This is a genomic window from Chromohalobacter sp. 11-W (assembly GCF_029889905.1).
Lineage (GTDB): Bacteria > Pseudomonadota > Gammaproteobacteria > Pseudomonadales > Halomonadaceae > Chromohalobacter.
In genome coordinates this window covers 56,526-113,414 of sequence record NZ_JARANZ010000005.1, presented here as the reverse complement: position 1 = coordinate 113,414, position 56,889 = coordinate 56,526, and the positions used below count along the sequence as shown (strand labels likewise).

Sequence of the window (56,889 nt, the reverse complement as noted above, 5' to 3'; positions counted from 1 at the left end):
TCGCGCTACTCTGTCCGCGTTACCCCGGAGACATTCGCATGTCCTGTTCCCTGCGCGCCGCCACCGTTACCGACCTCGATGCGCTCTGTCATCTTGAGGCGATTTGTTTCGATGGCGACCGCTTTACACGCCGTCAACTGGCTTATCTATTGGCGCGTGCCAACGCTTATACGCTCGTTGCATATGCCGCCCCGGGTGGGGAGGTGGTCGGTTATGCTACGCTGCTATTCCGGCGCAACAGTCGTGTGTCGCGCCTCTACTCGTTCTGCGTGGCCCCACAAGCGCGCGGTGGCGGAGTAGGGCGCGCGTTACTCGAGGCACTTGAGCGTGAGGCGAGGGGGCGTGACATGACACGCCTGCAACTGGAAGTTCGTGCCGATAATCGCGTTGCGTTGGGCCTTTATCGGCGCATGGGTTTTTCCGTACTGCGCTGGCTCGAGGATTATTACGTCGATGGCTGCGCGGCCTGGCAGATGCGCAAGGCGCTGAGCGATTCGACGCTTGATGAGTGCCCCGCTACCTCGAGTGACGCCGTGGGCAAGCATGCGCGGGGTTCATGCTAGAATCGCGCCCGATTTTACCCGAGTGAGGAAAGTGTCATGCCATCTTTCGATATCGTCTCCGAGTTCGACAAGCACGAGGCCAGCAACGCCGTCGATCAAGCCAATCGCGAGATCCAGACCCGTTTCGATTTTCGGGGCGTGACCGCGAGCTTCGCCCTAGAGGGCGAGACGGTGACCCTCGAAGCCGAGGTAGATTTTCAGCTCAAGCAGATGCTCGACGTGTTGCGCAATAAGCTCATCGCCCGTGGCATCGATGCCCGCTGCATGGACATCAAGGACCCCGTCACCAGCGGCGTGCGCGCCCACCAGGACGTAGTGCTCAAGCAGGGCCTCGAGCAGCCGGAATGCAAGGACATCGTCAAGCGACTGAAGGAGGCCAAGCTCAAGGTGCAGGCACAGATCCAGGGCGACAAGGTGCGTGTCACCGGCAAGAAGCGCGATGAACTGCAGCAGGCAATCGCCTTGTTGAAGAGCGATGCCGGCCCCGAACTGGCCCTGCAGTACACGAATTTTCGCGATTGAGGGGGATTCGTTCCAGTACCTTGATACGCATCATTCTTGTGGTCGGCTAGCGTTGCCAGCCATGCCTGTGCGCTCGATCCTGTCGTTAAAATAACCGCAACGACACAATAAAACGAGCGACAGGAGAACGAAGATGTTTGATCTGGGACGCGGCTTTCTTGCCACGGTCGAGCGGCGCCCACACGCCGTTGCTATCAGTGATGGCCGGACGCAAAAGACATACGCGCAGTGGTATGCGGATATCCAGAGCGTGGCTCGCCACCTCAGGTGGTTGGGGCTCGACAAGGGGGATCGCCTGGTGGTGGCTATGCACAATCGCTGGCAGATGGCCACCTTGTATTGGGCTTGCCAGTTTGCGGGCATCATCGTCACCCCGGTGAATTGGCGTTCGACGACGCTGGATATCCGTTACTACCTCAAGAACTCGGGCGCTGGCGCTATCGCTCATGACGATGCGACCGCCGAGGCGGTGCAGGCGTGCGTCGAGGCCTATCAAATACCGCGGATCGTGGTCGGCGCTACGATACCGCCGGGAGCGATCGCCTTCGACTCGATGCTGGGTACGGACGGCGAAACGCTGTTGATGGCGACGCCTGATGATTACTCGATGATGCTCTACACCTCAGGCACTACCGGCAGGCCCAAAGGGGTGCCGCGCCGGCACCGTGTCGAACGCGCCGCGACGGCCGCGTATGTCGCCCAGAATCTTTACCGGCACGATGAGACCATGCTGGGCGTGATGCCGCTCTACCACGCCACGGGAATACGCGCGCTGCAAGCGATGGCGATGGTCGATGGACGCTTCGTATGTATTCCCAAGTTCGAATCGGAGGCGACGCTACAAGCCATCGAGCGTGAGCGAATTTCCAGTCTCAACCTGGTGCCGACGCTCTATCATATGCTGCTCGAAGCGCCAGGATTTGCCCCGCACCGTGTCGCCAGCATCGACAAGATCGGTTTTGCCGGTGCGTCCATGAGTGCGGGATTGATTGCGCGCGTCGAGGCGGCCTTTAAGCCGAGTCTGTTCGTCAATCAGTATGGCTGTTCGGAGCTCTATGCGCTGACCGTGGACCAGCATGCCAACCATAAGCCTGGCTCGTCGGGACGCGCGGCGCTCAACCAACGCCTGCGGATCGTCAAGGTGGGTGCCACGTCGCCCGAGATGTGCGTGCCGCCTGGTGCGGAAGGTGAGGTCATCGCCGACATGAACGGGGATGAGGCCTTCGAGGGCTACTGGCAGTGCCCCGAGGCGGATGGCAAAGCCCTCAGGGACGGTTGGTATTTCACTGGGGACACCGGGTATTTCGACGGCGACGGGGATCTTTTCGTCACCGGCCGCGTCGATGACCTGATCAACTCCGGAGGCGAGAACATTAGCCCGTTGGAAATCGAGAATGTGCTCTCGCTGCATCCGCAAGTCGAGGAAGTCGCGGTGGTGGGGTTGCCAGACGACAAGTGGGGCCAAGTAGTAACGGCCTTCATCAAGGCACGTAGTGACATCGACGAGCAGGAACTCGGGCGTTATTGCCTGGACGCTGGCCTGACGCGCTTCAAGTGTCCCCGCGGCTACCGCTTCATCGAGGAACTCCCCAAGTCACCGGTGGGTAAAGTCTTGCGCCGTATGCTGCGTTTGCCGCCGACCGCGACGACCGATGTGCAGGGCGCGCCGATCCAACAGGCCACCACCATGGGATAGCACCGAATGTGGTGAAGGGAGAGCGAGAACATGATCGGGCGCTGCTGACGCTGCGCCTTGGTCTTGACCCCTTGCTTTGCGCTAGAATGAACGCACGTGTCCAGTCCGTGGCGATAATCGCCTCGATAGTAAGGGACGATTTCTCTGGATACGCTATTCGGGCTTCAATGAAAGAGGTAGCGTCGGGCTTCGCCATGCCTGCCAGCGATCTCGCGTGAAGTCCGGCGTTTCCCTTTATCACGGCAAGGTGGCGCGGCGCATGTACGATATACGCAAGCTATTGTTCATCTGCTTGGCTGGCGTCAGCTTCTCTCTGGGCGTGATCGGTTTGTTCCTGCCGATCATGCCCACGACGTGTTTCATGCTGGTGGCGGTCTGGGCGGCCTCGAAAAGCTCACCGCGTTTCGCCAACTGGATTCGTCGTCATCCGCGCTTTGGCCCCTCCATTCTCGCCTGGGAGCGTGAACGCGCCATTCCCCGCCACGCCAAATGGATGGCATGCGCCATGCTGATGGTTTCGATGGGCGTGATTGCTTTCACGGTCGATTCCCTCGTGCTGCGTGTGGCGTTGATCATTGGCCTGACGGGGATCGCGGTGTGGATTTTGACCCGCCCGACACCGTCGCTGGGGCGATGCCCGGTGTTGTCCACCTTCGAGGAATCCTCTTCCAGCCAGCGCCAGGAGTCTCGCTGAGAGCGTGATGAGGCGCGGCGTTGCCCGCACTTTTGAGCCGACTCCACCGGACGCCGTACAATGCTCGGCATGTGCCTCGCGTTTTATGCGCGAGACGATGTCTTGGGGGCGAGTGCATGCCCCGATCTCAAGGAGCGTCGATCGATGTCCGAACCGCAAGCGACCCATCTCAAGGATTACCTGCCGCCCGCCTATCGGGTGACGCACACTGAGCTGAAATTCGACCTGGCCCCTTCGGCGACGACCGTAACGGCGCGCCTGCATGTCGAACGCCACCCCGAGCGCGAAGCGGGGCTCCCGCTACGTTTCGCCGGTGACAAGCTGTCGTTGGTGCGTATCGCCGTGGATGGACAAGAGCTGGAAGCCGGTGAGTACGAGGTCGATGACGAGGGGCTGACCATCGCCAGCGTGCCGGAGCGTTTCCTGCTGGATACCGAGGTGTCGATCGACCCCGCTGCCAATACCGCCCTCGAAGGGCTGTATGTTTCCAGCGGCATGTTCTGCACTCAGTGCGAGCCACAGGGCTTTCGTCGCATCACCTTCTACCCCGACCGCCCGGATGTGATGGCCACGTTTTCCACCACGGTGGTGGGTGACAAGACCGATGCGCCGGTATTGCTTTCCAACGGCAATCCGGTGGAAAGCGGCGAGCTTCCGGGTGGCCGGCATTTCGTGACTTGGGAAGACCCGCACCCCAAGCCGAGTTACCTGTTCGCGCTGGTGGCCGGGAAACTGGAAAAGCTCGAGGACCGCTTCACGACCATGAGTGGACGCGATGTCACGCTGCAGTTGTGGGTCGAGCCGGAAAACCTCGATAAGACCGACCATGCGATGGCCTCGCTCAAGCGCGCCATGCGCTGGGATGAAGAGACCTACGGGCGTGAATACGATCTCGACCGCTTCATGATCGTCGCCGTCAACGACTTCAATATGGGCGCCATGGAGAACAAGGGGCTCAATATCTTCAACTCGGCGGCGGTGCTGACGCATCCGCAAACCGCGACCGATGCGGCTTTCCAGAGCGTGGAGGGCATCGTCGCCCATGAGTACTTCCACAACTGGTCGGGCAACCGCGTGACCTGCCGCGACTGGTTCCAGCTCTCGCTGAAAGAAGGCTTCACCGTCTTCCGCGATCAGAGCTTTTCTGCCGACATCAATTCGGCGCCGGTCAAACGTATCGAGGACGTCTCCTTCTTCCGCACCGCGCAGTTCGCCGAAGATGCCGGCCCGACGGCACACCCCGTGCGTCCCGATCATTACATCGAGATTTCCAACTTCTATACCCTGACGATTTACGAGAAGGGTGCCGAGATCGTGCGCATGCTGCGTCATCTCCTCGGTTGGGAGACGTTCCGCCAGGGCTCGGATCTGTACTTCGCGCGTTTCGACGGTCAGGCGGTGACCATCGAGGATTTCGTCGACTGCATGGCGGAAGTCTCGGGGCTCGATCTGAGCCAGTTCATGCGCTGGTATTCCCAGGCGGGCACGCCGGAGATCGACGCCCACGGCGAATACGACTACGCCAAGTGCGAGTATCATCTGCGGCTCTCCCAGCGCACGCCACCCACTCCCGGCCAGGCGGAGAAGCAACCGCTGCACATTCCGGTACGCATGGGGCTGGTGGGTACCAAATCCGGGAACGATATAGCGTTGACGCTGGACGGTGAGTCGCTGGGCCACGAGACGGTGCTGCACCTGCGCGACACCGAACAGACGTATGTCTTCACCGGGATTGACGAGGCGCCGACGCCGTCACTGTTGCGCGGTTTCTCGGCGCCGGTCTACCTGCGCTATCCGTACTCGCGCGAGGAACTGTCGTTCCTGCTCACCCATGACGCGGACGATTTCAACCGCTGGGATGCGGGGCAGCGGCTGACAATGCTGGCCCTCGACGACCTCATCGCGGCGCATCGCAACGGGGTTGAAAAGGTCATGGATAGCCGCGTCATCGACGCGTATCGGCGCCTTTTGACCACCGAGACCGACGACAAGGCAGTGCTTGCCGAGATGCTGACGCTTCCCTCCGAGGCCTACATCGCCGAGCAGCAGCCGATGGTCGATGTGGATGCCATCCACGCCGCACGCGTTTTCGTCAAGCAGTCGCTCGCCACGGCCTTGCGCGACGAATTCCTGGCTATTCATGAAGCCCATCGGAGCGACGAGCCCTACGCGCCGGAGCCGGATCAGATCGCGCGGCGTCGGGTGAAGAATGTGGCGCTCGAATACCTGATGAGCATCGAAGACGAAGAGGGCGTAACGCTGGCCGAGGCGCAGGTCGACGCCGAGGACAACATGACCGATGTCCGCGCCGCCTTGACGATGCTGGTGCACAGCTCGCGCAGTGACATCGCCGAGCCGGCACTCAAGGCGTTCGGTGAGAAGTGGGCGCACGATCCACTGGTGATGAACCAGTGGTTCACCATCCAGGTCACGCGTCCGCAGGAGGATGTGCTGGAACGCGTCAAATACCTGATGGCGCATCCGCTGTTCTCGCTCAAGAATCCTAACAAGGTGCGTGCGCTGATCGGTGCTTTCGCGGCGCAGAACCGCGTCAACTTCCACCGACTCGACGGCGAGGGCTATCGCCTGCTGGCGGATGTGGTGATCGAACTCAACAGCCTCAATCCTGAGATTGCCGCGCGCATCATCACGCCGCTGACGCGCTGGCAGCGTTTTGACGAGCAACGTCAGGCGTTGATGAAGGCCGAACTCGAGCGCATTCGTGCCGAGGAACTCTCACCCAACGTCTTTGAAATGGTCGAGCGGGCGCTGGCCGAGGCCTGATAGTCGACTTTGCAAGAAAGTAACGCAAACGCCGCTGCCTTGGCAGCGGCGTTTTTGCGTGGGGCCGTGGCAGCAAAGCGCCTCAGCGGATGAGCCAGCCGAGCACTAGCAATCCAAGGAACAGCCATACGATACCGCCGACGAAGGCGCGTCGGACAAGCGCGCGAATCCCCTTGTAGAGCATCCACACGCCGATGATCAGCACTACCAGGTTGATGAGCGAGGGATTGACGCCCAGCGAACGAGCGAGGCCGTCGAAAAAGCGGTCAATGGCTACCCACAGCCCCGCGAATAGCGTGGAGAGAGCATCGATGATGACGCGCAAGGCGTCGCCGAGGAACTCGCCTAGCCAGTGAAAGAACCTGTCGATCTGCATGTCACATCCTTTTTGTGAGCGTGCTTATGTGAGTCTCGCTCCATGTACTGTCGGCGTGCATGGCCGCAGTCCGCCATTCTATGCGGCAAGGCGCCAGGATGGCAGGGGGCGCTCGCTCGCATAGGTGTTCGTGCGGTGCTGGTTCGGTATTTCGCCAAGAAATTTGACGGCGCGTCGCGCGGCGTCTAAGAATAATAAGTGAAGGCTTATTCAGCCCTCTTTCACCAATCAAGAGACAAGTCGATATGCCCCCAACGCAGGCCATGTGGACAGGTAACAACGTCGCAGTCATGAATCATGACCTGCGAGCTTGTGCCTGTCCGTGTGCCATCGACTGAAACTCTTCACTGGCCGCGGATCCTACCGCGGCCAGACTCGATTCGTTATCTCGATTGTGTTACCCGCCAGGATCCCGGCCTCGATCAGGAGACCGTGTGATGACATTGTGGGAAATCCTTCGGGGAATGAAGAAAGCTGCGATTCAGCATCGTCGTAATCGTCAAACATTCGATGATCTGGCACATCTGGAGGCGCGTTTGCTGCGCGATATGGGAGTGTATCGTGAGCGTGGTGTGGTGCGCTCGCTCGAGCCGCTGGCTTTGCAGTTCGACAATGGCAACGGTGCACCGATGACGGGAACGCCCGCGCCGGGGGCACGTCGCTCACGGACGGATTACTGTCCCCATTGTGGAGAAGTGCTGACGTAGCCTTGGCCGCGGCTGTCCTGAGGCAGTCGTGGCCAGTGCCGGTCGATAGCAAGGTGCAGAATGAAAGGAGATGGCCTTTATGCTTTTCTTCTTGCATGCTGAAGATGTCATGCGTTGGCTGTTAATCGTGGGCAATGAAAGTTTGTTGAGCCCTAGCCGATAACTAGAAGGCGTAAAGCGCATTCATTCACTTGAAGGGAGAAGCTTCATGGATTCATCCGTGAACGCAGCCGTGGGCACTGCGATGGCGCTGCAACAGCACAACGCCGATCAGCAGGCGCAGGCGAGCCTGCTCAAGGAGTCGCTCAACAATCAGGCGTCACACGTGTCGCAACTGATGGAAGCGGTATCCCCCCAGCAGTCGCTAGCGACGACCGGCACCGTGGGTACGCAGGTCAATACCTACGCTTGAGTCTGAGGTAGGTGAGTAAAGAATGCCGTGGCGCCAAGCGCCACGGCATTTTTCATGGCAGTGAGAGCCCGTCGTTGATCTCACGCAGGCGCTGCATGGCGTGATCGGAAGAAAACGGTGGTTCCCGCGGGGGATCGTAGACCTCGCCGCGGGTGCCGTTGACGATCAGGTCGATGGCATAGCAGGTATCGTCGATCACGGCTCGGTAGCCGGTGATCTGTTGGAAATGGCTCATGCCGGCGTCGTCGAGCGTGAAGGTCTGGAAATCATGGCCATCGATGCTCGCGGTGGATCGCGAGTGGGCGTTGGGTGGCGGTGTCAGGCAGTTGGATATTGCGTTGGCATCGTGACTCGCGCCCAGACGCCAGCGCGCGGCCGTGATGTCGTTGGAGCCCGGCAGTGCCAGCGTGAGCAGGCGCTCGCCCGGTGTATCATCTGCGATCTGCCAGCTTCCGGTATCGAAGTAACCCGCCTGTGGGACGGTGATGCGCTCGAGTGAGGCATCGGCGTGCAGCTTGACGGGATAGGGCGCTAGCGTGAAGTTCGTGGTTTCTTCGTTGGCCGGGGGAGACGGCGTTTCGCGAGGCCCGGTCGTGCAGGCCGCAAGCGATATGGTCCCCCCAAGTACAGCCATAATGGCAGTCGCGATAAATATCCGTGTCATGCGCGGGACTCTTGGTTTGATAGCGAGTTGTGTGATGGCGAGCGCCTATACCGTATCAGCCACCTTTTACCCCTTGTAGCGTGCCACGGTCTCCTTGGCAGCTTGTCGCAATAGGCTGATGTCGATGCCCACGGCAATGAAATCGAATCCCCAGTCGGCATAGCGTCTGGCGTCTGTCTCGACGGGTGCCAGGATACCGGCGGCCTTTCCGGCGGCGTGAGTGGCGTCCAGAGTATGCCGAATCATCGCCTGGACCTCGGGGTGATTGGGATTGCCGATATGCCCGATGTCGGTGGATAGATCGAAAGGGCCGACGAACACGGCATCGATGCCGGGGGTGGCGGCGATGGCCTCGGCGTTGTCGACGCCGCTGCGGGATTCCACTTGTACGATCAGGCACAGCTCTTCATGAGCCGTCGTCATGTAGTCTTCTACCTCGCCCCAGCGCGTGGCGCGCGTCAGGCCACCGCCCACGCCGCGAAATCCCTGCGGCGGGTAGCGTGTGGCGGCGACCAATTGGGCTGCCTGCTCGGCGGTGTCGACCATGGGGATCATCAGCGTCTGGGTGCCGATGTCGAGCAGTTGCTTGATCAGGGCTGGGTCATGGTTGACGGCACGCACGACCGGGGCGCAGGGGTAGGCGGCAATCGCCTGCAACTGCGCGAGTATCGTGGGGACGGTATTGGGCGCATGTTCGCCATCGACCAGCAACCAGTCGAACCCCGTGGTCGCGAGTATCTCCGTGGCGTAGCCAGTGGCGAAACCGGCCCAGCATCCGTAGCGCGTATCGCCGGTCAGTGACGCCTTGAAAGGGTTGCGGGGCAGTTGCATGGCGTATGTCCTTTTCGTTAGATGACTATTGCATACAAAAAACGTAACAGCCTTTCGAGTCACCGGCCATTGCACCAGCGTCTAATATGCGGGGACCGGGCGGTGCTCGAGAACTCGACGCAGGACGAAACTGGAGTGCGCGCCGGTGACGCCTTCGATACGCGTGATCTGATTGAGCAGCAGGTTCTGGTAGTCATCCATGTCGTGGACCACGACCTTGAGCTGATAGTCGGCCTCTTGGCCGGTGATCAGCAGGCATTCCTGCACTTGAGGCAGTGCTGCGACCTTGGCTTCGAAGTTGGCGAAGCGCTCCGGTGTGTGGCGATCCATGGAGATGTGCAATAGCGCCGTGAGGCTATGGCCCAGCCGTTTGGCATCTACCAGGGCGCGATAGCCGGTGATCAGGCCGTTGTCTTCCAGGACTCGCACGCGCCTCAGGCAGGGTGAAGGCGACAGGCCGATACGCTCGGCGAGTTCCTGATTGTTGATACGCCCATGGCGCTGGAGGATATCGAGTATCTGGCGGTCGTAACGGTCAAGCGTCACCCCGACGACCGGAGCGCTCTCTTTTGGCATTATCGTTCACTTTTAAGAATAATATTGGCATTGTATGCCAAAAAAATCTCTCGTCGAGGGTGATTTTGCAATCGCCTGCGGGGCAGAGCGGCGTAGACTGTGATCATTGCCACGAGCAATCGGCTCGTTCATCCATTTTCACAGGACTGTTGTCATGAGTTGCTTCGACCATCGCAAGTACCGCCCGGCGCCACGTGTGCCAGCCTTCGACCGCCAGTGGCCGGATCGTGACCTGGTGGCGGCGCCGACCTGGGTGAGCGAGGACCTGCGCGACGGCAATCAAGCGCTACTCGAGCCGATGAGCGTCGAACAGAAGCAGCGCCTGTGGCACCAGATCATCAAGGTCGGCATCAAGGAAGTCATGGTCGGTTTTCCGTCGGCCAGTCAGCCTGATTATGATTTCGTACGCTGGCTGATCGAGGAAGATCAGATCCCTGACGATGTGACCATCGCGGTGTTGGTGCAGTGCCGCGAGCATCTGATCGAGCGCACCTTCGCCTCGTTGGTCGGTGCCAAGCGCGCCATCGTGCATCTCTACAATTCCACCTCGACCGTGCAGCGTGAGCGCGTGTTCGAGATGGACCGCCAAGGCATCGTCGATATCGCCGTACAGGGGGCGAGCTGGGTCAAGGCGCATGCCGCGCGCTATCCCGACGTCGAGTGGCGCTTTGAATACACGCCCGAGAGCTTCTCCAGTACCGAGATCGACTTCTCGCTTGAGATCTGCGAAGCGGTGATGGATGTCTGGCAGCCGACGCCGGAGACAAAGTGCATTCTCAACCTGCCCACCACGGTCGAGGTGGGCGGCCCCCATCATCATGCCGATCAGATTGAGTATTTCTGCCAGCATATTAGCCGCCGCGACAGCGTGATCATCTCGGTACATACGCATAACGATCGCGGCGGTGCGGTGGCATCCGCCGAACTCGCCTTGCTGGCCGGCGCCGAGCGTGTCGAAGGCACGTTGCTGGGCAATGGTGAGCGGACCGGTAACATGGATATTGTCACCCTGGCGATGAATCTCTACAGCCAGGGCATCGATCCCGAGCTCGATCTGTCGCGCCCCGACGAGATCATCGAGGTGGTGCAGGAATGCACCGGTATTCCCATGCATCCGCGTCACCCGTGGGTGGGGGAGATGGTCTACACCGCGTTTTCCGGCAGCCACCAGGACGCGATCCGCAAGTCGCTCAGAAAGCAGCAAGCGGACGAGCCGTGGCAGGTAGCGTACCTGCCGATCGACCCGCGCGATATCGGGCGCGATTACCAGGCGGTCATTCGCGTCAACAGCCAGTCCGGCAAGGGCGGCATGACGTTCCTGCTCGAGCGCGATTACGGTATCAGCCTGCCGCGTTGGATGGCATTGGAGCTGGCCCCGGCAGTGCAGGCAGTGAGCGAGACGGTGAGCGGCGAACTCTCCAGTCAGCGCATTCGCGAGGTACTGACCGAGACCTTTTCCCGGCATGAGCCGCTCTCGCTGGCTGGCTATCGGCTCGATCGTGACGCCGACGAATGCTTGACGGTGTCGCTCAACGATGAAGGTCGGAGCGTGCGTTTGAGTGGCCAGGGCAACGGTGTCATTTCGTCTTTCATGACCGCCTGGCAAGCCCACACAGGGCAATCGGTGAGCGTCGTCGATTACAGCGAGCACGCGCTGGGCGAGGGCAGCGACGCCGTGGCGATCGCCTTCGTGCAACTCAATGTGGCGGGGCAGCGCATCAGTGGCATGGCCGAGGACGGCGACACCGTCAGTGCATCGCTCAAGGCGGTGTTGAGCGCGCTCAACCGCGCGGGGCATCAAGGCACGATGTCGGAATTAGCGGCCGAGGCGCAGGCCCCGGCCTAGCATGGTAAGGAGTGGATGCGCCACGACCGCATGAATAGGGAGCGCGGTCGTGGCGCGTTGAGTGATACCTACTGCTTGGCGAGGCCGATGGCTTTCATGATCTCACCGAATTCGGCATCGCCTTGCTTCATGTAGTCGCCAAAGGCCTGTGCGTCTTTCCATTGCACCCCATAGCCTTGCTTGGTCATGAAGGTTTGATAGGTGTCGCTTTCGTAGGCGGCGTGCAAGGCTGTTTCCAGCGTCTCGACGATGTCATCGTCCATACCTTGTGGCCCGATGACGCCGCGCCACGCGCCCGTGGTGAAGTCGCTGTCCACCTGCGAGGCCACGGTGGGCACATCGGGAAAGCTTTCCAGAGGTTCCTCGGCCATCACACCGAGGCTACGCACGCGGCCGGACTCGATCATCGAGCGCGCTTCGGGTAGCGAGGTGGCGGCCATGTCGACGCCACCTGAGGCTAGCTCCGTCATGGCCGGCGCGGCGCCTTGGCTGGGAATCCAGTTGACCTTGTCGGCGGACATGTCGAGATCCATCAGCAGTCCGCCCAGCGCAACATGCCAGATACCACCGAGCCCGGTGCCGGAGGCATTGAAGTGACCGTCGGGCTGATCGCGGATCGCATCCATCAATTCGCCAAGGTCCTGATAGTCGGCGTCCTCGGCGACGCTGATGCTGGCGGCATCGAAGTTGATCTGTCCGATGGGAGTGAAGTCTTCGTAGGTGAGATCAGTCAGGCCTTGCCAATGCATCATGTTGATCTCGACCGTGCCTAGCCCAAGGGTGTAGCCATCGGGTTTGGCCCGCGCGATGGCGGTATGTCCCACGACGCCGCTGCCGCCCGTGCGGTTGACCACATTGATGGTTTCACCGAGTTCTTCCTCCAGGGCTTTGGCGATGATGCGTGCCGTGGCATCGGTCCCGCCGCCGGCGGCCCAGGGCACGATCAGCGTGATGGGTTTTTCGGGATAATCGGCAAGCGCAGGGGTGGCGAGCCCCATGACCAGTGCTGCGGCAAGCCAATACGGTGTGCGTGGTGTGGCGTGTCCCATTGTTATTGTCCCTCGTCATCGATCCGGTCAGGCCGGGTGGGTGGTATAAGCTACTTAAGCTTTAACAGGCACTCGGGCGCTTCGCTAATTCCGAAACTCAGCATGCTGATAAAAACTGGTTATCACGAGAGAGTGTTGGGCGCTATTCGCTGTCTCGTTCGTGAGAGTGCATGAAACGGCATAGACGAATGGACAGGCTCGGCACGCCGGTAGGCATGCCGAATCAGGCATTTATAAGATACCTCTTCAGGTGTCGCTGCGAACTTGTGCATGGCTAATGAGGGCAAAGATGAAGGTGCCGCCGATCACGTTGCCGGCCAGCGTCGGCAGGGCGAAGTGGAAGAGATATTCACCCAGACTTGCTTGGCCGGCGAACATCAAGTACATCACTTCCGTGGACCCCACGATGATGTGCGTGAAACCGCCCAGTGCGACGAGATAAGTGACGATCAGAATCACCCAGATCTTGGCGCCTCCAGCGGCGGGGAGCAGCCAGACCATGGTGGCGATCATCCAGCCGGCGATGATGCCCTTGGCAAACATCTGGCTGCCCGTGTTCTCCAGGATGTGATGCCCCAGGCTGAGAAAGGCTTTATGCGTTTCGGCATCGAACAAGGGCATGTAGAGGAACGCGTACGCGGAGACCGCCACCCCCACTAGGTTGCCGATGAGAACGACGCCCCATAGCTTCAATAGCTTGAGAAACTGCATGATGCGTGGCGTGCTCATGACCGGTAGCACTGCGGTGACGGTGTTCTCGGTGAACAGCTGTTGACGCGCGAGGATGACGACTATAAAGCCGATGGTGTAGCCGAACGACTCGACGAGATAGCCGATATCGCTGTCCGGCAGGCGCGCATGCAGCAGCCCCTTGGCAAGCATCGAGAAACTCATCGATAGGCCGGCGGCAATCGCCGACCAGAACAATGCCGACGCGGCGCGTTTGAGTTCCGTCTCGCCTTCTTCACGGATCGATTCATGGACGCCCGCCGCACGCGATGGCCGAGGGCCGCCGTTGAGATGCAGGTCGTGCTCGTCTTCCTCCACCCGACTGGGTGGCGTGAGGTTGGAGGGATGGCTCACGCAGCGATCCTTCTATCGAAAGGTGGGAAATCGTCGTGGATTCTGTGGGATACAGTGGCAGACGCTATGCTGACACGATAGACGATAACGCAGGAGAAGGAAGAGGCGAATGGCGACGATTTCATGGACGATAGTGGTGCATCTGGGCATGGCCTGGCTGGCGGGCAGCCTGATTGGGTTGGAGCGGACTTTCCATGGGCGCCCTGCGGGGTTTCGGACACACGCGCTGGTGTGCGTTGCGTCGGCATTGTTGATGATGGTGACGGTCTACCAGTGGCAGTGGCTAGGCAGTGATGTGCCCGAGGAGACGATCAGAACCGATCCCACGCGCATGGCACAGGGCATCATGACGGGCATCGGCTTTCTGGGCGCGGGGGTCATTTTCAAGGAGGGACTAACGGTACGCGGCCTGACGACGGCGGCCTCGATCTGGATTACCTCGGCGCTGGGCATACTCTACGGTATCGGCTTCTGGGTGCCTGGGATACTGGCGACCGGGGTGACCTTGTTGACGCTGTCGTTGTTTCGTTTGGTCGAGGCGCGGATGCCGAGCCGTACGTTCGCGCGCTGCATTCTACGCTTCGATAGCCAGCGGATACTCGACGAGTCAGAAATCTATGCGTTAATGAAAGCCCATCGATTCCATATCGAAAGCCTCAGTTACCGCACGCGCGACGAGGGGCGGCAATTCGAATACCGCATGATGCTACGCACGCACGACCGCCACTACCTGCCGCTATTGGCCACTGACTTGCGCAACCACGAGACGCTGTTGGAATTTCAACTGTCGCCGACCGGTGATTGATGCAGGCCCCAGCATCGAGGTCTGGATGCTGGGGACGCCAACGACGGAGCCCATCCCAGGGATGCGCCACGTTTGCTGGAGAAGGCGTTTACCAGGTGGAGGGCAGCAAGGTCCTGATGTCGTTGTCCATTGGCACTTCGAAGCTCGAGGCACCCAAGACCTGGCGGTCCGCGATGCGTACCAGACGAGCGTTGACGAACAGCGTGTTCTCGCCTTGGGCATAGGTCCCCAGCAATACGGCCTGGGCATCGTGGTTATCGCTCAAGCGCTGTACGTTGCGGGACAGAATCAGTTCCCCGGTATTCTGCTCGATGTATAGGCTGTCGCGCATCTTGACTTCGATGACATTCATGCCGCCCTGGACGAGACGCGAGGTAAAGGTCTCGGACAGCGTGCGCCCGAGCGTCGATGACTGATCCAGTTGGTCGATATCGACGAATGTGGTGGCGATGATCGGTGCTCGGTTGCCGAGCTGTTCGCTACTGGTGGCGAGCAGCTTGTCGGCGGCCTCGTCGACGCGCGTCAGCATGCTGGGCTCGGGGGCGGTCGCTTGACGGTTGGGAAGAAGGCTGCAACCTGAGAGCACCAGCAACAGGATGGCCAAGGTCAGCAAGCGCACTGTAAGGCGCCCGGTGCGGTGTTGGTTGGATGACATGTCGAACGCTCTCCTCACCAGTCGGATGATAGCGGCAGGCCAGCGGAATCGCCGGTGCCGGATGCACCGTAATGATCGCTATCGCCCGCGTTGATGTAATACAAGTTCGAGGACGAGTAGCGCAGCGTGTCGTATTGGCTGACCTGGGTCGTGATAATGACCTCCTGCTTGCCGGTGGTGGTCCAGCTACCGCTGAAGGTGTCGGCCAGTGCGGCGGCGGGAATCAGCCCCAAGGCGGGCTCGGTCCAGTGATTGAAAGGAATGGTCGCCACGGCGATGCCAGTCGCCAATGCGGTCAGAGCACCCTGGGGAGGCCGTACGAAGCCGCGATCCTGGTGACTGATTACCTGGACATCGAAGCTGACATGGGCGTCGCTAGCGTCCGGCTGAGTACGAACGATGGCGCCTTGCTCGACTAGCTCACTGGTCAGCAGGGAACGGAACCCGTGGCTGAAGGCGGTCTCCTGTTCATGCTCCTCGACATAGAGCGGCTTGCCCCACAAATCGCGCTTGGCGAGGATATCGCCTGCCTCGTGTTCGGCAAGCACTTCCCAATGCTGCGCGGCCTGCATGCGTTGCTGTTCACTGATCGGGTAGGTCGTGGCGATGGGGGCCTGCGAGGTATTGACCCCGAAGCAGCCGCCCAATAGGACGGCGCTGAGCACGACCCCCCAGGTGCGGAATGGCATGGCGTTTCCTGTGCGATGGATGATCGGCGGACACGAGGCATTGCTTGGATCATTGCCCTGAAAGGAAATATCGGCGAGGTGAGTATGAGCTTTAGGCCTTGTCCTGAAAGTGTCTACGCGCGTCGATTTTTCGGGCGACACCTCAATAGGAAAATGCACGCATCATTGGCCAGTTGCATCTTGGCGTGTTCGGGGTAAGGTGGCGTTCTTTTTGTCGCTGCGGAGGTTTCATGTCGGGTGCCCGTTTGCTCCCCCTGCTGGTGGGCTGCGTGATGTTGTCGCCACTGGCGATCGATATCTACCTGCCGTCACTGACGGTCATGGCGCGCGAATTCGACGTCCCGTTCAGCCGGCTGCAGTTCACCGTGACATTACTCTTGCTGAGCGTCGGCCTAGGGCAAGTACTCGTCGGCCCGTTGACCGATCGTTTCGGGCGTCGCCCGGTGCTGCTTTGCGGCACTGTGGTTTATATGGTGGGGGCACTATTGGGTATGATGGCGACCAGTCTCGGGCCGCTTTACGTATCGCGTGTGCTGCAAGGCCTGGGGGCTTGCGCGAGTATGACAGTGGCCTTCGCCGCCGTGCGTGACTGCTTCACGGCCGAGCAAGGCGCTAAACTTTACAGTTATCTCAACGGGGCACTGTGCATCATTCCTGCCCTGGCGCCCGTCATCGGCGGAAGCCTGGCGGTGACCTTCGGTTGGCGCAGCAATTTTGCGTTCATGTTCGTCTTTGCGGCGGTACTGGGTGTGGCGGCCTTATGGCGCTTCGCCGAGACGCGGCCTCAGGACACGGCGCCCGAGCGCCGACTTTACCATTGGGCCCGCTACCGACCGGTGCTGACCAGTGTTCGCTTTGTCTATTTCGCGGGGCTGGCCGGGGTGATCATGTCGGCGATCCTGGTGTATGTATCGACCGCGCCGGTCATACTGGTGGATCGGCTGGGGCTTTCGGAGCTGGCATTCAGCGCTTGGTTCGGCGCCAACGCAGTGGTCAACATCCTGACGTTTTTCTTCGCACCCCGCATCATTCACCGTCTCGGACGCGTCGGGACCGTGCGTTTAGGGCTGGGGCTGATTATCGTCTCGGGCGTCTTGCAGGCGCTGATCGTCACGACATTACCGCTGTCGTCAGTCGGCTTCATGGGGCCGATAGGAGTGCTTTCCGTGGGCTTTTCATTGGCGCTGGGTGCAACCTCGAGCCTGGCACTCGAGCCGTTTCGTGAGCGCGCTGGGACGGCGGCTGCGTTACTGGGTGCCTTGCAGTTGGGCGGCGGTGCGTTGTTGGCTACGCTATTGCTGGCGACGCCGTTGGCGCCGCAATGGGCCTTGGCATTGATCGGCGTTGTGTTGGTTTCCCCCTTGCTGTGGCTTTCCTGGCGAGTGGCGCCGACGGCGTGAGTTTGTAAAGATACGCAAGGCAAAGCGACGTGCCAGGCGGCAGATATCAAGGAGCAGCCATGTTCATCGTATCGCTGGAATACGTGGTCGATCCGGACACGGTCGAGCCATATCGTATGGCTCATATGGCATGGGTGCGGGAAGGCTTCGAGCGTGGCGTATTTATAGCGTCGGGGCGTAAATCGCCTCCGAGTGGTGGCATCATTCTGGCCAGAGCGACCGCGCGGGAGCGTTTGACGGCCTGGCTTAATGAAGACCCATTTATCGTCGCCGGCGTGGCGCAATACCATGTCGAGGAATTTCTACCGACGACGGTCGGCAATGGTTTCGAGGTGCTCAAAGGAATATGAGACCCGTTGGTGCAAGCTGCATATGGCGAGACGAGAGGCCGGCGTGTCTCAAGGAATGAGGATGATAAAGCGATGAGTGAAACACTCCAGCCTGCTGCAAGCGATGGTGATGCGTGGCTGATACTCAATGGTAAATCCGCTCAGCTTCCGGATATCCGGGAGGCGGTGGAGCGCGTTCGTGAAGAGGGCCACCCTCTGGCGGTGCGAGTGACCTGGGAAGCCGGCGACGGTGTGCGCTTGGCACGGGAAGCCAGCGAAGCAGGTATAAAACGTATCATCGCCGGCGGCGGCGATGGAACGGTCAACGAAGTCGTTGGCGGCTTGATGCAACTGACCCAGGCTGCAAGGCCGACCCTTGGTATCCTCCCGCTGGGCAGTGCCAACGATCTCGCACGTGGTCTAGAACTGCCCTTGGACCCTCTTGAGGCGCTGCGCGTGGCATTGGAAGCCCGTCCCCACAATGTCGATGTGGGTAGCCTGGGTGGTGATTATTTCATCAACCTTGCCTCTGGCGGTTTCGGTGCTCAGATCACCAATTCGACACCGGCCCCTCTCAAGCGCCTTTTGGGTGGTGGCGCCTATTCGTTGATGGGTATGCTCAAAGCCTGGAATTACCAGCCTTACCGCGGGCGTTTGCGGCTCCCCGATGGAGAGCGCGATATTCCCTTGTTCCTGCTTGCGTTGGGTAATGGGAGTCAGGCTGGAGGCGGCCAGCAGCTAGCGCCCCAGGCCAAGATCGACGATGGTTTGCTGGAGTTGCTCATCGTGCGCCATTTCACCTCGCTTCGAGAAATGAAGCAGCTTATCGACGAGCTGGAGAACCTCCCCGAAAGCGGCGAGTTCGTCGAGTACTTGCAGGTTCCCTGGGTCGAATTCGAAGGCGAGGATGCTCTGCCGCTGAACCTCGATGGCGAGCCGTGTTCCCACGAGCGCTTTCGCGCTGAGTTGATACACGGTGCGCTTTCCTTGGCGGCACCTTCGTCTTCCGCACTGTACTCATCACCAAGCGATGAGGGTTGAGACGCGACAAGCCGTCTTGCGTGATCGCTTTCCCGGGGCTCTTCGAGGTACTGGCGCTTGAAATGAACGTGGAAGTGCCCAATGTCAACGTGTGTAACGTGGTGCACAAGGTGAATGATAAAAGGATCACCATGGATCAATTTATGCAGGCGGCCATCGACGAGGCGCGCAAAGGATACGACGCGGGTGGGGTTCCCATCGGTTCGGTGCTTGTGCATCAGGGCATTATCATCGGGCGTGGACACAACCAACGCCAGCAGCGTGGCAGTGCCATTTTGCACGGCGAAATGGACGCCTTGGAAAACGCTGGTCGGTTGGCGGCACATGTGTATCGTGAAGCAGTGCTTTATACCACACTGTCACCTTGTGCCATGTGCAGTGGCGCCATTTTGCTCTATGGCATCCCCGAGATCGTGATCGGCGAAAATTCGACCTTTCAAGGTGAGGAAGCATTATTGCGCCAACGTGGTGTCACGCTCACGGTCTACGATGACCCTCAGTGCAAGGCGCTGATGGAACGGTTTATCGTCGAACGGCCCGAGATTTGGTACGAAGATATTGGCGAGTCCGGCATGTAGGGCTTGTCAACTCTGTACCATGAGGCCTGGATGGCCTCATGGGCTTTTAGGAAAGTGCCGGCCCCCGGCAGAAATGAGCGACTCAAGGAGAGAAATGATGACGTATAAGCAATGGACGATGAGTGCGTTGGCATTGGTGATGTCACTTGGCCTAGCGGCCTGCGATAGCGGTGACGACCCCGCTCAGGAGGCTTCAAACAATAGCGAACAGGCGGCTGAAGAAACCCAGCAAGCCGCTGACGAGGCTGGCGACGAAATGTCCGAGATGAGCGACGAAGCCAGCGACGATATGGAAGAAATGGGTGACAACGCGGCTGATGAGTCCTCCGATGCCATGGACGAAGCGGGCGAAGAGATCGACGAAGCGCAAGACGCAACCGCAGACGCCGCCGATGAAGCCGGCGATGAAATGAGCGAAGCCGCCGATGAGGCGGGCGATGCAATGGATAATGCCGCCGACGAAACACAAGAGGCAACTGACGAGGCAACCGACGAAGCGGCGGATGAAATGAACGACGCAGCTGACGAAGCCGAGCAGCAAGCGGATGAGCTTGAAAACGACGCCGAAGACGACAACCAGTCGTAACATCGCCGCCTCATGCCGCTAAAGGCAAGGGCACATGGCGTGTGGGTATGCGCCATGTGCCTTCTTTCGTATAAGGCAAGGACAGTCATATATGATCGGGAAATAAAAGAGCCCACCGTTAGGTGGGCTCATGCGTTCGGAGTCCGATGCCGGTCTCACGACCGCTGGGGTATCGGAATTAACCGACCACCTTGATGTTGGACGCCTGCAGGCCTTTCTTGCCCTGGGTGACCTCAAAGCTCACTTTTTGGCCATCCTGCAGCGTTTTGAAGCCTTCAGCCTGGATCTCGGAGAAGTGTGCGAACAGGTCATCGCCACCATCTTCCGGAGAGATGAAGCCGTAGCCTTTGGTGTCGTTAAACCATTTGACAGTGCCAGTTGCCATTTCGAATTCCTTAACTTGCGAAGTAATGATGCGGGCCGACCCATGGGCGACCATGGTACGTGGGTAAGACAAGGAGGGAATGCGCAAGGGCGATCGAGAATTCGATTAACAACTGACGACATTCGACTTGCAAACCTACGCAGCGGAGAATGCATGACCCTCGGGTAAGCGTCAAGCTTATTGCTGAGGGGCCTTTCCCGGTACCATGCACCGCATATGCAACATAGATCGAAAATTCGGGGGCGTCCAGAACGCCGGTGTGTGCGCCGAGGGTAAAGCGTGGCGCCTTGATTGAAGGCATTATACTGCTGCCTGGCGAGCGCCGACGCCTTGCCATGCAAAGCGTAACGGCGCGGCAGGAATTTTGGCGTGACCTGGGTGTTTGTCATGGTGATGCCGCACCTTGGAGAGGGGTGCGGATCGAGCGAGTTTCATTTTGGAGGAGTTATCACGTGTCCCATACCGCCGTCGCTGCTAACGATACGCATAGCAAGATAGTGGGCTATCTGTTGTGGGTGTTTGGCTTTACCGGTTCACACCGCTTTTACTACGGCAAGCCCATCACCGGCACGATCTGGTTTTTCACGCTAGGCCTGCTGGGCATCGGCTGGTTGATCGACTTCTTCCTGATCCCGCTGATGGATCGTCAGGCGGATCTACGTTTTCAGGCGGGACCCACCAGCTACACCCTTGCCTGGATATTGCTGACCTTTTTGGGCATCTTTGGCCTGCATCGAATGTACATGGGGAAATGGCTGACCGGACTGTTGTATCTCGTCACCGGCGGGTTGTTCTTGTTGGGTGTTCTGTACGATTTCTGGACGCTCAATGACCAGATCTCGATGAAGCATGCCAGACGCGGCCTGTTTGACTGATAGTATGCGGCCTTCCACTGTTCAAGAGCGTCATCAAAAACCGCTCCCAAGGAGAAATCGCGCATGGAGTCGCGCATCAGTTTGACCCAGTTGCTGGAAACGCTCGACGACGCCAATGATGGCAAGACCATCTGCCTGCAGGATATCGTCGCGACATTTCGCTCGCGGGGCTTCGGCCCTCTGATTACGCTGCCTGCATTGCTGGCATTCCTGCCCACCGGTGGCGTGCCCGGCGTGCCCACGCTATGTGCCGTGTGCATCGTTTTGATGGCGTCGCAACAGTTGCTGGGGCGGCAATCGCCCTGGTTGCCGAGGAAACTGCGTGAGCGGGGCGTCAGCCATGACAAGCTGCACCGCACCGTCAAACGCGTCCGGCCCTGGACGCAACGTATCGACAAGCTGCTGGCACAACGCCTGGAAGTATTGTTGCAACCGGTCGCGCGCCGCCTCATCGCAGTACTGGTCATCGCATTGGCACTGGCCATGATTCCCCTGGAATTGCTCCCCTTCGCGGCGGCGATGCCGGCGCTGACGATTACGGTGATCGGCTTGGGCATGACAGCCGAGGATGGTCTGTTGCTACTGATCGGTGTGCTAATGGCTGTAGGACTTGCCGTGAGTGCCTTCTGGCTCTTGTAAACACTTATGGGTCACGACGTGTGACTTCCATGTCGCTTGGGTGGCTCGCGTTTTAGTTACCGGGAAACATCTATGTTCTTCGACGCCCAGTTTTGGCCGTTTCTAGTGGCGATTACACTGCTGACGCTGACACCGGGCGTGGACACGTTACTGGTCATTCGTAACACCTCGCGCGGGGGCGCACGCGATGGCGTGCTGACCAGCGTGGCGATCTGCTCTGGCCTGTTTGTGCATGCCACCGTCTCGGCGCTCGGGATCTCGCTGATCCTCCTGCAATCGGCTTGGGCCTTCAACGCGCTCAAGCTGCTCGGCGCGGGATACTTGATCTGGTTAGGGCTCAGGAGTCTGGTCAGCGCCCGCCGAGGGGGTGGTTTGCCGGTGGCCGACATGGGCGTACGCAAGGAGCGGGTCAGCACTTGGCTGTCATTGCGTGAAGGCTTTCTCTCCAATGTGCTCAATCCCAAGACCGTCGTGTTCTATATGGCGTTTCTGCCGCAGTTCATTGCGCCGGGCGATCCCGCGTTAGCCAAGTCGTTGTGGCTTGCAAGCGTGCATTTCGTGATCGCCAATATATGGCAGATGGGCGTGGTGCTGATGGTGGGAAGTGCGGCCAGATGGCTGGCTAAACGCTGGGTATCGCGGATGATGGAAGGCGCCACCGGTACGGTACTGGTACTCTTCGGCGTCAAACTGGCGCTGGCTCAGCGCCCCTGAGAAAGTTCACAAGCTTTGGTGATGCGCCGACGCCCTTGAGGGGCGTCGGCGCTTGCGTTTACGGGTTACAGGCCAGCAGCGTGGTGTCGTAAATGCCTTCACGTTCGTCTTGGGTCAGCAGTGCGACGCCTTGCGAATCGCCTTGTTTGGCGAGGCTCTCGAAGATGACTCGATACGTCAGCACGGCTTGTACGTAGGCGCGAGTTTCGTGGTACGGAATTCGCTCCACGAAAAGGTCGAAATTACCGGAAGCCTCGCGAAGCCAACGGTCGACCCGACCGGGGCCAGCGTTGTAAGCCGCTGCGGCGGCGAGACGGTTGCCTCGATAGCGCTCCATCATGTCGCGAATGTAAGCGCTCCCCAAGCGAATATTGGTGGTCGGTTCGAAGAGCTCGCCGAGGCTTGGCGCGTCGATGTCCAGGTTACGACTGACATGCGATGCGGTGCCCGGCATGAGCTGCATGAGTCCGCGTGCGCCGACCGGTGAAACGGCTTGGCGATTGAATGCGCTCTCCCGCCGGGAAATCGCCATCAGCAGATAGGGATCGACACCGTTGCGTTGCCCCCATTGAGTGAAGTCCGCTTGATACGCGGGAGGAAAGCGCCAGGCCAGGGCATCCCATTGCTGGGCCATGATTGCCCCATGCACGGCCAGGTCGTACCAACCCCGTTCGAGCGCGTAGGCGTTGAGTGCGGCGGCATCGGACGCGCTGGCTTGACCAATGGCGTGGAACCATTCGCTACGCGCCAGCCCTGGCTCGTCGATGCGCCGCAGGGCCTCGCTGCGCTGGACGCTGGGTCGCATGGCGGCCAGTTCGCCTTGCAGTGGCGTGACGTCGGGCATGTCCATGTTCAAGGCATAGGGCTGACCGAGCTTGTCGGCGGCCGCGAAGGCAAAGAATCCGCGCTCCTGGGCGGCAAGTTGCCAAGCGGCCTGCGCGGACTCGGTGTCGCCGCGCTGATTGAGTGCGCGGCCCAGCCAGTATTGCCAATGGGCTTTCTGGCGGGTGGCTTCCGGCATCGCATCGATCCAGTCGATGACCTCGCCCCAATCTTGATCGGCCAGGGCATTGCGTACCCGCAGTTCGAACAGGTCGCCATCTGCAAGACGGGGCAAGGCGTCGTCGGCCCAACCGAGATTGTTGTCGACGTCGCGCACCATCGAATAGAACGCCAGATCATGTTCGATGGTGTGGCGTTGCGTATCGCTCAACGAGAGGTGGGGCGCGATCTTGCGCCAGGCCTCGAGCGCGGCTTCCGTGTCGGCGCGCGTGAAATTGTGCATCGCGGCGGTGAAGAGCGCACCGCTGCCTTGTCCTTGAGGGCCAATATCGGTGGGGATCTGGGTAATGGCCGCGTAGTTACTGCGCAGGCGCTCGAGTGCGCCGATACCGGCGTCCCAGTCGCCGTCGAGCTGGTCTGCCAGATAGTCGACGAGGCGACTCTCGCCGCCTTGCCAGGCCAGTGTCAGCCGCGTCCAGATATCGCCCTCGTCGATGTCGCCGCGTTCGCGCAAGGTATCGAACAGCCGATCGCAGGCATCGGGTTGCGAATGTCCGACTCGCCATAGTTCGCGTCCGCCTTGCGCGGCTTCTTGTGGTTGGCGATCGAGCAGGGCGGTGTAGTAATAACATTGCCGGATGGTGCCCGAGGGCTTGCCATCGCTGATGGCCAGCAGATCATCGAAGCGGCCGTCGCGGCCAAACGCGATCTGTGCCTGGCCGCGCATCCAGTTCGAGAGGGGCGAGTCGGTATGGCGTGCGATGTAGCTTTCTACCTCTACCGCGGGGGCGCTCGTCAGGTGCGCCTTGAGCCGATGATATTCCACGTATCCGGCCAGCACGTGATCATCGATAGCAGCGTCATCGATGCGTGACCAGCGGTGATCGCGGGCAGCGGCGAGTGCGTCTTTCATGGCGCGATCCGCAGCGTCGAGCGTCTGCGTGTCGGATTGCGCCTGGACGTCGGTGGCCTGTAACGCAAGTCCTAGCGAGGCCACCGATAATAGGGTCAGCCAGCGTTGGCGAAGCCGCGATGCGAGCATCTTCCATGTCTCCTTGCTTGCCTGGCGGGATAATGATGTGATCATCCTCGCTCAGGGGACGCGCCTTGGGTAGTGTTGTCGAACGGCGACACCCTGCATGATGACGCCAGCAAGCACGCAACGCCAAGGAGGCATGCCATGAAATTCATGCGAGGACTGGCCCGGTGGTCGCGGCTCAAGCAGCGTAGCGGGGCACTGATGCGCATTGCCCGCGCGTTGCGTGTGTTCGTGCCCATGCTGGGCGACGTGATGGCGGGTCGCTATCGCCCCGTGCCCTGGGCGGCCTGCGGTTGGATGACGGCGGCGGTGGCCTACTTGATCATGCCATTCGATATCATCCCCGATTTCCTGATGCTCATCGGCGTGATCGATGACGTCTTCATCGTCGGCTGGTTGCTGACCCGCGTCGACCATTCGCTTGCGCCTTACCGCCACTGGAAAGGCATCGACCCGCCCGATACCACACCCTGAAGTTGAAGTCCCTGCCCATGGGAACGCTTGGGTCGAGCCGCAAGCGCTTGAAAAGTCTCGCGCGGCCCCCATATCGATGCGCATGACGACATCTATCGTCACATTCTTCACCGTTTAACATGCATCCGTTATGGCCACAGGGGAATTTCGACCATGACTACCGCCACTCAAGCCGAAACAATGGGCTTCCAGACCGAAGTCAAACAGCTCTTGCAGTTGATGATCCACTCCCTGTATTCCAACCGGGAGATCTTCCTGCGTGAGCTGATTTCCAATGCCGCGGATGCCTGCGACAAGCTGCGCTACGAGGCGTTGGACAACGATGCGCTGTATGGCAATGATAGCGAGTTGCGCGTCGAGATCGAGCACGATGCCGAGGCGGGCACCGTCACCGTGCGTGATAACGGCATCGGCATGAGTCGCGACGAGGTCATCCAGAACCTGGGCACTATCGCTCGCAGCGGCACGGCGGAATTCCTCCAGCAGCTCTCCGGCGAAAAGCAGAAAGATGCCAAGTTGATCGGTCAATTCGGTGTGGGCTTCTATTCTGGCTTCATCGTTTCCGATGAAATCACCGTGCGCACGCGCCGTGTCGATCAGGAACAGGGCGTGGAATGGCATTCCCGTGGTGAAGGCGAATTCGATATCGCGGATATCGACAAGGCCGAACGCGGCACCGAAATCGTGCTGCACTTGAAGGAAGACGCGAAGGAATTCGCCGACGCCGAGCGCCTCAAGCATCTCGTACGCACCTACTCCGATCACATCGAAGTCCCGGTGCGCATGCCCAAGGTCGAGAAGGCCCACGATGAAGAAGGCAACGAGATCGAGGGTAGCGAAACCGTCACCTGGGAAACCGTCAACGAGGCGACGGCGCTGTGGGTGCGGCCCAAGGAAGAAATCAGCGATGATGAATACAAGGCATTCTATAAGCACGTGGCGCACGACTTCAGCGACCCGCTGATCTGGAGCCATAACAAGGTCGAAGGCACGCTCGAATACACCAGCTTGCTTTACGTGCCGGGGCGCGCGCCATTCGATCTCAATCAACGCGAGGGCGTACGTGGGCTCAAGCTCTATGCGCAGCGCGTGTTCATCATGGACGACGCCGAGCAGTTCCTGCCGCTGTATCTGCGTTTCATCAAGGGTGTGGTCGACTCCAAGGATCTGTCGCTCAACATCTCGCGTGAATTGCTGCAGAAAGATCCTCAGGTCGACAAGCTCAAGTCCGCGTTGACCAAACGCTCGCTGGACATGCTCAAGAAGCTGGCCAAGGATGAAGACGCTTACCAGACGTTCTGGAATGCCTTCGGCAACGTGCTCAAGGAAGGGCCGGCGGAAGACTTCGCCAACCGTGACAAGGTCGCCGAGCTGTTGCGTTTCTCTTCCACACACACCGACAGCGCGACTCAGGATCAGTCGCTGGCCGGCTACGTGGAGCGCATGAAGGAAGGTCAGCAGAAGATTTATTACCTGGTGGCCGATGGCTTCAATGCGGCAAGCCACAGCCCGCATTTGGAAATCTTCCGCAAGAAGGGCATCGAAGTACTCTTGCTGCATGATCGTATCGACGAGTGGCTAATGAGCCATCTCACCGAATACGACGGCAAGTCCTTGGTCGATGTCGCCAAGGGTGATCTCGATCTCGACGAGATGGCCGACGAGGAAGAAAAGAAAGCCCAGGAAGAGACGGCCAAGGCCAAGGCGTCACTGCTCGAGCGCGTCAAGGCTGCGTTGGGCGACGAGGTACAGGAAGTGCGCGTGACGCACCGTCTGACCGATTCGCCGGCCTGTGTCGTACTTTCCGAGCATGACATGGGCTATCAGATGCGCCGCCTCATGGAAGCGGCCGGACAGCCGCTGCCGGAGGTCAAGCCGATCCTCGAACTCAACCCCGAGCATGGATTGGTGACACGCCTGGAAAGTGCCGATGACGCCAGGTTCGATGACCTCGCGCGGATCCTGCTCGATCAGGCGATCATCGCCGAGGGCGGGCATCTCGAGGACCCCGCGACCTATGTCCAGCGTCTCAACAAGCTCTTGAGCAGCTGATAGGCGTTGGCGTTCGCTTACCGGGCCGGCCTTATGAGCCGGCCCGTTGCGTTTCGATAGTGACAATATTGATTCAACATGGACGCTCGTTGTTGCTAGACTGACGTCTTCATGTTCAAGGAGTCGTCTCATGCCGATTCGACACGACTTGTTCTTTTCTCGGTGGTGGCGTGGCGTAGTCGCGGCGACATTGCTGGGGGCGCTTGGTGTGACGGTGACGCCGCCACCCATGGATGCCTACGCCGCGTCTGCCTCGCGAGACGAGCGGACGCTCGAAAGCAACATCGATACGCCGGCTCTCGACCCCGTCGAGGAGATGCCGGACCTGCGCGAATATGCGGCCGGGCCCGAGCGCAAAACGGCGTTTCTCGAGTTGCTGGTGCCGCTGGTCGAAGCCGAAAACGCCAAGATCCAGGCCCAACGTGATTGGTTGCTCGACGTGCGTGAGCGTCAGGATTCGCTGAGCGATGCCCAGCGGTCGCATCTTCAACGATTGTGCGATAGCTATCAGATCGAATGCGGCACATCCAACACGTTCGAGTACCTTCTCTCTCGTGTCGATACGTTGCCGTTGGAAATGGTGGTCATCCAGGCCGTCGAAGAGTCGGGGTGGGGGACTTCGCGCTTCGCGCGCAAGGGCAACAACCTGTTCGGCTTGCGTTGCTTCAGTGAGGGCTGCGGCTTGGCACAGCGCGGTAGTAACCGCCATTACCAGCACTTCGATAGCGTTCAGGCGAGTATCGAAGCGTACCTGCATAACTTGAATACGCACCGTGCGTATCTCGCGATGCGTCAAACGCGGGCCGCGCAGAATGAAGAAGGAGCGCCCGTCAGTGCCGAGTCACTGATTCGGACACTGGACAGCTACTCCGTGCGTGACAATTATTTCGATGTGCTGTTGGCGCTGCTGCGCACCAATGCTGAATTGATTCGCGAGCACAGCACCGACGACGCCGAAGACAGCCCGGCCTGAGGCGTTGCCTTCTCCGTATCTCAACGTCGCCTTCGGGCGGCGTTTTTGCTAGTTCGGCACACTTTTATCGGTTGTTGCCGGGCGTGTAAAGTAGGTGCATATGCCCCTTCGCGAGGTCTCACCATGACGCTCGATGCGCTGCGCTTCGACAATGCTTGGGCGCGTCTGCCCGACGACTTTTTCACCCGGGTCAGTCCCGCAGCCTGGAAAAACACGCGACTGGTGGATATCAGTCCGCGCGGTGCCCATACGCTAGGCCTCGACCCTGCGCTTTTCAATGACGATTCCCCGTCGCGGGAGACATTGCGCCAAGTGATGGGGGGTGAAACCGTATTATCGGGGATGGACCCTCTGGCACAGAAATATACGGGCCATCAGTTTGGAGTCTATAACCCCGCCCTGGGTGATGGGCGTGGGCTGCTGCTGGGGGAAGTGGCGACCGACGACGGCTTCTGGGATCTGCATCTCAAGGGAGCCGGACAAACGCCGTATTCGCGTTTCGGCGATGGCCGTGCGGTGCTGCGTTCGACGATTCGTGAATATCTCGCCGGTGAGGCCATGGCGGGCCTGGGGGTTCCCACGACGCTGGCGCTGGCCCTGTCGATCAACGACGAGAAGGTCCAGCGCGAGCGGGTCGAGCCCGGCGCGACGCTATTGCGCCTGGCACCCAGCCATGTGCGCTTCGGGCACTTCGAATGGCTGTATCAGGCGCGTCGCAACGATGACCTTCAGCGTCTCGTCGAGCATGTCATTACGCGCCACCGTCCATCCTTGGCGGAAAGTGAGGCACCGGCGGAGGCGCTGTTCGGCGATACGGTCGTACGCACGGCACGCTTGATCGCCGCCTGGCAAGCTTATGGCTTCGTCCATGCGGTGATGAATACCGACAACATGTCGATTCTGGGATTAACGCTGGACTACGGGCCCTATGCCTTCATGGATCGCTACGATCCCACCCTGGTGCCCAACCACACCGATACCTCGGGCCGTTACGCCTTCGATCAACAACCCGGGGTAGGGTTGTGGAACCTCTCGGTACTGGGCCAGTCGCTGACGCCGTTGGCCGATCCAGAGGCGCTGCGTACGCAGCTAGCAGAGTACGAACCGGCGCTGCAACAGGAGTACGCGCGTCTGATGCGGGCACGCTTGGGGCTTGAGTACGCGCAAGATGGCGACGCCCAACTGGTTCAGGACTGGCTGACGCTGCTGGCCGACGCCGGGGCCGACTACCATCGGGCCTTTCGTGCCCTGGGGGAATGGGTTGTCGATGAGGGCGAGTGGCTGCATGAAGAGGTGCCGGCCGAAGGTCTGGCGGCTTGGCTGTCGCGCTATCGTCAGCGCCTTGAGGAAGAGGAGCGTGATGCTGCGTCGCGCCGTGACGCCATGCACGCGGTCAACCCTCTCTATGTGCCGCGTACGCACCTCATTCAGCAGGTCATCGAGGCGGCGGAGGCGGGCGATACGGCGCCGTTGGCCGAATTCCGGGCCTTGCTCGAAGACCCTTTTACGCCGCAGCCGGGCATGGAGCGCTGGGCGGCCGCCCCGGCGCCGGAAGCCTCTGTGATCTGCCTTTCCTGCTCGTCATGATATTCCACGACGTCGCATCGCACGGCGTCGTATGACAGCGTCTGGCGACAGCCTTTTTTCGACAATTGCCATGATGCGCCATACTCAAGACGAAGCGGTTCGTCGAAAGGAGGCGTCATGGCACCTCGCTGTCAGGTATTACCCCTTCATCCTCACGAGGCACGCGACGCGCCGGCCGCGTTGCTCGTGGCGTCCATGCTGCACTCGCCTGCGCGGCCCACGCTTGTCGCGCCGCTGACAGCACTGCTGGATGATTGGAGAGGGGGTGAAGGCTGTATAGTGCATGTCCGACGTTTCTCGCGTGAGTCGCATGCCTCCTGCCGGAGCGATCACGCGGGTACTGAGGCCATGCCCTGCGCCGTGCCACTTCCCGGCGAGCGTGTGGTCACGACCCATACCGACGACGCCTTTGTCGATACCGATCTCGATATCTGGCTGCACCATCACGGCATTTCGCATCTCGTCTTGGCAGGGGTTACCACGCTGGGCACGATCTCTACATTGGCGCGGCATGCGCAATGCCTCGGATTTTCGGTGACGGTGTTGGCCGATGCCTGTGCCGATGAGGAACTGACGGACCGCAGCGGCCTTCATTGGCAGGCCGAGACCCTGCATGGATTGGGGCTTGCACTTCTCGAACGCCAGGGTATCGAGGTGCTGAGCGTGGAGGAGCTGTGTCGTGATTGTTGAATAGCGTTATCGGAAAAGCGGCATTCACGCTTTCAATATGCGCAAGACGTAACTGAGACAAAGTGTAAATAACGTATCGTTTATGATGGCTATAAGGGAATGGGTAGGTTGTGTTTATAAAATAATTTCAAGTTAAAACAAGGGCTTGTGATTCATTTCGAGGCATAAGAGCAGTGTTATGCTTGCTATAACTCAATGATTATGATGGAAAATTTTGTTTTTCCTGTTGATTTTCAAGACGTTTTTCCTTAAACAAATAAGATCTTTTATTCGAGATGCATCGACGTTCTTGATGTATGACGGTGTTATTTGCATGACTACGTTTCAATGTATCGACATGACACAAGATTCCATGAGGGAGAGCCCTATGCGACGAGCAAGGAGTCAAGGATGAACATCACCGAAGAGATGACAAGCGGTGCCTGGCAAGGTGCCATCCGACACGAAACAGGAGGTGCGGCATGAGAATTGGGGCTCCCAAGGAGCGTGCCCAGGGCGAGGCGCGCGTGGCGCTGACGCCGGAAAGTGCTCAGCACATCCAGAAACTCGGCCATGAATGCGTCATTGAATCAGGCGCCGGGCGGGCAGCCGGTTTCGATGACGATGCATACCGCGATGCGGGTGTCGAGGTTGTCGACGGCGGCGCGGCGTTGTGGTCGGCGGCCGATGTCGTCATCAAGGTACGCGAACCCGACGAAGAGGAAGTCGGTTATCTGCGCGAGGGGCAGACGCTGATCGCGTTTTTCTGGCCGGCTCAGAACGAGGACTTGCTCGAGCGTTGCAAGGCGACCGGTGCCACGGTCATGGCCATGGACATGGTGCCGCGTATTTCGCGCGCTCAGAAGATGGATGCGCTTTCCAGCACCGCCAACATTGCCGGCTATCGGGCGGTCATCGAGGCCGGCAATCATTTCGGACGCTTTTTCACCGGTCAGGTCACGGCGGCGGGCAAGGTACCGCCGGCCAAGGTGCTGGTCGTGGGCGCGGGCGTCGCTGGGCTCTCGGCCATCGGTACAGCGACCAGCCTGGGCGCCGTGGTACGTGCCTTCGACGTACGCCCCGAAGTGGCTGAGCAGATCGAGTCGATGGGCGCCGAGTTCCTGTTCCTCGACTTCGAAGACAGCCAGGATGGCTCGGGCTCTGGTGGTTATGCCGCCCCCTCCAGCCCCGAGTTTCGCGAGAAGCAGCTGGCGCTATTCCGCGAGCAGGCGCCCGAGGTGGATATCGTCATCACCACCGCGTTGATCCCGGGCAAGCCGGCGCCCAAACTGTGGCTCGAGGATATGGTCCAGGCCATGAAGCCGGGCTCGGTGATCGTTGACTTGGCGGCCGAGAAGGGCGGTAACTGCGATCTCACCGTACCCGACGAGCGTATCGTCACCGACAACGGTGTGGTCGTGGTCGGCTATACCGATTTCCCTTCGCGCATGGCGACGCAGGCGTCGCTGCTCTACGCCACCAATATTCGTCACATGCTCACCGATCTGACGCCGGAAAAGGATGGCGTGATCGTTCACGACATGGAAGACGACGTGATTCGTGGCGTCACCGTGGCGCATCATGGCGAGATCACCTTTCCGCCGCCGCCGCCCAAGGTCAAGGCCATCGGGCAGTCGGCGCCCAAGGAGAAACCCAAGGAGCCCACCGCTGAAGAGAAGAAGGCTGCTGAGCATGCCACCTTCCTTGCCCAGACCAAGCGCCAAGTGGGCATGCTCGTGGCCGGGGGTGTGGTGATGGGCCTGCTGGGCCTGGTGGCGCCAGCGTCGTTCATGCAGCACTTCATTGTGTTCGTACTGGCCTGCTTCGTGGGTTTCCAAGTGATCTGGAATGTCAGTCACTCGCTTCATACGCCGTTGATGGCGGTGACCAACGCCATCTCGGGCATCATCGTCCTGGGCGCGGTCTTGCAGATCGGGTCGGGCAGTTGGCTGGTAGGCTTGTTGGCCGGCATTTCGGTGCTGATTGCCACCATTAATATCGTGGGTGGTTTCCTGGTGACGCGCCGGATGCTCGCCATGTTCCAGAAATCCTAACGCGGCGGAGAAAAGACGATGTTGAGTCAAGGATTGGTGTCCGCCGCAGCGGTGGCGGCAAGTGTGTTGTTCATCCTCTCGCTGGGGGGATTGAGTAATCAGGAAAAGGCCAAGCGTGCCGTCTGGTATGGCATTGTCGGGATGGGCCTGGCGGTGGTCTTCACCATGTTCGGCCCCAATGTGGGCGGTTATTGGTGGATGATTCCGATGATGGTGATCGGCGCCGGCATTGGTGTCTATCTGGCCAAGAAGGTCGATATGACCGAGATGCCCCAACTGGTCGCGGCGCTGCATAGCTTCGTCGGCTTGGCGGCGGTGTTCATCGGCTTCAATGCCGACCTGGAGCGTCGGCGTGTCATGGCCGCGCAATTCGCCGGGGACGCCAGCGAGCGGTTTTCGGCCTTCGCGGCGCTGGTGGCTGAGAAGACGCCGGCAGAGCTGACCTTCCTGCAGGTCGAGGTGGTGCTGGGCGTATTCATCGGCGCGGTGACGTTTACCGGTTCGGTGGTCGCTTTCGGCAAGCTTGCAGGCAAGGTGGACGGCAAGCCACGCCAACTGCCGGGCGGCCATCTGCTCAATGCTGGGGCGGCGATCGTCTCGCTGCTGCTGGCGATCGCCTATCTTAACGGTGCCGGCTTCTGGACGCTGCTGTTGTTGGCGCTGCTGGCGTTCTTTATCGGCTATCACTTGATCATGGGCATCGGCGGTGCCGACATGCCAGTGGTGGTGTCGATGCTCAACAGCTACTCCGGTTGGGCAGCGGCGGCCATCGGCTTTACGCTCTCCAACGATCTGCTGATCGTGACCGGGGCGCTGGTGGGCTCCTCGGGTGCCATTCTTTCCTACATCATGTGCAAGGCGATGAATCGCAACTTCGTCAACGTGATACTGGGTGGCTTCGGTGGCAGCAAAGGGCCGGCTGCGGAGATCGAGGGCGAGCAGGTTGCCATCGATACCGGTGGCGTGGCGAGTGCGCTCAACGATGCTGATAGTGTGATCATCGTGCCTGGCTATGGCATGGCGGTGGCGCAGGCGCAGAACGCAGTCAGCGAGCTGACTCGCAAGTTGCGCGCCGCCGGCAAGACCGTGCGCTTCGGTATTCATCCGGTTGCCGGGCGTTTGCCAGGCCACATGAACGTGCTGCTGGCCGAGGCCAAGGTGCCGTACGACATCGTGCTGGAGATGGACGAGATCAACGACGATTTCGCCGAAACCGACGCGGTGATCGTCATCGGCTCCAATGACATCGTCAACCCTGCCGCCGAGGAAGACCCCAACAGCCCCATCGCCGGTATGCCGGTGCTCAAGGTGTGGGACGCCAAGCAAGTCTTCGTCTGCAAGCGTGGTCAGGGTACGGGCTACTCGGGTATCGAGAACCCGCTGTTCTTCAAGGAAAACACGCGCATGCTGTATGGTGACGCCAAATCGAGCATCGATGCCTTGTTGCCGATGATCGACTAATCGGCCTGTTGCTTGGCAGGAGCAAAGTAAGTAGTACGACGACACCGCCCACGGGCGGTGTCGTCGTTTGCAGGCAGACGATGATCGGGCGTGCGTGACACGTCAGGTCCGCTACAATGGCGTCATTTCGCAGGCCACCAGGAAACGTCCATGACCGACGAACATCTTCAAGTCGCCGTGCTGGGCGGCGGCAGCTTTGGCACCGCCATTGCCAGTATTGCCGCCGACAATGGAGCCCGTGTGCGCCAGTGGTTGCGCGATCCGGCTTTGATCGAGCAGATCAACCGTGAGCATCGCAATCCACGCTACTTGCCGAATTACGCCATCAATCCTTCGGTGGTCGCTTCCGATGATATGCGTGCGGTGCTACAGGATGCCGAGGTGGTCTTCATCGCCATTCCCTCGAGCGCCTTTTCCGCCGTCGTCCGTCAGGCTCGGACGTGGCTCGAGCCTTCGCAAATTCTGGTCAGCACCACCAAGGGAATCCGTGAGGAGGGCTTCAAATTGATGAGCCAGATCCTCGAGGAAGAGACCGGCTTCCCCCATATCGGTGTGCTTTCGGGGCCCAATCTCGCCTCTGAAATTGCCGACAAGCACCTCACGGCGACGGTCATCGCCAGCGACGATCCCTATACCCGGGCACGGGTACAATCGGCGCTCGGCTGCGATTATTTCCGTGTCTATGCCAGCAACGACCGCTATGGCGTCGAATTGGGCGGTGCGCTGAAAAACATCTATGCCATCGCCGCGGGAATGGCGGCGGCGCTGGGCATGGGGGAAAACACGCGCAGCATGCTGATGACGCGGGCGCTGGCGGAAATGAGCCGTTTCGCGGTGGCGCTGGGCGCCAATCCGCTGACCTTCATTGGGTTGGCGGGCGTGGGGGATCTTATCGTGACCTGCTCGTCGAAGCTCTCGCGCAATTACCGCGTCGGGTTCGCCTTGGGTGAAAACAAGACGCTCGAGGAAGCCATAGAGTCGCTGGGGCAGGTCGCGGAAGGCGTCAATACGGTCAGCTTGGTACGCGAGAAAGCGCGCCGTGAAGACATTTACATGCCCCTGGCCGAAGGGCTTTATCAAGTGCTGTTCAATGGCGTGCCGGCGCGGCAGATGGCACAAATGCTCATGCAGCAAGAGCAGAGCAGCGACGTTGAATTCGTCCTGCCGCGACAGGATGTATTCGAGGCACGTCGGATGGAACCTGGCGCTGAGGAGACGTGATCGTGTCGAACCTTTATATCATGCGTCATGGCGAAGCCGTGCCAGGTATGCCGGATAGTGAGCGATCACTCACTAAGAAGGGTGAGGCGGAAGCGCGTGCCATGGGGACATGGCTGGACAACATGCTTGCCAATGACGTACGCACGACACTGCGTATCGTCGCCAGCCCCTACCGACGTGCTCAGCAGACCGCGCAGTGGATGGCGACGCCCTTGGAATGCCCCGTCGAAACGCTGCCGATCATCACCCCGGATGATCCGTTGGAGCCGCTCATCGACTGGTTGCAGCACGAGGTCGCGCATACGCCGTGCCTGCTGGTCAGCCACATGCCGTTGGTCGGCGCACTGGTCGGGCGCCTGGTCGAGGGCGATGTGCGTGCGTCTCAGCCCATGCCGCCGGCCACCATCGCCACGCTGGAAGCCGACATCTGGGCAGCGGGGTGCGCGACGCTCAAACACTGGCAGTCGCCTCGTGAACTGCTTGGCTAAGGAGAAGAACGGATGAGTTTTATCGTCATCAACCGCGTTTTCGTTAATTCAGGGTATGAAGCCGAGTTCGAGCGTCGGTTTCAACAACGTGCCAGCGAGGTCGACAAACAGCCTGGTTTCAAAGCCATGCGGGTATTACGGCCTCAGGGCAACCAGGCTCCCTATCTCGTCGAGACGGAATGGGAAGACCAGGAGGCCTTCCGCGTCTGGGTAGGCAGTGATGACTTCAAGCAAGCCCACGCCAATCCCATGCCCGCCGAGGCTTTTTCCGAAGGCGGTGGTCTCGAGCAATTCGAGGTTGTCGAGGGCACCCAGGCCTAGTCTCGCGATGGTTGGCCGCTACCTCCGTACCCGGTAGCGGCGCCCCTGCGCCGAGCCTTGTTCTTCCTTCTCATCGCTCATTCTTTATACCTTGGTGTTATCGACCATTGTCGATGTTGTGTGACAGTAAGCATGCATCTATCTTTTGACTTGTATGATGTATGACATAAAGACTTTATGTCATCACGCTCAACAAGACAGATGCGAGGGGATGACGGTGCATTTTTCCAAAGAAAAAACGGTAGAAGCAGTGGGTGATGGCCTGCTTTCTTTCCCAGTCACGGATTTCGATGCAGCAGGTCGCTTCGATGAAAATAGCTATCGTAAACGGCTTGAATGGTTCGTAAGCCATGACATCTCCGCCATCTTTGTGGCAGGAGGGACTGGTGAATTCTTCAATCTCTCTTTGGACGAATTTCGTCACATCGTGCGTGTCGCGGTCGATGAAGTCGGCGGCAAGGTGCCGGTCATCGCGAGTGCAGGGTTGAGTGTGGAAAGCGGTAAAGCCTTTGCCAACGCCGCTGAAGAGGCCGGTGCTGACGGTATCTTGCTGATGCCGCCTTATCTGACCGAATGTCCACAAGACGGGTTGGTCGAGTATGCCCGCCAGATCTGCGATAGCACGTCGATCAATGTCATTTACTATAACCGTGGCAATGGTGTCCTCGAAGCGCCGGCGGTCCAACAGCTTGCCGATAAGTGCCCTAACTTGATCGGGTTGAAGGACGGCAAGGGCGATATGCAGCTTCTCAACAAAATCGTCAAGACGGTAGGCGACCGCCTGATCTATGTCGGCGGCGTGCCGACGGCTGAAATCTTCGCCGAGGCGTATCTATCCATCGGCGTCAACACCTACTCCTCCGCTGTATTTAACTTCGTGCCGGAGTTGGCGTTGAAGTTCTACCGCGCCCTGCGTGCAGGCGATAGCGCCACGGTGAAAAAGATTACTCAAGAGTTTTTTATTCCTTTCGTCGATCTGCGTGATCGCAAGAAAGGTTACGCAGTCAGCCTTGTGAAGGCAGGGGCCGACATCATTGGGATGCCGGCGGGGGATGTACGTAAACCGCTGACGATGCCTACGCCAGATGAACAAAAGCAATTAGAAAACCTGATTGAGACTGCCAAGGGCCTCTAAGGGCCTGACATTCACCCACTCTCAATAATGACAGCAAGAGGTGAAACATGAGTATGCCCAGCATTTCCAAAACACTCGGAACCTCCATTCTGATGGCCGGAATGGCCTTCGGTAGTGCCGCCGCCATGGCTGCTGACGGTCCGCTGCGTGGCAATGTACGCGTGGTGATTGGCTCGACTTCCACAGGAGGCGATACCTACCAGAACTCCAATATTGTCGTCGATGCTTTGGCCGATCATCTGGATCTTAATATGAAGGTGGATGCCGTCGGCGCGAGTGCTGCTTTTCGTGCACTGGACCGGGATTCGCGCGGCAATACCTTGATGATCTTCCATGATCAGTCCTATCTCGGTCATCTTTACGGTGTCGAGGGATATGACGATATCTTCGAGAAGTACACCATCGGACCGACTATAGCCATCAACCCCGGCAATGCCTACTTGGTGCCTAAGGATTCTCCTTATAAAACCCTCGACGACGTGATTGCGGCTGCAGGTAACGGTGAAGAAGTACGTGTGGCCATCCAGCCGGGTGGCGTTTCGGAGATTGGTTTCAGCGCCTTGAAGAATGCTATCCGCATCGAGCATCCGGGTATGGAAGACAACCTGGTCGCCGTCAATACCGGTTCTCAGGCAGATAAGAACCAGCAGCTCTTCGATGGTCAGGCGGATATGATCAACGGTACTGTTCAAGCCAACGAGCAGTATACGCGCCTTCCAGAAGACGACCAGAAATCGATGCGTTTTCTATGGCTCACTGCACGTCACGATACGATCAAGCAAGCGCCAGAAGAAGGGTTGGGTAAAACGTCTCGCGCAGAGCTACTGAAGTACGTTGAGCCGAACGTTAACGTGACCATGGGGGACGACAAAAACTTTACCTTCGATAAAGAGTTTTTCTTCCTCTACAACAAGGATATGGACCCGGCCATCGTCGACCAGATCGATGAAGCATTGACTGAAATATATGATGAAGGAGATATCCAGAAGGCTCAGAAGAAGTCTTTCTTTATTCCCAATTTCAAGCCTTCCGGTGAGTCTGAAGAATACCTGAAGGAAAAGATGTCTACTTATAAAGACATTATTGAAAATATCAAGTGATTGAGTCGGGCCGCCGGTAGGAGTTTCTCCCCGGCGGCACTTTCCGTTTATCATTTACAGTCACTGTGAAAAGCTTTCTTAGCGAAAGCCTTTGTCGGAGCCGCTATGGAATCAGGTCTGACATCTTTGTTTAGTGTCTCGATTGATTTCGAGACCTCTCACCTGTTTTTTCCTCATATTATAAACTGGCTGATGGGAGGGCTTTTCGCTCTGATCCTTGTGTTCAAAGTGGTGCCTTTCCTCGCAGCAGTAAGGCGAGGAGAAGAAACGTTGCCAATTCTGGGTGAATCCATGGATAAGTTTCGTTTCTTTGGCTCTATTGCCTTAATTGCCGCTTATTTCTATCTGATGGCGGTGGTCGGGAACCTCTTTCCTTATACGGGCTACGGCTTTTTGTTCGTCTCTATGGCTTTCGTTTTCTTGATGTCGATGATGTACATGCACACCAAGACCAAGCGAAAGGTCATTACGGCTGTCATCAATGCCATTGTGGCGCCGAGCCTGGCGTGGTTCATCCTCGCCAAGCTATTCCAGATCACCCTGCCGTAGCGGAGTCTTTCCATGTTGGATATCCTGTCGTTACTAGATATCACCTTCTTCCTGCTGGCGGCCATGGGCGCCTTGATCGGTATCATCTTCGGGGCGATCCCAGGGATGACCGCGACCATGGCCGTGGCGGTGTGCTTGCCGCTCACCTATGCCCTCGGGCTTCATCATGGTTTGGCGCTGCTACTGGGCCTTTACGTCGGGGGGATTTCCGGTGGCATGGTGCCGGCTGTGCTGCTCAATATTCCCGGCACGCCGTCCTCTATTACCACCACCTTCGATGGCTATCCCATGGCCCAGAAGGGAGAAGGGGAGCGTGCCCTGAGGGTCAGTGTGGTGGCCTCCGTGGTCGGTGGTCTTATCAGTGCCGCCATTCTTTTCTTGTTTGCGCCGTTACTTGCCGAGTTCTCGATCAAGTTCTCCTATGTGGAGAAGTTCCTGATCATCTTGCTGGCGCTTACCGTCATTGCTTCCATGTCGCGCAACATGCTGGTGGGTATTTTCAGCGGCGTGCTGGGTATCTGGCTGAGCCTGATCGGTACCTACAGTATCTCTGACGGTGGCAATGGCCATACGCGGTTGATGTTCGATTTCCTCGAACCTTACTTGTTCGAGGGTTTCTCCCTCTTGCCGGTGCTTATCGGTATCTTCGGTATCGCGACCATCCTTCTGGAAGCCGAGAAGGGCGTGAAGAGTGGGCTGGCCGGCACAGAGATCAAAATCGGCAAGGGTGGCGGTTTCTCCCTCAACCTGTTCAAGGGCCGGCTAACCAATCTGGTGCGTTCTTCCTTTATCGGCACCTTCGTCGGCATGCTGCCGGGCGTCGGTGGTAGTGCCGCTTCAGTGCTGGCCTATACCCAAGAGAAGAATCTATCCCGGGATTCCAGCGAGATGGGTAAGGGGGCGCCTCAGGGGCTAATTGCCTCCGAGTCGGCTAACAATGCGCTGACTGGCGGCGCATTGATTCCGTTGTTGTCACTCGGCATTCCGGGAGACTCCACCACTGCAGTGCTGATCGGTGCCTTCACGCTGCAGGGCATCCAGGTCGGGCCTTTGTTCATCCCGGAAAACGCCGACACCTGGTACGTGATGATGACCGCCTTGGTGTTTGCCAATATCGTAATGTTCTTCCTGATGTTCTATGCCATCAAGCATATCGCCAAGGTGGTGTTGGTACCCAAGTACATCCTTTATCCGATCATCGTGATGATGTGCGTGGTCGGCGCCTATGCCATCAATTACGGCATCATGTTCGATGTCTGGACCCTGCTGATCTTTGGCGTGCTGGGCTATCTGATCCAGAAAGTCGGACTCGAGGTGGCGCCGTTGATCATCGGCTTCATTCTTGGTGGGCAGGCGGAGGTCTACTTCGTCAAGAGCCTGGAATCCTTCGGCACTTACTCGATCTTCTTCACCAAGAGTCCCATCGCGGTGGTGCTCTGGCTGCTGATCGCTGCCTCGGTCACCTTCTCCGTGGTAATGGGGCTGAAAAGCCGCGCCAAAAACCGCCTGGAGACGACCCAATGAGTTTCTTCAAGTTACACAACCACGAGGCCCCACTATGACGCAGGTGCAGCAGTCTCCTCGGGTAATTCGCATTCACCCCAGTGACAATGTTGCCGTCGCCGTCGCTCAGGGTGGGCTGGTCGCTGGCGAGCGTCTCGACGACGGGATCGAGCTCACGGTGAATGTTCCTCAAGGGCATAAGGTCGCTCTGGTGTCTCTGACCGAGGGCGATGCAGTGATTCGCTACGGGGAGGTGATAGGAACGGCCGCCGTGGCGATCCCTTGTGGTGGTCATGTCAACGAGACCAACCTGCACATGCCTACTCCGCCGGCACTGGAAGATCTGCCGCTTGCTACTCGCCCGGCGCCGACGTCGGAGCCGCTGGAGGGGTACACTTTTGAGGGGTTTCGTAATGCTGACGGCAGTGTCGGGACCAAGAACGTGCTTGGTATCACCACCAGCGTCCAGTGCGTGGCCGGTATCGTGGATCATGTGGTGCAGCGCATTAAAAATGAGCTGTTGCCCAAGTTTCCCAATGTCGATGATGTGGTGGGGCTCAACCATAGCTATGGCTGTGGCGTGGCAATCAATGCGCCGGCCGCGGTAATACCCATTCGTACGCTCAAGAATCTGGCCCAGAACCCCAACTTCGGCGACGAGGTGATGGTTATCGGGTTGGGCTGCGAGAAACTACAGCCGTCCACCCTGGTCGATGATCGGCCGGTGAGGATCTACGAAAACACCGAGGCCGCTGACCCCCAGGCCAACGTACTGAGCCTGCAGGATGAGTCTTTCGAGAGTTTTTCCGATATGGTCGAGGGCATCATGGCCATGGCGGAGCGGCACCTCGAGCGTCTCGACAAGCGCCAGCGTGAAACCTGCCCGGTTTCCGAATTGGTAGTGGGCATGCAATGTGGCGGTAGCGATGCCTTCTCCGGGCTGACTGCCAATCCGGCCGTGGGCTTCGCTACTGACTTGATCGTACGCGCGGGGGGCAGCGTGATGTTCTCCGAGGTGACCGAGGTGCGCGATGCGATTCATCTGCTGACGCCACGCGCGGTGGATGCGTCGGTCGGCCAGGCGCTGATCGACCAGATGGCCTGGTACGACAATTACTTGTCTCAGGGCCAGGCGGATCGCAGCGCCAATACCTCACCAGGTAACAAGAAGGGCGGGCTCTCCAATATCGTCGAGAAGGCCTTGGGCTCAGTGATCAAGTCCGGTAGCTCGCCTATTGTCGATGTCATTGGCCCCGGTGAGCGGCTACGTAAGCGTGGCCTGACCTTCGCTGCTACCCCGGCCAGTGACTTCATTTGCGGCACTCTCCAGGCCGCTGCGGGTATGAACCTGCAGGTTTTTACCACTGGGCGTGGAACGCCCTACAACCTACCGATGACGCCGGTGATCAAGGTTTCCACCAACTCTACATTAGGGAAACGCTGGCACGATCTGATCGATCTCGATGCTGGGCGTATCGCAACCGGTGAGGTTTCTATCGAGGAGATGGGTTGGGAGCTGTTCCAACTAATCCTCGACGTGGCCAGCGGCCACCGCCGAGTCGCTGCTGATCGACTAGGTCTTTACAACGACCTAGTGTTATTCAACCCCGCCCCCGTGACCTGACCATCTTGAAGTCGTTACAAGAGGCAAGACTAATGTTTCCAAAAATCAAAGGCATGCGCATTGTCCCCGTAGCCGGATACGATGGTTTCCTGCTCAACTTGAGCGGTGGCCACGCGCCTTGGTTCATCCGCTGTGTGGTGATTCTCGAAGACGACGCGGGTAATAAAGGCGTGGGCGAAATCCCTTCGAGCGCGGGTATTCTCAATGGGCTGGAGCAGTGCCGTGAGGTGGTCGAGGGATCGCGTGTCACCGATATCAAGAAGACGCTGAATCAAACGAAACAGCTTCTGGCAAAAAACGGCCGTGAAGAGCGCGGCCGTCAGACGTTTGACCTGCGTGTAGCGGTACATGTGCTGACGGGCATCGAATCCGCGTTATTTGATCTTCTGGGCCAGGCGTTGGGCATGCCGGTGGCGGATCTCTTGGGACAATACGGTCGCCAGCGCGATGAAGTCGAGGCACTGGGCTATCTGTTCCTGCTCGGCGATCCGGACAAGACCGACCTGCCTTATCCCAAAGCCGAGAATCCGCAGGATGCCTGGGATGAAGTACGACGCAAGGAGGCATTGACGCCTGAGGCCGTCGCCAACCTGGCCAAGGCCGCTTATGAGCGATATGGCTTCAGGGACTTCAAACTCAAGGGCGGCGTGCTGAGCGGCGAGCAAGAGGCTGACTGCATCCGTGCCTTGCATGAGGCATTCCCCGAGGCGCGGCTGACCCTGGATCCCAATGGTGCCTGGTCGCTCGACGAAGCCGTGCGCGTTCTGGAACCGATCAAGCATCTTCTGAGCTATGCTGAAGATCCCTGTGGTCAGGAAGAAAGCTATTCCGGTCGTGAGACCATGGCGGAGTTCAAGAAGCGCACCGGCTTGCCTACCGCGACGAACATGATCGCCACCGACTTCAAACAGTTGCAGTATGCCGTGCAGCTCAATTCAGTCGATATCCCCCTCGCGGATTGCCACTTCTGGACCATGCAGGGCGCGGTGATGGTCGGCGAATTGTGTAATGAGTGGGGTATGACCTGGGGCTCGCACAGCAACAATCACTTCGACATCTCGCTGGCGATGATGACGCATGTGGCGGCGGCCTGCCCGGGTGAGATCACTGCCATTGACACCCACTGGATCTGGCAGGACGGTCAACGTATCACTAAAGAGCCGTTCAAGATCCGGGATGGCAAGCTCAAGGTACCATCCGTGCCGGGGCTCGGCGTCGAGCTGGACGAGGACAAGTTGATGGAGGCGCATCAACTTTATAAGAGCCTCGACGTGACACAGCGCAACGATGCCATGGCGATGCAGTATCTGATCCCGGGGTGGGAGTTCGACCCCAAGCGCCCGGCTCTAGTGCGCTGATGCCTGCGCTACACTTGACTTGAATTGTGCCTCTTTCGGCACTCTACGATAGGAGTAACTGCATGATTATAGAAGGGAAACAAATAATCGGTCAGCAGCTCGTCCAAGGCAGTCGTGATGCGATCCAGGCGATCAATCCAGCCACCAACGAGCGTCTCGATCCAGCCTATTCGGGCGGTACGCAAGTGGAGGTCGAACGTGCCTGCGAACTGGCCTGGAACGCCTTCGATACCTACCGCGAGACCTCGCTCGAGGGTCGCGCCAAGTTCCTCGAAACCATCGCCGATGAGATCGAAGCGCTCGGTGACGATCTGATCGAGCGCGCCGTGGCCGAGACGGGTCTACCCCAGGCGCGCATTCAGGGCGAGCGCGGCCGTACCTGCGGTCAGCTACGCATGTTCGCTCGCGTCGTGCGTGACGGTGAATGGCTCGATGTTCGTGTTGACCCGGCATTGCCGGATCGTCAGCCGATGCCGCGTGTCGATCTGCGCCAGCGCCACATTGCGCTCGGCCCGGTCGTCGTCTTCGGTGCCAGCAACTTTCCGTTGGCGTTTTCCGTCGCCGGTGGCGACACCGCTTCCGCATTGGCAGCGGGCTGCCCGGTCATCGTCAAGGCACATGCCGCCCACCCGGGTACCAGCGAGTTGGTTGGCCGCGCAATTCAGTCCGCCGTCAAGAAGTGCAGCCTGCCGGAAGGTGTCTTCTCACTGATATTCGGCTCCGGCCGTGAGGTAGGTACTGCCCTGGTCACGGATTCTCGCGTCAAGGCGGCTGGCTTCACGGGTTCACGCAGCGGCGGCCTGGCTTTGTGGAAGGCGGCTCAGTCGCGCTCTGAGCCGATCCCGTTCTATGCCGAAATGAGCTCGATCAATCCGGTCTTCCCGCTGCCGGCGGCGCTCAAGGCGCGCGGCGAAGAGATGGGCAAGGCATTCGTAGGATCGCTCAATATGGGCGCGGGGCAGTTCTGCACTAACCCGGGATTGGTCGTCGCGATCAAGGGGCCGGAACTCGATGCGTTCCTTTCTGCCGCTGGTGACGTGGTCAAGGGCAGTGCGCCGCAGACCATGCTGACGCCGGGCATCCATGAAGCCTACGAAAACGGTGTCGGCGCGCTGGTGAGTAATGGCAAGGCGAAGGAAGTGGCGCGCGGCGAGAAGGGCGAAGGTCCGAACCAGTGCCAAACTGGTCTGTTCGTGACTGCGGCGCAGGACTTCCTGAGTGACGAAGCGTTGCAAGGCGAGGTTTTTGGTGCCACCTCGTTGGTCGTTGAATGTGCCGATGCGGCCGAACTTGCGAAGGTTGCCGAGCACTTGGAAGGCCAATTGACGGTGACACTGCAAATGGATGACGCTGATCTCGATGCGGCGCGCCAGTTGTTGCCGACGCTTGAGCGCAAGGCGGGGCGTATTCTGGTCAACGGTTGGCCGACCGGTGTCGAGGTGTGTGACGCGATGGTCCATGGCGGCCCGTTCCCGGCAACGTCGGATTCACGCACTACGTCCGTGGGTACTGCGGCGATCTATCGCTTCCTGCGTCCGGTCTGCTACCAGAACCTGCCCGACGGCCTTCTGCCAGAAGCGATCAAGCAGAGCAATCCGTTCAAGCTGGATCGTTTGGTCGACGGTAAACGCGAGAGCTGATGCCCGGCGTCGCGACGACGCCTTTCAGGTACTCAAGGCCACTCTTCGGAGTGGTCTTTTTGTTCGCTTATCACATACCAGAGTTCGTAATTAGAGGATGGCGCTGACGTTGGTCGTTGCCAGCGCGTACAATGCTGCCTCGACATAGGTTGGGGCTCGTACCGCCGGGTCCGCCGTCGCTTCATTCACGCCGTTTCCCGCGAGAACCCCGATTTTGCTCTCTACCGCCAACATCACCATGCAGTTCGGCGCCAAGCCGTTATTCGAAAATGTCTCCGTCAAGTTCGGAGAGGGCAACCGCTATGGCCTGATCGGTGCCAATGGTTGCGGCAAGTCTACCTTCATGAAGATTCTGGGTGGCGACCTGGAACCCACCAACGGCCAGGTTATGAAGGACGCCACCACACGGCTCGGTAAGCTGAGTCAGGATCAGTTCGCGTTCGAAAACGAGCGTGTCATCGACACCGTGATAATGGGTAACACAGAGCTTTGGGAGGTGACCGCCGAGCGCGAGCGTATCTATTCGCAGACTGAGATGTCTGAGGAAGATGGCATGAAAGTCGCTGACCTTGAGGTGCGCTACGCCGAACTCGACGGTTATACAGCAGAGGCGCGCGCGGGAGAGTTGCTGCTCGGTCTCGGCATTCCTCTTGCGCAGCACACCCAACCGATGAGCGTGGTGGCACCGGGCTGGAAGCTGCGCGTACTGCTGGCTCAGGCGCTGTTCAGTGATCCCGACGTGCTGCTCCTCGACGAGCCGACCAACCATTTGGATATCAATACGATCCGGTGGCTGGAGGGGATCCTGCGTTCACGTAGCTCGACCATGATCATCATTTCTCACGACCGCCACTTCTTGAATAGTGTTTGCACTCATATGGCGGATCTTGACTACGGCGAGCTGACGCTGTTTCCGGGGAACTATGATGAGTATATGACCGCTGCTACCCAAGCGCGGGAGCGCTTGCATGCCGATAACGCCAAGAAGAAGGCCGAGATCGCCGAGCTACAGCAATTCGTCAGCCGCTTCTCGGCCAACGCCTCCAAGGCCAAGCAGGCCACGTCGCGCCAACGCAAGATCGACAAGATTCAGCTCGATGAGGTCAAGCCGTCGTCACGCGTCAGCCCGTTCATTCGCTTCGAGCAGACCAAAAAGATACACCGACATGCGTTGAACGCGGAGAAGCTCTCCAAGGCGTGGGGTGACAACGTGCTGTTCGACCGCTTCGATTTGCAGGTCGAAGCCGGCGAACGAGTCGCTATCATCGGGCCCAACGGGATTGGTAAGACGACCCTGCTGAACTGCCTGGTCGGCACTATGACGCCGGATGCGGGCGAGGTGAAATGGACCGATGCGGCGGAAGTGGGCTACTTCGCCCAAGATCACGCCGATGATTTCGAAGGCGGTGAGACGCTTTTTGAATGGATGCGGCAGTGGACCGCAGAAGGTGAGCAGACCGTACGCGGTGCGCTGGGCCGGATGCTGTTCTCCAACGATGACATCGGTAAGTCGGTCAAGGTGATCTCCGGGGGCGAACAGGGGCGGATGCTGTTCGGTAAGCTGGCGCTGCAGAAGCCCAACGTGCTGGTGATGGATGAACCCACCAACCACCTCGACATGGAGTCGATAGAAGCGCTCAACCTGGCGCTGGAAAACTATCCCGGCACCTTGATCTTCGTCAGCCATGACCGCGAATTCGTCGGCTCCTTGGCGACTCGTATCATCGAGATGAAGGACGACGACATTGTCGATTTCAGCGGCAGTTATGATGATTATCTACGCAGTCAGGATATCTACGGTTAAACGCAACGCTCGCCCTGCCCACCACCAGCGGATACGACAGGCCTAAAAGGCAGTCCTCGACCACCGCATGCTGCTTGCAGCATGCGGTGGTGCGCTTTAGCTGCCGATAGGGTGTATCAGCCAGACTCCCACGTTGCGTTTCGCTGTCTTAGCCTAATGTCTACACTTCATTCCGGTATGATGTATGACAACATGAAATTTAGAGCCTAGACTCATGAAGTAATGAAACATTCCACATTTAGTCCGTCAGGCAGGTTGTAGGTCTAACTCGTAGGTGCTTCGTGCATCATTGATGGGGCAGTCCAATGGAAGTGAGTTTGAAGGCTTCGAGTTATCGTAAACGGAACGGATGGATTTTAATCATGATGCTTTCGTAGTAATTACTAGGAAGCGGCATTGATTTTTAATCGTTTATGTTGTCGAGCAATAAGGGGAGAGGCGCTAACTAATCAGTATGGTCAGTTCAATATAACGAAACAATATGAGCCATAAGGAGCAACGTCATGCAAACCAACAAAAGACTCAAGACGACAAGCCATGTAAAAGCAGCAGCGATGATCGGTATGCTGTTGAGTGTTTCTATCTCGGCGGCAGCACAAGCGGACAGCTGGCGTGGATGGAACATCCACCCACCGAGCTACCCGAATGGCCAAGCCCTGGAAAGTTTTGCCAAGGAGGTTGCCGAGAAGACCGACGGTCGTGTCGAGCCTAAGGTCTATCATAACGCGGTGCTGGGCGATCAGCCGGATGCCATCGAGCAGGTGCGTAGCGGTGCGTTGGACTTTGCCAACTTTAATATGGGACCGATGGGGCCAATCGTGCCCGCCACTAACGTCCTTTCACTGCCGTTCATTTTCAAAAGTCCTGATGACATGTACCGCATCATGGATGGCGAGATCGGTGATCGCTTCGCCGATGCGCTGGCCGATAAAAACCTGATCGCGCTGTCCTGGTTCGGCTCCGGGGCGCGCAGCCTCTACAATACCGATCATCCGGTGAAGACACCCGACGACGTCGAGGGCCTCAAGGTCCGCGTCATGAACAATGATCTCTATGTCCAAATGATCGACGAGATGGGCGGTAACGCGACGCCGATGGCTTATAGTGAAGTCTATCAGTCGCTCAAGACCGGGGTCATCGACGGCGCCGAGAACAATTACCCATCCTATGAATCCAGCGGTCACTACGAGGTGGCAAAGTACTACTCCCTGACCGAGCACTTGATCCTGCCTGAGTGTCTGTGTGTCGCCAAAGCCAGCTGGGAAGAGCTCAGCGATGAAGACCAGAAGGCTGTACGCGAAGCGGCGGAAGATGCCGCCAAGCAACAGCGGCAGCTCTGGGAAGAAGGTGTCCAGGAGAGCAAGCAGAAGGTCCTCGATGCTGGCGTGAAGATCAATGAAGTGGATGACAAGTCGGCATTTCAGGCCAAGATGCAGCCAATATACGATGAGTTCATCCAGGAACATCCGGATTTGGAATCGCTGGTGACGGATATTCAGGCCGCCCAGAAGTGATCCGTTAGTTCCACGAAGCGCTCCGGGCGAAAGTCTCCCCGGAGCGTCTTGAAAGGATTGAATATCGTGAGTTCATATTCCGACCAATTAAGCGACCAGGGCGAAGAGCCGCCACTTCAGACGGCATTCGATCGCCTCCTGGATGGCATTGCACATCTGTGCATCATCGTTTCGGGTATTCTGCTCGTTTTTCTTATCGTAACGTTCGGTTGGCTGGTCTTTGGTCGTTACGTTCTCAACGACACGCCAACGTGGGTAGAGCAATCCTCACTGCTGATTGTCGTTTACATCACTTGTCTGGGGGCGGCTGCTGGCGTGCGTAATAATACCCACCTGAGCATCGATTTCGTCCGCGAAGGGTTGCCGGCGTTGCCGCGCGAAATCATGCGCTATATCGCCGATTTCTGTGTGGCTGCTTTTGGAGGCTTCATGGCCTGGCAGGGTTGGCTTTTGGTCATGGATAACCTCAGTCGTGCGATTCCCATGATCGGTCTTTCCGAGAGTTGGCGTGCGGCACCGCTGGCGATTTGCGGCCTACTGATGGTGCTATTTTCGGGTGTCAACATCGCCCAACGTCTCATTAAGTACGGGAGGAAGTGACACCATGGGCCTGATGATTCTTTTCGGCGTTTTCTTCCTTGGGCTGATCGTCGGTGCGCCGGTAGCCTTTGCCGTGGGGCTGGCCTCGGTCGTCACGTTCCTTTACGAGGGGTTGCCGCTTTTCGTCGGTTTTCAGAGGATTCTTTCCGGTATTTCTGTCTTTTCGTTACTAGCCATACCGTTCTTCATTTTTGCCGGGGAGCTGATGCTACATGGTGGCATATCCACCCGTTTGGTTCGGCTGGCATCGGCAGCAGTAGGGCGTGTTCGTGGAGGGCTGGGCATGGTCAATGTCAGCTCGTCCATGTTGTTTGGCGGTATTTCGGGCTCGGCAGTTGCCGACACCTCAGCACTTGGTTCGATCCTCATTCCGATTATGAAGGAAAAGGGCTACGACGCCGACTATGCGGTCAATGTGACTGTTACGTCGTCGGTTGCTGGCGTGGTGATTCCACCCAGCCACAACATGATCCTCTACGCCGTCGCGGCGGGTGGCGGTATCTCGATCACTCAGCTATTTATCGCCGGTATCGTACCGGGTGTGCTGATGTGTTTGGCATTGGCAGTGGCGGCCTACATCGTGGCGGTTAAACGGGGCTATAAGGGTGAACCGTTCCCTGGCTGGATGTCATTGCTCGTCAGCTTCGTGGCAGCGTTGCCTGGACTGTTGACCGCAGTGATCATCGTCGGCGGAGTGCTCTCTGGGATTCTGACGGTAACCGAATCCGGTGCTTTTGGTGCGCTCTATGCCATTGTCGTGACGGGGTTAGTCTACCGCGAGCTGCGTTGGGAGCCCTTCAAGCAGGCTGTTTATCAGGCCGTGCGTACGACCTCACTCGTCATGATTCTAGTGGGATGTGCCTCGGCCTTTTCCTACTTACTGGCGCTGTACAGTGTGCCGCAATTGCTGACCGATGCGTTGCTGGGGATTTCCGACAACCCTTACGTCATCCTGCTGATGCTCAACCTGCTCCTGCTCGGGCTCGGAATGATCATGGACATGGCGGCGCTGATCTTGATTTGTACCCCCATTTTCCTGCCAGTTGCTCAGCAGTTCGGGATGGACCCGATTCAATTCGGCATCATGATGATGATGAACCTAGGGTTGGGGCTTTGTACGCCTCCCGTTGGGGCGTGTCTCTTTGTTGGCAGCGTGATTGGCAAGATCAAGATCGAGCACGCGGTACGCACCATTTGGCCATTCTATCTGGCGCTTTTCATAGTGCTGATGCTAGTGACCTATGTGCCGGCAATATCGCTGACATTGCCTAGTTTCTTTCAGTAATGAGTCAGCAATGAGTTTCTTCTATCCGCTTATGAGTTATTCGATATGAAGATCGAAAAAGTATATACACATATTCTCGACTATAAGCTCGAACAGGCCTTCGAAAGCGCGTCCATGCGTTTCGATAGGCGCCAACATTGCCTGGTCGAAATCGTCTGTGATGATGGCACCATCGGCTGGGGTGAATGCTTGGGACCCGCCAAGCCCAATGCCGCCGTGGTCAGTGCGTATTCGGCGGCACTCATCGGATGTAACCCGCTGGAAACGGAAAAGCTGTGGCTCGAGCTCTATAACCGCCTGCGCGATCAGGGGCAACGTGGTCTGACTGTAACGGCGCTAAGCGGTATCGATATCGCACTCTGGGATATCAAGGGTAAGCGCTATGACGCGCCAGTATCCGAGCTGCTGGGTGGACGTTTTCGTGAATCCGTGCGGGCTTATGCCACTGGCTCGTTCAAACGTGATGGGGTCGATCGTATCCAGGATACGGCCGAGGAAGTTGCCGGCTATGTCCGGGAAGGCTTTCACGGCGTGAAGATCAAGATTGGGTTCGACGTCGAAGAAGATCTGGAAGTGATTGCTGCCGCGCGCGAGTCGCTGGGTCCCGAGGGGCGCCTGATGATCGATGCCAACCATGGGTACGATCTGCTTGAGGCGTTGGATGTGGGCAAGCGTGCCTCGGCCTTCGGGGTGGATTGGTTCGAGGAGCCGGTGTTGCCGGAGCAGATTTCCACCTATCACGCGGTGCGTGATGGGCAGCCGATTCCCGTGGCGAGTGGTGAAAATTGGCATGGTCGTTATGCCATGTTGGAACCGCTGCAAACTCGTGCGGTGGATATTGTGCAGCCGGATGTCTGTAGCGTGGGAGGGTTTTCGGAAATGCGCCGTGTCGTCGATATGGCGGCCATGTTCGGCGTTCGCCTGGTGCCGCATGTGTGGGGAACGGCAGTGTGCCTGGCTGCGAGCCTGCAGAGCATGGCGGCGTTGCCACCGAATCCGCCTCGTCGTCGCCCTCGGGAACCCATCATGGAGTTCGACCGGACGCATAACCCTTTCCGCCAGGCGGTCGTCAAAACGCCGTTGGAACATGCCGGCGGTGTCATGCAGATCCCCGATGGACCTGGTCTGGGCATCGAGATCGATCGTGATGCATTGCGCCAATTCGCTTTGAAGGAGGCATGAGCGTGTCAGAGATCCCTGCCAACACTCGTCCGCTCGACGGTCCGGCCCCCAAGCTCACGGCGCCGGCCGGGGCGACCGACTGTCATATTCACCTGTATCCGCCGGGCTTCGATGCCCAACCCGGCGGTCCGAAGATTCCCGAGCTGGCAACGGTCGAGGATTATCGCAAGCTCCAGCGGTGGCTGTCGCTCGAGCGTGTCGTCGTCACCCAGCCCAATGCGTATCAGCGTGACAATCGCGCTCTACTCACGGCGCTCGATCAGTTGGGCACGCAAGCTGCCCGCGGTGTGGCCGCGGTAACGCCCGATACGCCGGACAGCGACCTTAAGGTCTGGCATGACAAGGGCGTGCGCGGGGCGCGGATCATGAATCTGTCGGGGGGCGCGGTCACCAACGATGAGATGCTCGACGTCGAGAAGCGTATTCGCCCGTTGGGCTGGCACCTGATGGTGCAGTTCAACGGCTGCAATCTGAACGACTACGTCGACGACCTGCGACGTATCGAAGGTGAGTACATCATCGACCATATCGGCAAGTTCATGCCCCCGGTCGCGCCGGACGATCCCCGGATCGACGAAATCCTGCGGTTGCTGGACCGTGGCAACGCCTGGTTCAAGATTTGCGCGGGCTACGAAGCCAGCCAGACTGGCGGTCCCGACTATACGGATATCGGCGCCATCGCCAAGCGGGTCATCGCGCATGCGCCCGAGCGCATCATCTGGGGCTCTAACTGGCCGCATGTCGGCGTGCCGCGCGAGCAGTACCCCGACGATGCCGAGCAACTCGACGTGTTACTCGAGTGGGCCTCGGCCGAGCAGCGCCAGCGGATTCTCGTCGACAATCCGGCGCGACTTTACGGCTTCTAGATGTCGCTATCTTGTTGAATGAGCGCGCATGAACGCGATGACGATCATGTGTGTTGATATCGCGCGTACTGAATATTGAAGGAGTGTAGGGCATGTTGAATCGAATTTTGGTGACAGGCGCGGCCGGTGGTGTAGGTAAAGCGATCCGACCGTACCTGGATCAACTGGCAGAACAAGTACGCCTGTCCGATATCGCTGAATTGGGCGAGGCCCAGCCGCATGAAGAGTTGGTGCCCTGTGATCTCGCCGATGCCGAGGCTGTGAGAAATCTGGTCGCCGGTTGTGATGGGATCATTCACCTTGGCGGTGTCTCGGTGGAACAACCCTGGAACGCTATTCTCCAGGCCAACATCATCGGGGCTTACAATCTTTACGAAGCGGCTCGAAACCTCGGAAAGCCGCGCATCGTGTTTGCCAGCTCCAACCACACCATCGGCTTCTATCCACGTACTACACGCATCGATACCGAGGTGCCGCGTCGTCCCGACTCGCTGTATGGTTTGTCCAAGTGCTTCGGCGAGGACCTGGCAAGCTTGTATTACCACAAATTCGATATCGAGACCCTCAGCGTGCGTATCGGTTCTTGTTTCCCCAAGCCGAAAGACACGCGAATGATGGCTACCTGGTTGAGCGTCGAGGATTTCATGCGTCTGATGAAGCGCGCCTTCGTGGCTCCCAAGCTGGGGTGTACCGTTGTCTATGGCGCATCGGCGAACACCGAAGCATGGTGGGATAACAGCAAATCAGCGTTTCTCGGCTGGGCTCCGCAGGATAGTTCGGAACCTTGGCGAGTCGAGGTCGAGGAAGACGCCGGTGAGCTCGATCCTCATGATCCGGCGATCGTCTATCAAGGTGGCAAGTTCGTTACGGCCGGCCATCCGGATGACAACTGAAAAACACCCATGGTGATGTGTCAGTCGTTGGGGGCACTTATGAATGATCAGGCAAGGCTATCGCTCGAGGAAGCATGGACGCTGAGTGTCGATGTTCTTGAGCAAAATGGCTTCTCCAAGGACCATGCGGCCGCCATTGCTCGTAGTGTGGTGGCGGCGCAGCGCGATGAGTGCCATTCGCACGGTTTGTACCGGCTTCTTGACTGCGTACGCACCGTTCGCCTTGGCGGCGTCGATCCGCATGCTGTCCCCGAGGTGGCTGACCAGGCGCCGGGCGTGGTGAGTGTCGATGCGCGCGGCGGCTGTTCGCTACTGGCTTTCGAGACCGCTCGGCAAGCCCTGATAGATAAGGCGCGTGCCACCGGCGTGGCGGCTCTTGCTGTCAACAATGCCTTTCACTTCTCGGCGTTGTGGCCCGAGGTGGAATCCTTGGCCGAACAGGGTTTGGTCGCTTTGGCGATGACGCCGAGCCATGCCTACGTCGCTCCAGCGGGTGGTCATTCGCCATTATTGGGGACTAACCCCATCGCGTTTGCCTGGCCGCGGCCTGAGGGCGGGCCCTTCGTCTTCGATTTCGCCACGAGCGTGGTGGCACGCGGTGAGATTGAGCTCCATCGTCGAGCGGGGGAGTCGATTCCGGAAGGTTGGGCGATCGATGGAGCGGGGCAGTCGACGACTGATCCGACGGCCGCGTTGGCTGGGGCGCTGCTCCCTTTCGGTGGCCACAAGGGAGCCGCCTTGTCGATCATGATTGAGCTTCTGGCAGGGCCTCTCATCGGTGACCGTTTGGGACATCAGACGCGTCCGGCCGATGATGGCGGAGAGGGGGCACCGCAGCATGGCGAATTCATCCTGGCTATGGACCCTCATGCTTTCCTGGGTACGGATGCTGAAACGCGTTTACAACAGGCTGAGGTCTTGTTCGAGGGTATCACCGCCCAAGGAGCTCGCTTACCATCGCAGCGACGACATGCGGCCAGGGTACGTAGTCAGAGCGTGGGTGTGACAATTCCTGCTGCGTTGTATGCGGAACTGTTGCAGTTGAAAGATAGTGAAGCTCAAGCGTGAGCAGTGATGCCATAGCGATGCAGTATTTGATTCCGGGGGTGGGAATCGACCGCAAGCGCTTGGTGTGGGTAAGCCGAATGAATAAAGAGTAAACAACCATTATGCGAAATATGCACTATGAACTCACTTGACGTTAAACGTGTCTCCCAGCAGGGAAGCCTTTCCCAGCAGGTTTCTCAGCAGCTCGAGGAGATCATTTCGAAGGGCAATATCGCCGTGGGGGATAAGCTGCCCCCAGAGAATGGCTTGTGCGAGATGTTTGGCGTTAGTCGCACGGTCGTTCGGGAGGCGATTACCCATCTCAAGTCGTTGGGTTTGGTCGAGACGCGTCGCGGGATCGGCACGCGGGTGCTGCGCGCGGCACCGGAAGAAGCGTATCCCGCCAAGCGCATCAGCCTGACCACGGTCGAGGATATTCTGGGCATTCTCGAGTTGCGTTTGACCTTGGAACCGGAAGCCGCCGCCCTGGCCGCAGTACGGCGCGACGATGCGGATATCGAGCGGCTGCGTCAGGCGCATGGGCGCTTCATCGAGGCGTTCCAGCATCAGTCACAGGCGCGGGAAGAAGACTTCGCCTTCCATTTCGCGGTGGCCCAGGCCACGCATAATCCGGCATTCACCACGGTGTACGAGCAGTTGAACCTGGGCGCTATTCCGCGCGCCAAGCTGCTGTCCGTCGAACTCGACACGGCGGCGACGCATCGTTACCTGGAGCGTGTCGCCGAGGAGCATGCCGATATTCTCGAGGCGATTCTCGCCGGCGACTCGGACGCGGCCCGCGACGCGATGCGTCACCATCTGAGCCGTGCGAGTAATACCTATGCTTCTTATCGGGCGTGACACCGTACGTGGGCACATGGCGACCCTTGTTCGATGACCTGGGAGTCTCGGATGAGGCCCGGGTCGACATGTTCATTCGAACGCTTGTGGGTAGCGACGTCTGGCACGCTCCAGTCGATAGATGGTGATGGCGTTGGTAACGAATACCAGCGCCTCGGCGAGCATGCCGCCCACTGAGCCCACCAAGGCATGGCTAAGAAACCAGGACAATGCTGCGAGCCCCAAGCAGATGCGCATGGATATGCCGTGAAATAGAAACATACCCACCGTGCCCACCGTCATCGCCACGATGGCTGGGAAATCCGCCCAACCTTGCCAGGTCAACAGCGCTGCCACACCGCTGGCGACCAGCACGCCAGCCATGACGCCCTTACTACCTGGGTAACGACGCGCCAGCGCAATGCGAACGATCACCAGCACCGTCAGCGCCGCCGCCGTCCAGCTCTCGAAGAGGACGAACTGAAGCGCGAAAGCCACGTTCGCGGAGAGCAATAGGCCCATCAGCCGCTCATCCCGCTTGCTGGCGAAGGCCAGCAAGCAGAGTATCAAAGAGATCACGCCAAAGAATTGCCCGGCGAGTGCGCTATAACTGTCAAGCATGCGGCGGCTGACTCCTTGTCGTGTCGAGCCCTAGATCCAGCCCACTAGTTTCAGTATGAATACCCCCGCGCTGAGGGTGAACAGCGAGGCGACGGTGGTGATGACGATGATATTGGCGGCGAGTTTGGCGTTGGCATGCACGGCCTTGGCCATGACGAAACTCGCCGCAGCGCCGGGGCTACCGAAGAAGAGAAAGAGAATGCCCAACTCGCGCCCACGATAACCTAGTGCGAAGGCACCCAGCACGCCGAGAAGGGGAAGCCATACGACCTTCCAGAGGCTGGCATCCAGTGCCAGGCTGCTACTCTGCTTAACGGACGTGAACGATAGCGTACCACCAATGCAGACCAGGGCCAGCGGTAGCGACATGGCGCCGAAATAGTCGCCCGAGGTGAGCAGCCATGCGGGCAAGTCGATATGGAAATACGCAAAGGGAATCGCCAACAAGACACCCAAGATGAGCGGATTCTTGGCAATATGCTTGAGAATCGCACCGATGCCCGAACGCGCACCAGCGCTGTAATAGGCAAGGATGATCGCCGCCAGCACGTTGTAAACGATGATGATACCGCCGACCAGGATGCTGCCTAGAGAGAGTCCGTAGTCACCGTATTGGTTGGCGGCAAGCGCCAAGCCGACGATCCCGCAATTGCCGCGAAAAGCCCCTTGCGTGAAGACGCCGCGCTCGGCATGGGGGCAGCGCCAGATGGCCCAGCCCCAGGCGAGGAAGAAGCTCAGTACCGAAAAGCCCAGGAAATAGACGATCAGTCCCGGCTGCAGGGCGACGTCCAGATCGGCGCGAACGATACTCAGGAAAATCAGTGTCGGCATGGTGGCGCGAAACACCAATGCCGAGGCCATGGAAATGAAATGCGCATCGATCCAGCCGATGCGTTTGAAGACGATCCCCAGAAACACCATGGCGAAGACGGGCAGCGTGACTTGCAGCGTATGCGAGAAAACGGCCAGCAGGTCCATGCGCGATCAGTTTCCTTGTCTGGCGAGGACGAAGCCCACGATGATGGCGGCGGCCACGACGAGCCAGAATAGGGTGTTGCGCAGACGAGTGGGGCGGGGCGGTCGAGATCTTGGCACGCAGGATTCCTTGTTCCTTGGTCGGCTTGGGAAACGAAAAGGTTTATGGTAAACCCGTTAGCCTGCTAGGCCCAGTGCCGCGCTTCAAACCGACCCATGATCCATGAGGGCGGCGGCGTGGCGAGCGGGCCCTCGATCGATCAACTGTGGGAGTCTTCATGCGCGAACCCGAATCTCTGAATCTGGCCCATGGGCGACTCGCGGCCCTGGCTTGGGGCGATGCCGACGCGCCCGTGTGGTTGGCGCTGCATGGCTGGCTGGATAACGCCGAGAGCTTTTCGCGCTTGGCACCGTTGCTGGTCGAGCGTCTGGGAATTCGCATCGTCGCGATCGACTTCCCCGGCCATGGGCGCTCGCAGCCGCGCGCCGAAGGCGGCGACTATCCGATCTGGG

At 59.0% G+C, this 56,889-nt stretch carries 56 protein-coding genes (1 of these 56 cut by a window edge); 44 read left to right on the top strand and 12 right to left on the bottom strand.

Going from position 1 to position 56,889, the window contains the following annotated elements; translation table 11 throughout:
• The first annotated feature begins 38 nt into the window (after nt 1-38).
• The 5 genes from OP494_RS08695 (at nt 39) to pepN (ending at nt 6,259) form a co-directional block, all read left to right on the top strand.
• A complete protein-coding gene (locus OP494_RS08695; RefSeq protein WP_280540348.1) occupies nt 39-563 on the top strand; it encodes a GNAT family N-acetyltransferase in 525 nt (174 codons plus the stop codon).
• A 36-nt stretch (nt 564-599) separates the two neighbouring features.
• Complete coding sequence (locus OP494_RS08690; RefSeq protein ID WP_280540347.1) at nt 600-1,085, top strand: YajQ family cyclic di-GMP-binding protein; 486 nt, start codon at nt 600-602, stop codon at nt 1,083-1,085.
• A gap of 133 nt (nt 1,086-1,218) precedes the next feature.
• The gene (locus tag OP494_RS08685) at nt 1,219-2,781 is read left to right on the top strand and encodes an AMP-binding protein (protein WP_280540346.1); all 1,563 of its coding nucleotides are present in this window, start codon (nt 1,219-1,221) and stop codon (nt 2,779-2,781) included.
• A 259-nt stretch (nt 2,782-3,040) separates the two neighbouring features.
• Nucleotides 3,041-3,475, top strand: coding sequence for a YbaN family protein (locus tag OP494_RS08680; RefSeq protein ID WP_280540345.1), 435 nt, complete (start codon nt 3,041-3,043; stop codon nt 3,473-3,475).
• A gap of 144 nt (nt 3,476-3,619) precedes the next feature.
• Nucleotides 3,620-6,259, top strand: a complete 2,640-nt coding sequence (gene pepN, locus OP494_RS08675) for an aminopeptidase N (RefSeq protein WP_280540344.1) — start codon at nt 3,620-3,622, stop codon at nt 6,257-6,259.
• A gap of 82 nt (nt 6,260-6,341) precedes the next feature.
• Here pepN and OP494_RS08670 read toward each other — a convergent pair whose 3' ends face one another.
• The gene (locus OP494_RS08670; RefSeq protein ID WP_280540343.1) at nt 6,342-6,635 is read right to left on the bottom strand and encodes a hypothetical protein; all 294 of its coding nucleotides are present in this window, start codon (nt 6,633-6,635) and stop codon (nt 6,342-6,344) included.
• A gap of 437 nt (nt 6,636-7,072) precedes the next feature.
• Between OP494_RS08670 and OP494_RS08665 the strand changes: the two genes are divergently transcribed.
• Nucleotides 7,073-7,342, top strand: coding sequence for a DUF1127 domain-containing protein (locus OP494_RS08665; RefSeq protein ID WP_280540342.1), 270 nt, complete (start codon nt 7,073-7,075; stop codon nt 7,340-7,342).
• A gap of 208 nt (nt 7,343-7,550) precedes the next feature.
• Nucleotides 7,551-7,754 (top strand): putative motility protein, encoded by a 204-nt coding sequence (locus tag OP494_RS08660; protein ID WP_178999687.1) that lies wholly within the window; start codon nt 7,551-7,553, stop codon nt 7,752-7,754.
• Nucleotides 7,755-7,806: 52 nt separating this feature from the next.
• On the opposite strand, the gene OP494_RS08655 is transcribed toward OP494_RS08660, so the two are convergent.
• The 3 genes from OP494_RS08655 to OP494_RS08645 all read right to left on the bottom strand — a co-directional run bounded on the left by OP494_RS08655 (nt 7,807) and on the right by OP494_RS08645 (nt 9,825).
• Nucleotides 7,807-8,418, bottom strand: a complete 612-nt coding sequence (locus tag OP494_RS08655; protein WP_280540341.1) for a hypothetical protein — start codon at nt 8,416-8,418, stop codon at nt 7,807-7,809.
• Nucleotides 8,419-8,484: 66 nt separating this feature from the next.
• The gene (locus tag OP494_RS08650; protein WP_280540340.1) at nt 8,485-9,249 is read right to left on the bottom strand and encodes an HpcH/HpaI aldolase/citrate lyase family protein; all 765 of its coding nucleotides are present in this window, start codon (nt 9,247-9,249) and stop codon (nt 8,485-8,487) included.
• Nucleotides 9,250-9,330: 81 nt separating this feature from the next.
• Complete coding sequence (locus OP494_RS08645; RefSeq protein WP_280540339.1) at nt 9,331-9,825, bottom strand: Lrp/AsnC family transcriptional regulator; 495 nt, start codon at nt 9,823-9,825, stop codon at nt 9,331-9,333.
• A gap of 154 nt (nt 9,826-9,979) precedes the next feature.
• Here OP494_RS08645 and OP494_RS08640 point away from each other — a divergent pair, with 154 nt between their 5' ends.
• The gene (locus OP494_RS08640; RefSeq protein ID WP_280540338.1) at nt 9,980-11,671 is read left to right on the top strand and encodes a 2-isopropylmalate synthase; all 1,692 of its coding nucleotides are present in this window, start codon (nt 9,980-9,982) and stop codon (nt 11,669-11,671) included.
• A 68-nt stretch (nt 11,672-11,739) separates the two neighbouring features.
• Here the strand turns inward: OP494_RS08640 and OP494_RS08635 are convergent, their stop codons facing one another.
• Together OP494_RS08635 and OP494_RS08630 are read right to left on the bottom strand one after the other, a co-directional pair.
• Entirely contained in the window at nt 11,740-12,720 is a 981-nt protein-coding gene (locus OP494_RS08635) for a tripartite tricarboxylate transporter substrate binding protein (RefSeq protein WP_280540337.1), read from the bottom strand.
• 246 nt (nt 12,721-12,966) lie between these two features.
• Entirely contained in the window at nt 12,967-13,803 is an 837-nt protein-coding gene (locus OP494_RS08630; protein ID WP_280540336.1) for a formate/nitrite transporter family protein, read from the bottom strand.
• A 109-nt stretch (nt 13,804-13,912) separates the two neighbouring features.
• Between OP494_RS08630 and OP494_RS08625 the strand changes: the two genes are divergently transcribed.
• Nucleotides 13,913-14,608, top strand: a complete 696-nt coding sequence (locus tag OP494_RS08625) for an MgtC/SapB family protein (protein ID WP_280540335.1) — start codon at nt 13,913-13,915, stop codon at nt 14,606-14,608.
• Between the two features lie 88 nt (nt 14,609-14,696).
• Here the strand turns inward: OP494_RS08625 and OP494_RS08620 are convergent, their stop codons facing one another.
• Entirely contained in the window at nt 14,697-15,263 is a 567-nt protein-coding gene (locus OP494_RS08620) for a FlgO family outer membrane protein (RefSeq protein ID WP_280540334.1), read from the bottom strand.
• A 14-nt stretch (nt 15,264-15,277) separates the two neighbouring features.
• The gene (locus OP494_RS08615; RefSeq protein ID WP_280540333.1) at nt 15,278-15,952 is read right to left on the bottom strand and encodes a hypothetical protein; all 675 of its coding nucleotides are present in this window, start codon (nt 15,950-15,952) and stop codon (nt 15,278-15,280) included.
• Nucleotides 15,953-16,182: 230 nt separating this feature from the next.
• Here OP494_RS08615 and OP494_RS08610 point away from each other — a divergent pair, with 230 nt between their 5' ends.
• The 5 genes from OP494_RS08610 (at nt 16,183) to OP494_RS08590 (ending at nt 19,886) form a co-directional block, all read left to right on the top strand.
• Nucleotides 16,183-17,352: a multidrug effflux MFS transporter gene (locus tag OP494_RS08610; RefSeq protein WP_280540332.1), complete on the top strand. Its 1,170-nt coding sequence runs from the start codon at nt 16,183-16,185 to the stop codon at nt 17,350-17,352.
• Between the two features lie 59 nt (nt 17,353-17,411).
• On the top strand, nt 17,412-17,702 hold the full coding sequence (locus OP494_RS08605) for a YciI family protein (protein ID WP_280540331.1): 291 nt from the start codon (nt 17,412-17,414) through the stop codon (nt 17,700-17,702).
• Between the two features lie 72 nt (nt 17,703-17,774).
• Nucleotides 17,775-18,722 (top strand): lipid kinase YegS, encoded by a 948-nt coding sequence (gene yegS / locus OP494_RS08600; protein WP_280540330.1) that lies wholly within the window; start codon nt 17,775-17,777, stop codon nt 18,720-18,722.
• A gap of 131 nt (nt 18,723-18,853) precedes the next feature.
• Complete coding sequence (locus OP494_RS08595; protein WP_280540509.1) at nt 18,854-19,300, top strand: nucleoside deaminase; 447 nt, start codon at nt 18,854-18,856, stop codon at nt 19,298-19,300.
• A 97-nt stretch (nt 19,301-19,397) separates the two neighbouring features.
• Complete coding sequence (locus tag OP494_RS08590) at nt 19,398-19,886, top strand: hypothetical protein (protein WP_280540329.1); 489 nt, start codon at nt 19,398-19,400, stop codon at nt 19,884-19,886.
• 178 nt (nt 19,887-20,064) lie between these two features.
• On the opposite strand, the gene OP494_RS08585 is transcribed toward OP494_RS08590, so the two are convergent.
• Nucleotides 20,065-20,271, bottom strand: a complete 207-nt coding sequence (locus tag OP494_RS08585; RefSeq protein ID WP_040242353.1) for a cold-shock protein — start codon at nt 20,269-20,271, stop codon at nt 20,065-20,067.
• 452 nt (nt 20,272-20,723) lie between these two features.
• Between OP494_RS08585 and OP494_RS08580 the strand changes: the two genes are divergently transcribed.
• The 3 genes from OP494_RS08580 (at nt 20,724) to OP494_RS08570 (ending at nt 22,499) form a co-directional block, all read left to right on the top strand.
• A complete protein-coding gene (locus tag OP494_RS08580) occupies nt 20,724-21,146 on the top strand; it encodes a TM2 domain-containing protein (RefSeq protein ID WP_280540328.1) in 423 nt (140 codons plus the stop codon).
• 63 nt (nt 21,147-21,209) lie between these two features.
• Nucleotides 21,210-21,785 (top strand): exopolysaccharide biosynthesis protein, encoded by a 576-nt coding sequence (locus OP494_RS08575; protein WP_280540327.1) that lies wholly within the window; start codon nt 21,210-21,212, stop codon nt 21,783-21,785.
• 72 nt (nt 21,786-21,857) lie between these two features.
• Nucleotides 21,858-22,499 carry a LysE family translocator gene (locus tag OP494_RS08570; RefSeq protein ID WP_280540326.1) on the top strand — a complete coding sequence of 214 codons (642 nt, stop codon included), beginning with the start codon at nt 21,858-21,860 and terminating at the stop codon, nt 22,497-22,499.
• Nucleotides 22,500-22,557: 58 nt separating this feature from the next.
• Here OP494_RS08570 and OP494_RS08565 read toward each other — a convergent pair whose 3' ends face one another.
• The gene (locus OP494_RS08565; RefSeq protein WP_280540325.1) at nt 22,558-24,543 is read right to left on the bottom strand and encodes a transglycosylase SLT domain-containing protein; all 1,986 of its coding nucleotides are present in this window, start codon (nt 24,541-24,543) and stop codon (nt 22,558-22,560) included.
• 138 nt (nt 24,544-24,681) lie between these two features.
• On the opposite strand from OP494_RS08565, the gene OP494_RS08560 reads away from it, so the two are divergent.
• The 26 genes from OP494_RS08560 to OP494_RS08435 all read left to right on the top strand — a co-directional run bounded on the left by OP494_RS08560 (nt 24,682) and on the right by OP494_RS08435 (nt 54,801).
• Nucleotides 24,682-25,014: a YkvA family protein gene (locus OP494_RS08560; RefSeq protein ID WP_280540324.1), complete on the top strand. Its 333-nt coding sequence runs from the start codon at nt 24,682-24,684 to the stop codon at nt 25,012-25,014.
• Between the two features lie 153 nt (nt 25,015-25,167).
• Entirely contained in the window at nt 25,168-27,066 is a 1,899-nt protein-coding gene (htpG, locus tag OP494_RS08555) for a molecular chaperone HtpG (protein ID WP_280540323.1), read from the top strand.
• Nucleotides 27,067-27,196: 130 nt separating this feature from the next.
• Complete coding sequence (locus OP494_RS08550; protein WP_280540322.1) at nt 27,197-28,039, top strand: protein bax; 843 nt, start codon at nt 27,197-27,199, stop codon at nt 28,037-28,039.
• A 123-nt stretch (nt 28,040-28,162) separates the two neighbouring features.
• Complete coding sequence (locus OP494_RS08545; RefSeq protein WP_280540321.1) at nt 28,163-29,626, top strand: protein adenylyltransferase SelO family protein; 1,464 nt, start codon at nt 28,163-28,165, stop codon at nt 29,624-29,626.
• A 117-nt stretch (nt 29,627-29,743) separates the two neighbouring features.
• Entirely contained in the window at nt 29,744-30,316 is a 573-nt protein-coding gene (locus tag OP494_RS08540) for an isochorismatase family protein (RefSeq protein WP_280540320.1), read from the top strand.
• Nucleotides 30,317-30,777: 461 nt separating this feature from the next.
• On the top strand, nt 30,778-32,349 hold the full coding sequence (locus tag OP494_RS08535; RefSeq protein ID WP_280540319.1) for a Re/Si-specific NAD(P)(+) transhydrogenase subunit alpha: 1,572 nt from the start codon (nt 30,778-30,780) through the stop codon (nt 32,347-32,349).
• An 18-nt stretch (nt 32,350-32,367) separates the two neighbouring features.
• Nucleotides 32,368-33,810, top strand: coding sequence for an NAD(P)(+) transhydrogenase (Re/Si-specific) subunit beta (locus OP494_RS08530; RefSeq protein WP_280540318.1), 1,443 nt, complete (start codon nt 32,368-32,370; stop codon nt 33,808-33,810).
• Nucleotides 33,811-33,960: 150 nt separating this feature from the next.
• Complete coding sequence (locus OP494_RS08525; protein WP_280540317.1) at nt 33,961-35,031, top strand: NAD(P)H-dependent glycerol-3-phosphate dehydrogenase; 1,071 nt, start codon at nt 33,961-33,963, stop codon at nt 35,029-35,031.
• A 2-nt stretch (nt 35,032-35,033) separates the two neighbouring features.
• On the top strand, nt 35,034-35,519 hold the full coding sequence (gene sixA / locus OP494_RS08520; protein ID WP_280540316.1) for a phosphohistidine phosphatase SixA: 486 nt from the start codon (nt 35,034-35,036) through the stop codon (nt 35,517-35,519).
• 12 nt (nt 35,520-35,531) lie between these two features.
• Nucleotides 35,532-35,840, top strand: coding sequence for an antibiotic biosynthesis monooxygenase (locus tag OP494_RS08515; protein ID WP_280540315.1), 309 nt, complete (start codon nt 35,532-35,534; stop codon nt 35,838-35,840).
• A 217-nt stretch (nt 35,841-36,057) separates the two neighbouring features.
• Entirely contained in the window at nt 36,058-36,975 is a 918-nt protein-coding gene (gene kdgD, locus OP494_RS08510; RefSeq protein ID WP_280540314.1) for a 5-dehydro-4-deoxyglucarate dehydratase, read from the top strand.
• A 47-nt stretch (nt 36,976-37,022) separates the two neighbouring features.
• On the top strand, nt 37,023-38,075 hold the full coding sequence (locus OP494_RS08505; RefSeq protein ID WP_280540313.1) for an ABC transporter substrate-binding protein: 1,053 nt from the start codon (nt 37,023-37,025) through the stop codon (nt 38,073-38,075).
• Nucleotides 38,076-38,180: 105 nt separating this feature from the next.
• Nucleotides 38,181-38,624, top strand: coding sequence for a tripartite tricarboxylate transporter TctB family protein (locus OP494_RS08500; protein ID WP_280540312.1), 444 nt, complete (start codon nt 38,181-38,183; stop codon nt 38,622-38,624).
• Nucleotides 38,625-38,636: 12 nt separating this feature from the next.
• Nucleotides 38,637-40,148 carry a tripartite tricarboxylate transporter permease gene (locus OP494_RS08495; RefSeq protein ID WP_280540311.1) on the top strand — a complete coding sequence of 504 codons (1,512 nt, stop codon included), beginning with the start codon at nt 38,637-38,639 and terminating at the stop codon, nt 40,146-40,148.
• 34 nt (nt 40,149-40,182) lie between these two features.
• On the top strand, nt 40,183-41,751 hold the full coding sequence (gene garD / locus OP494_RS08490) for a galactarate dehydratase (RefSeq protein WP_280540310.1): 1,569 nt from the start codon (nt 40,183-40,185) through the stop codon (nt 41,749-41,751).
• A gap of 32 nt (nt 41,752-41,783) precedes the next feature.
• Entirely contained in the window at nt 41,784-43,109 is a 1,326-nt protein-coding gene (locus OP494_RS08485) for an enolase C-terminal domain-like protein (RefSeq protein WP_280540309.1), read from the top strand.
• Between the two features lie 62 nt (nt 43,110-43,171).
• Nucleotides 43,172-44,749 carry an aldehyde dehydrogenase (NADP(+)) gene (locus OP494_RS08480; protein WP_280540308.1) on the top strand — a complete coding sequence of 526 codons (1,578 nt, stop codon included), beginning with the start codon at nt 43,172-43,174 and terminating at the stop codon, nt 44,747-44,749.
• Nucleotides 44,750-44,963: 214 nt separating this feature from the next.
• Nucleotides 44,964-46,553 (top strand): ABC-F family ATPase, encoded by a 1,590-nt coding sequence (locus tag OP494_RS08475; RefSeq protein ID WP_280540307.1) that lies wholly within the window; start codon nt 44,964-44,966, stop codon nt 46,551-46,553.
• Between the two features lie 503 nt (nt 46,554-47,056).
• Entirely contained in the window at nt 47,057-48,067 is a 1,011-nt protein-coding gene (locus OP494_RS08470; RefSeq protein ID WP_280540306.1) for a TRAP transporter substrate-binding protein, read from the top strand.
• A gap of 48 nt (nt 48,068-48,115) precedes the next feature.
• On the top strand, nt 48,116-48,667 hold the full coding sequence (locus tag OP494_RS08465) for a TRAP transporter small permease (protein WP_280540305.1): 552 nt from the start codon (nt 48,116-48,118) through the stop codon (nt 48,665-48,667).
• A gap of 4 nt (nt 48,668-48,671) precedes the next feature.
• On the top strand, nt 48,672-49,952 hold the full coding sequence (locus OP494_RS08460; RefSeq protein WP_280540304.1) for a TRAP transporter large permease: 1,281 nt from the start codon (nt 48,672-48,674) through the stop codon (nt 49,950-49,952).
• Nucleotides 49,953-49,997: 45 nt separating this feature from the next.
• Nucleotides 49,998-51,134, top strand: coding sequence for a mandelate racemase/muconate lactonizing enzyme family protein (locus OP494_RS08455; protein WP_280540303.1), 1,137 nt, complete (start codon nt 49,998-50,000; stop codon nt 51,132-51,134).
• A 2-nt stretch (nt 51,135-51,136) separates the two neighbouring features.
• Complete coding sequence (locus OP494_RS08450) at nt 51,137-52,000, top strand: amidohydrolase family protein (RefSeq protein WP_280540302.1); 864 nt, start codon at nt 51,137-51,139, stop codon at nt 51,998-52,000.
• 92 nt (nt 52,001-52,092) lie between these two features.
• A complete protein-coding gene (locus OP494_RS08445; protein WP_280540301.1) occupies nt 52,093-52,893 on the top strand; it encodes an NAD(P)-dependent oxidoreductase in 801 nt (266 codons plus the stop codon).
• A gap of 39 nt (nt 52,894-52,932) precedes the next feature.
• A complete protein-coding gene (locus tag OP494_RS08440; RefSeq protein ID WP_280540300.1) occupies nt 52,933-53,961 on the top strand; it encodes an Ldh family oxidoreductase in 1,029 nt (342 codons plus the stop codon).
• Nucleotides 53,962-54,078: 117 nt separating this feature from the next.
• The gene (locus OP494_RS08435; RefSeq protein ID WP_280540299.1) at nt 54,079-54,801 is read left to right on the top strand and encodes a FadR/GntR family transcriptional regulator; all 723 of its coding nucleotides are present in this window, start codon (nt 54,079-54,081) and stop codon (nt 54,799-54,801) included.
• 72 nt (nt 54,802-54,873) lie between these two features.
• On the opposite strand, the gene OP494_RS08430 is transcribed toward OP494_RS08435, so the two are convergent.
• Complete coding sequence (locus OP494_RS08430) at nt 54,874-55,401, bottom strand: YgjV family protein (RefSeq protein ID WP_280540298.1); 528 nt, start codon at nt 55,399-55,401, stop codon at nt 54,874-54,876.
• A gap of 30 nt (nt 55,402-55,431) precedes the next feature.
• Nucleotides 55,432-56,379, bottom strand: coding sequence for an AEC family transporter (locus tag OP494_RS08425; protein WP_280540297.1), 948 nt, complete (start codon nt 56,377-56,379; stop codon nt 55,432-55,434).
• 275 nt (nt 56,380-56,654) lie between these two features.
• Between OP494_RS08425 and OP494_RS08420 the strand changes: the two genes are divergently transcribed.
• Nucleotides 56,655-56,889, top strand: partial view of an alpha/beta hydrolase gene (locus tag OP494_RS08420; protein ID WP_280540296.1) — the start only. Its footprint extends 647 nt past the window's final position; the window shows 235 of its 882 coding nt (coding positions 1-235); its start codon is at nt 56,655-56,657; its stop codon lies off the right edge, out of view.

What these genes read in the sequence shown, in the direction of transcription:
- OP494_RS08695 (WP_280540348.1), top strand. Translation starts at nt 39, where the DNA reads ATGTCCTGTTCCCTGCGCGCCGCCACCGTTACCGACCTCGATGCGCTC.
- OP494_RS08690 (WP_280540347.1), top strand. Translation starts at nt 600, where the DNA reads ATGCCATCTTTCGATATCGTCTCCGAGTTCGACAAGCACGAGGCCAGC.
- OP494_RS08685 (WP_280540346.1), top strand. Translation starts at nt 1,219, where the DNA reads ATGTTTGATCTGGGACGCGGCTTTCTTGCCACGGTCGAGCGGCGCCCA.
- OP494_RS08680 (WP_280540345.1), top strand. Translation starts at nt 3,041, where the DNA reads ATGTACGATATACGCAAGCTATTGTTCATCTGCTTGGCTGGCGTCAGC.
- pepN (WP_280540344.1), top strand. Translation starts at nt 3,620, where the DNA reads ATGTCCGAACCGCAAGCGACCCATCTCAAGGATTACCTGCCGCCCGCC.
- OP494_RS08670 (WP_280540343.1), bottom strand. Translation starts at nt 6,635, where the DNA reads ATGCAGATCGACAGGTTCTTTCACTGGCTAGGCGAGTTCCTCGGCGAC.
- OP494_RS08665 (WP_280540342.1), top strand. Translation starts at nt 7,073, where the DNA reads ATGACATTGTGGGAAATCCTTCGGGGAATGAAGAAAGCTGCGATTCAG.
- OP494_RS08660 (WP_178999687.1), top strand. Translation starts at nt 7,551, where the DNA reads ATGGATTCATCCGTGAACGCAGCCGTGGGCACTGCGATGGCGCTGCAA.
- OP494_RS08655 (WP_280540341.1), bottom strand. Translation starts at nt 8,418, where the DNA reads ATGACACGGATATTTATCGCGACTGCCATTATGGCTGTACTTGGGGGG.
- OP494_RS08650 (WP_280540340.1), bottom strand. Translation starts at nt 9,249, where the DNA reads ATGCAACTGCCCCGCAACCCTTTCAAGGCGTCACTGACCGGCGATACG.
- OP494_RS08645 (WP_280540339.1), bottom strand. Translation starts at nt 9,825, where the DNA reads ATGCCAAAAGAGAGCGCTCCGGTCGTCGGGGTGACGCTTGACCGTTAC.
- OP494_RS08640 (WP_280540338.1), top strand. Translation starts at nt 9,980, where the DNA reads ATGAGTTGCTTCGACCATCGCAAGTACCGCCCGGCGCCACGTGTGCCA.
- OP494_RS08635 (WP_280540337.1), bottom strand. Translation starts at nt 12,720, where the DNA reads ATGGGACACGCCACACCACGCACACCGTATTGGCTTGCCGCAGCACTG.
- OP494_RS08625 (WP_280540335.1), top strand. Translation starts at nt 13,913, where the DNA reads ATGGCGACGATTTCATGGACGATAGTGGTGCATCTGGGCATGGCCTGG.
- OP494_RS08620 (WP_280540334.1), bottom strand. Translation starts at nt 15,263, where the DNA reads ATGTCATCCAACCAACACCGCACCGGGCGCCTTACAGTGCGCTTGCTG.
- OP494_RS08615 (WP_280540333.1), bottom strand. Translation starts at nt 15,952, where the DNA reads ATGCCATTCCGCACCTGGGGGGTCGTGCTCAGCGCCGTCCTATTGGGC.
- OP494_RS08610 (WP_280540332.1), top strand. Translation starts at nt 16,183, where the DNA reads ATGTCGGGTGCCCGTTTGCTCCCCCTGCTGGTGGGCTGCGTGATGTTG.
- OP494_RS08605 (WP_280540331.1), top strand. Translation starts at nt 17,412, where the DNA reads ATGTTCATCGTATCGCTGGAATACGTGGTCGATCCGGACACGGTCGAG.
- yegS (WP_280540330.1), top strand. Translation starts at nt 17,775, where the DNA reads ATGAGTGAAACACTCCAGCCTGCTGCAAGCGATGGTGATGCGTGGCTG.
- OP494_RS08595 (WP_280540509.1), top strand. Translation starts at nt 18,854, where the DNA reads ATGGATCAATTTATGCAGGCGGCCATCGACGAGGCGCGCAAAGGATAC.
- OP494_RS08590 (WP_280540329.1), top strand. Translation starts at nt 19,398, where the DNA reads ATGACGTATAAGCAATGGACGATGAGTGCGTTGGCATTGGTGATGTCA.
- OP494_RS08585 (WP_040242353.1), bottom strand. Translation starts at nt 20,271, where the DNA reads ATGGCAACTGGCACTGTCAAATGGTTTAACGACACCAAAGGCTACGGC.
- OP494_RS08575 (WP_280540327.1), top strand. Translation starts at nt 21,210, where the DNA reads ATGGAGTCGCGCATCAGTTTGACCCAGTTGCTGGAAACGCTCGACGAC.
- OP494_RS08570 (WP_280540326.1), top strand. Translation starts at nt 21,858, where the DNA reads ATGTTCTTCGACGCCCAGTTTTGGCCGTTTCTAGTGGCGATTACACTG.
- OP494_RS08565 (WP_280540325.1), bottom strand. Translation starts at nt 24,543, where the DNA reads ATGCTCGCATCGCGGCTTCGCCAACGCTGGCTGACCCTATTATCGGTG.
- OP494_RS08560 (WP_280540324.1), top strand. Translation starts at nt 24,682, where the DNA reads ATGAAATTCATGCGAGGACTGGCCCGGTGGTCGCGGCTCAAGCAGCGT.
- htpG (WP_280540323.1), top strand. Translation starts at nt 25,168, where the DNA reads ATGACTACCGCCACTCAAGCCGAAACAATGGGCTTCCAGACCGAAGTC.
- OP494_RS08550 (WP_280540322.1), top strand. Translation starts at nt 27,197, where the DNA reads ATGCCGATTCGACACGACTTGTTCTTTTCTCGGTGGTGGCGTGGCGTA.
- OP494_RS08545 (WP_280540321.1), top strand. Translation starts at nt 28,163, where the DNA reads ATGACGCTCGATGCGCTGCGCTTCGACAATGCTTGGGCGCGTCTGCCC.
- OP494_RS08540 (WP_280540320.1), top strand. Translation starts at nt 29,744, where the DNA reads ATGGCACCTCGCTGTCAGGTATTACCCCTTCATCCTCACGAGGCACGC.
- OP494_RS08535 (WP_280540319.1), top strand. Translation starts at nt 30,778, where the DNA reads ATGAGAATTGGGGCTCCCAAGGAGCGTGCCCAGGGCGAGGCGCGCGTG.
- OP494_RS08530 (WP_280540318.1), top strand. Translation starts at nt 32,368, where the DNA reads ATGTTGAGTCAAGGATTGGTGTCCGCCGCAGCGGTGGCGGCAAGTGTG.
- OP494_RS08525 (WP_280540317.1), top strand. Translation starts at nt 33,961, where the DNA reads ATGACCGACGAACATCTTCAAGTCGCCGTGCTGGGCGGCGGCAGCTTT.
- OP494_RS08515 (WP_280540315.1), top strand. Translation starts at nt 35,532, where the DNA reads ATGAGTTTTATCGTCATCAACCGCGTTTTCGTTAATTCAGGGTATGAA.
- OP494_RS08505 (WP_280540313.1), top strand. Translation starts at nt 37,023, where the DNA reads ATGAGTATGCCCAGCATTTCCAAAACACTCGGAACCTCCATTCTGATG.
- OP494_RS08500 (WP_280540312.1), top strand. Translation starts at nt 38,181, where the DNA reads ATGGAATCAGGTCTGACATCTTTGTTTAGTGTCTCGATTGATTTCGAG.
- OP494_RS08495 (WP_280540311.1), top strand. Translation starts at nt 38,637, where the DNA reads ATGTTGGATATCCTGTCGTTACTAGATATCACCTTCTTCCTGCTGGCG.
- garD (WP_280540310.1), top strand. Translation starts at nt 40,183, where the DNA reads ATGACGCAGGTGCAGCAGTCTCCTCGGGTAATTCGCATTCACCCCAGT.
- OP494_RS08485 (WP_280540309.1), top strand. Translation starts at nt 41,784, where the DNA reads ATGTTTCCAAAAATCAAAGGCATGCGCATTGTCCCCGTAGCCGGATAC.
- OP494_RS08480 (WP_280540308.1), top strand. Translation starts at nt 43,172, where the DNA reads ATGATTATAGAAGGGAAACAAATAATCGGTCAGCAGCTCGTCCAAGGC.
- OP494_RS08470 (WP_280540306.1), top strand. Translation starts at nt 47,057, where the DNA reads ATGCAAACCAACAAAAGACTCAAGACGACAAGCCATGTAAAAGCAGCA.
- OP494_RS08460 (WP_280540304.1), top strand. Translation starts at nt 48,672, where the DNA reads ATGGGCCTGATGATTCTTTTCGGCGTTTTCTTCCTTGGGCTGATCGTC.
- OP494_RS08455 (WP_280540303.1), top strand. Translation starts at nt 49,998, where the DNA reads ATGAAGATCGAAAAAGTATATACACATATTCTCGACTATAAGCTCGAA.
- OP494_RS08445 (WP_280540301.1), top strand. Translation starts at nt 52,093, where the DNA reads ATGTTGAATCGAATTTTGGTGACAGGCGCGGCCGGTGGTGTAGGTAAA.
- OP494_RS08440 (WP_280540300.1), top strand. Translation starts at nt 52,933, where the DNA reads ATGAATGATCAGGCAAGGCTATCGCTCGAGGAAGCATGGACGCTGAGT.
- OP494_RS08435 (WP_280540299.1), top strand. Translation starts at nt 54,079, where the DNA reads ATGAACTCACTTGACGTTAAACGTGTCTCCCAGCAGGGAAGCCTTTCC.
- OP494_RS08430 (WP_280540298.1), bottom strand. Translation starts at nt 55,401, where the DNA reads ATGCTTGACAGTTATAGCGCACTCGCCGGGCAATTCTTTGGCGTGATC.
- OP494_RS08425 (WP_280540297.1), bottom strand. Translation starts at nt 56,379, where the DNA reads ATGGACCTGCTGGCCGTTTTCTCGCATACGCTGCAAGTCACGCTGCCC.